The sequence below is a fragment of the Flavobacterium sp. PL02 genome (assembly GCF_035013205.1).
Lineage (GTDB): Bacteria > Bacteroidota > Bacteroidia > Flavobacteriales > Flavobacteriaceae > Flavobacterium.
Map to the genome: position 1 here is coordinate 115,343 of NZ_JAYGJP010000010.1, position 57,671 is coordinate 173,013.

Genomic DNA, 57,671 nt, shown 5'->3' on the forward strand with positions numbered 1-57,671 from the left:
ACATGCGACTTGTCGTGATACTACTTGCTGTGGTGTTTGCGCTTACTCCATGTTCGGTAAAAAGTTCTTTATTTGCTGCTTTTGATATAGAGTACTTCCAAACGCTTAATAAGAACCAAACTACCCAAACAGCAGTTTCTTATTGCGAAGTAGAAGAATCAAACGTTAATCAGTCAGAAAACAGCGTTGAGAGACTCCACAAACAAATTCCTGTTTTACCCGTTTCTGTTTCTCAAAATCAAATTTTATTAGCAACAGCATTACATAAAAAAGATATTTATGTAAATGTAGCCGCTGTAAACACTCCCCCTTTGTATATTTTATATAAACGATTAAAATCCGATTTGGCATAATCCAGAACAGTCGCATTTTATATACAATCGTTTTTTAAAATTAAAATATACACTTATGAAAAATATTCATTCAAATCAGTCATACAACTTGGCTGGTCTTTTTACGCTTTCTATTAGGCTTGTTATTGGCTGGACATACTTTTCGGCTTTCTGGCGAAGGCTTGTTCTCGAAAACAAATTAATTCAGGATGAAGCAGGATATATTGGCGAAAAATTCAATCATTTCCTTCCCAATGCTTTAGGAATAAAACCTATAATCGAATACTTAGTTACAAATCCCGAAGCACTTTGGTGGTCTATGGTTAGTTTTACCATTATCGAAGCCATTGTAGGATTATTGATAATGCTAGGCTTCTTTACCCGATTAATGAGTATAGGAGTCTTTAGTTTAGCCATGGGAATTTTGTTAGGTTCTGGTTGGATTGGTACCACTTGTCTAGACGAATGGCAAATCGGAGTATTGGGAATTGCTTGTGGTTTTACGCTATTTTTAAGCGGAAGTGGTTCTTATTCCCTAGACAATTATTTCATAAACAAAGATTATGCTTTCACAAAAACAAAATGGTTTTCATGGCTTGGTTCAGGTAGTCTTCCTATTGCAAATCTTAAACCAGTAGTTCTTGTTATTTCCTTGCTTATATTCTCGCTTACTTTGTATACCAACCAATATTTTCATGGTGGAGTATTTGGAAAACTACATAACAAATCGGTAAAACCAAAAGTAGAAATTAGCGATGCAACTATAAAAAATGAAGCCTTACAATTCCAGATATACCGTACAGAAGGTGTTGATGTTTACGGTTCGTTTTTAATTGGGATTCAGTTAAAGAATGAACAAGGAGAAATTATTTTTGATTTAAAAGGGGAAGATTTAGCTAAATTCTCTAAAAAAGATATAGCCAATATATATGTTACAAAAGTAAAACCAGGCAAACACAGTTTAATAATTCCGCTTGGCGCAAAAGCAATTCTGAATATTGATTTAAAGAATTATCAATTACCAAAAGGCACTAATTACACTTTAACTCTTACCGATATTAGCGGTACAGAATGGACGAGTAAAGTGGCAAAATAATCTATAAATAATTTTAAGTTTGGCGAGATAGAAGCATATTTTTATTTGTATTTTCGTTCAATAGAAAATACATTGTTTCTATTTCGCCAAGCTTTTTTTAATTATTCAAAATCTTATAATGACCATTACAGAACTAAATACGAATGAAACTATAGAAATTAAAACGGCTACAAATATTAGAAGACGATTTCTTGCTGCGTTTATTGACTATGGAATTATTAATACAAAATGCTATTTAATAATAACAGTATTTGGAACTCCAGACGAAAACGGAAATTTTCATTTATCAGGTTGGTCAGCTTTAATCCCCTTTTTAGTTTGGGCATTTTGGACAATTGGATTAGAGCAATACTTTGGAGCTACCTTAGGAAATTCTATCGTAAACTTAAAACCAATCTCATTATATAATTCTAGATTAAGATTAACTTTTAGTCAATCTCTAAAAAGACACCTACTTGACCCAATTGATATGTTTTTCTTTGGTTTAATTGCATATTTAATCATCAAAAACACAGAAAAAAATCAAAGATTAGGAGATTTATGGGCAAATACTACAGTTATAAAAATAAATAATTAAACTCAACAATGGTAAAATTCGGCTATACAATATTATATGTTAACGATGTAAGTAAATCAATTTCGTTTTATGAAAATGCATTTGGTTTTACAAGAAAATTCATAACTCCCGAAAATGATTACGGAGAACTTAGCACTGGAGAAACTACGATTTCATTTGCATCAAAAGAATTGGCTAATTCTAATTTAAAAGACGGTTTTATCGAAAGTGATTTAACCAATAAACCTTTTGCAACCGAATTGGGTTTTATAACCGATAATGTAAATGAAGTACTTGCTAAATCTAAAGAAGCTGGCGCAATCATTTTGCAAGAAGCAAAACAAAAACCTTGGGGACAAACAGTTGCTTATGTAAGAGATATTGATGGCTTTTTAATCGAGATTTGTACTCCGATGGGATAAATATTACGAACAAAGAAATCTAATTTATCAAAAATCAACACAAAGGCATGAGTAGCAGCACAAAATAAAGGACATTATTCATTTCATAAATTCTATCCTATTTTGACCATAGCCCACAGTTTTAACCGTGTGATGCCAATTGTGATAATACATTGCATTCCAACGGTAGAAATTGTAGACTATGTTTGTAATGTGTTATCAATTATTCACAAAATAGCCACAATCTTGTCACCCTGACGAAGGAAGGGTCTCATCAAGTAGTTCTACAAAAATTATGGAGTTTCTTACGGAGATTTACTACGTCTGTTCGCTACCGCTCGGGTCTCTTTCATCGGAATGAAAAGATTATCTAAAATCAAGCTATTTCAAAATATAAATTTAGAATAACAATAAATTTAATTAGTAATTATAGTACAAAATAGAATATATTAGCTTCGCCTAAAAAAGTAAATAAAAGCTAAAACAAAACAATGGAAGAATTAAGACCTAACGGACAAAGAGCTAAAAATGCAATGCTATTAATATGGATTGTTATGGCAATTGAATTGGTAGCGTTAATTTCTAAATGTTTTCAATATAATTTACTGCAAACTGCTGTAAATGGAGGCGTTATAACCACAGATGAAGCAATTGCAAATGATACTACCGAACAAACTATTGCAATCCTTTATTTGATTGTTTATATTATTTCTGCAGTAACTTTTATCCAATGGTTTAGACGTGCTTATTACAATCTTCACTTAAAAACTGAATTTTTATCCCATTCTGAAGGTTGGGCTGCAGGAAGTTGGTTTGTTCCAATTATTTCTCTTTACAGACCTGTACAAATAATGAGAGAACTATATGAAGAAACAGAATCTTACTTAACAGAAAAAGGGCTGAATATTGATGATAAACTCAAAACTAATATGCTAACTCCATGGTGGACACTTTGGATAATTAGTAACATATTAGGACGAATAATTTCTAAATACCCAACTAATAGTATAGATGACTTAATTAATAGCACAATTGCAAGTATAGTTTTAAATATCATTGGAATACCTCTTGCGCTAGTTGCTATAAAAATCATTAAAGATTATTCACGTGTAGAACCGCTACTTATTGAAGTAGAAAATAATGAGAAACAAATTAAAACTAAAGAACTTTTAGTTGAATCAAATCTAGAAATATCGTAGATTATTTTATTCCACCTCAACCATCAATGAGAGAAACCTAAAGAAACACTTACCAGAATTATAAAAATTACGATTAAAGTGATTACTACATACAGATAGTCTTTCTCTAATAAAAAAGAAAATAACGACAATAATACTCGCAATACTGGGGTAAGAAACAGCAATATTACACCAAAGAATATTATCGATTCTCCATTACCCTGAATAACTCCGTTGTATATTGCGGAGATTACCTCGAAGATGTTTCTGTCGTTTTCCTTAAATACCGAATAATCTTCAATATCATTGCCGTGATGCATCAAATAAACAACTCCACCAATAAAAGCTACCGATAACGAAATCCATACTCCGTAACGCAATAAATTACCTATAATGGTCTGAAAATCTTTTTCTCCAAATTTTTCGTGTGTCATAATCTTAGATTTTTCCGTTAAGTCCATTATAAATCATATTTACTGCAAGTACAAAAATCAGACAAGCAAAAAAGATACGAAGCTTTTTAGGATTTGTTTTTACTAACACTTTGGCTCCAGCCATAGCTCCAAATAATACACCAATAACAACTGGCATACAGATTCCTGGTTCTATATATCCTTTTTGGATATAAATTACAGAACTCGCCATTGCTGTAACTCCCATCATAAAATTACTAGTTGTGGTAGAAACCTTAAATGGAATTCGCATGATATTATCCATTGCAATAACCTTAAAAGCACCAGAACCAATTCCTAACAATCCCGACATCATTCCGGCAATTCCCATCATACTAAATCCACCAACAACATTTTTTGTTCCGTAGCTTACAACCTCCCCGTCATGAGTGGGGTAAGTTCCTTGTAAACGTAACTTTTTAGCCAATGGACTTGACTCTAAAACAATATGTTCTTCTTTTTTTCGTAGTGAATTAATAGCCGAAAAGATTAATGTAAGTCCGAATAAAACAGCGATAAAAGATGTTGGTGCAATTGTAGAAAGTAGTGCGCCACCAACTGCTCCAATAGTAGTTGCAATCTCGAGGAAAATCCCCAAACGCATATTGGTAATTCCTTCTCTTACATAAGCTGCGGCTGAGCCTGATGAAGTTGCAATTACCGATACAAGTGCCGCTCCAATTGCGTAATGTATATCGACTCCCAGAATGACTGTTAATAATGGTATAATGATTATTCCACCTCCTAAACCTGATAATGAACCTATGAAACCTGCTAAAAAAGCACCAAAAATCATAATCAGGGTAAATGTAAGTACTGTCATCCGAATGTATTTATATCGCCGCTAATTTACGAATTGATATTTATTATTTCAGATTTCTGTTTCATAACAAAATATTAAAAAACCTTATCCCTTCCTTTTTAATAGTAGATTCCCGTAATTAAGTGTTATTTTTGATATTCATTTTTAAATCGATTTATGATGAACGTTGTCTAAAATGGGACGCAGATGACGCGGATTCGCCAAGGCGAAAACACGGAAAAAAACGGATTTTAAAACTGATAGAAAGAAAAAGAATCCGTCTTTATCAGCGTCTTTACATTAGTAAATCCGCGTCATCTGCGTCCCATTACAAACAATCTTTGCAATTAGAATAAATACAAGAAACAACTATTATATGAATGTTTTACTCATTGAGGATGATAAACGCATAAGCGAATTTATTGTAAAAGGTTTGGAAGAAAACAATTTTACAGTGCACCTTGCCGAAACTGGAGAGATTGCCCGTGACTTAATACAAGACAATACTTGGGATATTATCCTGATGGATATTATGCTTCCAGGCATCGATGGTATTCAACTAACTAAATTGATGCGTTTTAAAAAAATTTATACACCCATATTAATGCTCAGTGCACTTAGTAATACCGATGATAAAGTAAATGCGTTAGATTCTGGTGCCGATGACTACCTCGTGAAACCTTTTCATTTTCAGGAATTAATCTCCAGAGTTAATGCGCTTACGCGAAGAACCAAATTTAACTATGATAAAGTCGAAACACTTTATACCTGCGGAAGCTTAACCATAAACCCCGAAGAACATAAAGTTACCGAGAATAATGTACCTATTGATTTATCTCCAAGAGAATACAAACTGCTATTGTTTTTACTAGAAAACAGAAATAAAGTAATGTCCAGAACCCAAATATTAAATGCTGTATGGGGAATTAATTATGATAATAACACCAACGTAGTCGATGTTTATATTTCTTACTTAAGAAACAAAATCGAACAAAACCATAAATTTATCCATACCATAAAAGGGACAGGATATATGATTAAAGAATAGTCATGAAAATACGCAACCGATTTACATTAATATCATCATTTACGTTTAGCATTGTATTTATAATTGCTTCGATTATAACGTACTTTTCTTTTTACAGCTATTCTGAAAAAATAATGTATAATGAACTTCAAAAAACGTGCTTGCTTACAGGGATTTTCTACTTAGAAAAAGATGAATTACCCGAAAATCAACATTTAATCATCGGACAGCAATTCAGAGAAAATTCACTCGAAATAGTTACTCGTGTTTATAACAAAGAAAATCAAATTGTATATGGCGATAAAGGAAATGATAAGAATATAAATAAAGAGCGACTTGATTATATCCGAAAAAATAGAAAGTTGAGTTTTAAATCAAACCATCATTTTTATTTCGGAAGTTATTACCATGACAATCAAGGAGATTTTGTTGTTTTTGTAAAGAAAAATGATGTCGAATTCAAAACCATTACAAACCGATTGCTTATCATCATGATTTTGGTTTTAATTATCGGACTTGTAATAATATATCTGGTTAGCCGTAAACTATCAAATCTTGCTTACAGTCCTATAAAAAACATTGTAAATCAGGTAAACGAAATCGAAGCTTCATCACTAGACAGACAAATTATTTCTCCTGATACTAAAGACGAAATACAAGAGCTCATAGAAACCTATAACAACTTGTTCAAGCGATTATCTGATACTTTTGTAATTCAGAAAAACTTCATCAATTATGTTTCACATGAATTTAAAACGCCATTAACAGCTATATCTGGAAACCTGGAAGTATTTGCTCAAAAAGAAAGAACTAGTGCCGAATATAAAGAAATGTCCGAAAAAGTATTAGAGAACGTTTATCAAATTGAAGATACGCTCAACACGCTTATGATGCTTTCGGGATTAAGAGATAATACAGAGCTTAATGAAATTTTCAGAGTCGATGAACTTGTATGGGATATTAACGACCAATTGCCAGATGTTTATCAATTAAAAGATGCTCAAATACAAATTGCAATAGAGATTGTTAATGACAAACTACTTTCGATAAGAGGAAATAGTAACGAAATTAAGATTGCCTTGTACAATATTATCGAGAATGCTGTAAAATATTCAAAAGGGAATCCTATAAAAATAAGTCTATTACAACAAGATAATCAACTAAAAATCGTAATCGAAGACCACGGAACTGGCATTAGCGAAGAAGACCTAAAATTCATCAAACAAACCTTTTACAGAGGTAAAAATGTAAATGATATAAAAGGTAGCGGCGTAGGACTTTCTTTGGCTAATATTATCTTTAAGCAGAATAATATTCATTTTACGATTACTTCAAAAAAAGGCGAAGGCACTACAGTAACATTACTATTCCCACCACTCTAATCGTTTTCTAATGTTGCTCTAATCCTCTTTTAACATACATCAAATTATCATTTAATATGGCGCAAGTAGCTTTGCATCATCTTAAAATAACTTAATTTGAAACGTATAATTTTAACCCTACTCGTTATTGTATCATACAAAGGTGTGGCACAAACTGCTGCAATAAACGATACAATTGTTCTTTCCCGAACGCAGGCCGAGGCTTTGTTTCTGGACAAGAATATTTCTCTTATTTCCGAAAAGCTGAATATTGACGTTGCCGATGCTCAAGTTATTCAGGCAAAATTGTGGCCTAACCCTACTCTTACTATTGGCGAGATAAATCTTTGGAACAATGCTACGGCGCAACAATTACCACCTTTATGGGGCAATTTTGGAACTACATCGCAAGTAACTGCCGAACTAGAACAACTTATCCAAACGGCAGGAAAGCGAAAAAAGCTAATTGCCATGGAAAAAGTGAGCGTAGATATCGCCAAAGAATACTTTAAAACTTTTTTACGCAATCTAAAAATTGAGTTTAGAGGTAATCTTACCGAATTACAATTTGTACAAGTCCAAGAAGCCGTTTACCAAAAACAACTTTCTTCGATGCAAACTTTGCTTAAAGCATATAGTAACCAAGTTGCTCAGGGAAATATTGGCAAAGGCGAATACATAAGATTAAAAGCTACTGAACTACAATTCTTAAAAGAAATCAGTGATCTTAAAAAAGAAAATAACTCATTGCAAAAAGAGCTTAAAGTCCTGATGAATCTTCCTGCAACAAGCTATATCAAACTTACCGAAGATGGTTTTCTTCCTGACAATAAAAACATCGACAATATAAACTTAGGTAATCTTATGGCTTCGGCTGTAGAAAACCGACCAGACATGAAAGTACTTAAACTAGGAAATGAATATAATACTAATAAATACAAATACGAAAAAGCAATGCGAACACCAGATGTTACCCTTGGCGTGAGCTATGATCGTGGTGCTAGTTTAATGAATGATTTTGTTGGTGTTGGATTCTCTCTGGATCTTCCTTTTTTTAATAGAAACCAAGGAAATATAAAAGCAGCAAAAATAGCTATCGACCAAGGTAAATTACTTGCCGAAGAGAAAACAATAAATGTACAATCGGAAGTATTACAAGCTTATGAAGATTTAATAGTTACCAAAAAACTATATGATAGTGTAGATGCAGCTTATGAAGGAGATTTAGAAAAACTTTTAGAAAGCTATCGCAAAAACTTCATGCAACGTAATACAAGTATGCTTGAGTACCTTGATTTTGTAGATGCTTATTTAGAAAACAAATCAATACTACTAAACTCTAAAAAAGACCTTAATAAAAACCTTGAAGAACTACGCTATATAGCGGGTCAGGAAATTAATTAAATCCCAAATTATTTAAAAATAATAACAATGAAGAAACTTATTTTACTCCCTATACTTGGATTAATGCTCGTTTACGGATGTGGCAAAAAAGAAGAAATTAAAGATCCAAAAGATGAAAAGTTTTGTATTGACAAAGACCTAAAAGAAAAAATCACTATCGAGCCTGTACAAAAACGTGCCGTTAGTGAATCCATAAATCTTACTGGAAACATAACCTATAACAACGATCATGTAGTGCAGTTTAATAGCCTTGTAGAAGGAATTATAACAAAAACTACATTTTCGTTGGGGGATTATGTGAAAAAAGGACAAGTACTTGCCGAGATAAAAAGTACAGAACTTAACGGTATGCAATCCGAGAGCAAATCATTACAATCACAAATAGCTGTTGCTCACCGCCAATTACAAGCTACAAAATCAATGTTTGATGACGGTATTGCATCACAAAAGGATTTAATGCAAGCACAGAGTGAATTAGATGTTTTAAAATCATCACTTGAAAACGTAAGAGCAAATCTTGCCATGTTTAGCGCTAGTAGCGAAAGAGCAGTTTTTCAGATAAAAGCACCTACAGAAGGATATGTAGTCGCTAAAAACATTAGTCCTGGAATGCAAATAACTGAAGGTAGCGAACCTCTTTTTACTATTTCTGACTTAAAAGAAATTTGGGTATTGGTAAACGTTTATACCAGTAACTTAAAAAATGTAACCGAAAATATGCTTGTAGATGTAACTACACCTGCATATCCAGGCGAAATTTTTAAAGGAAAAATTACCATGCTTGCCAAAGTTTTTGATGCCGATGAACATGTGCTAAAAGCAAGAATTGTTATGGAAAACAAAAACTTAAAATTGAAACCCGGAATGACTGCAGATATCATTATCGATAAAAGTTTAGGTGGCGAAATGCTAGCAGCAGTTCCTGCAAAAGCAGCCATTTTTGATAATAATCGCGATTATATCTTAATCTATAAAGATGACTGTACCATCGAAACCAGAGAAATTAATCCTACTATAAAAAACAATAACTGGATTTATTTTGATAAAGGAGTTAAAGAAGGTGAAATGGTTATTACTAAAAACCACCTGTTAATTCACGAAAGATTAAAAAACTAAGTATCCCGCATAAAAACGGATAAACACAATACAAGATATGAAAAAATTTGTACAAGGCTTAGTTGCTTTCTCGCTAAAAAACTCCCTTATAGTTTTTTTCCTGACAGCTGTACTACTAGTCGCTGGTATAGTAAGCTATATCCATACCCCCATAGAAGCTTTTCCTGATGTAACCAATACGCGGGCAAGAATAATTACACAATGGCCAGGAAGAAGTGCCGAAGAAGTTGAGAAATTCATCACACTTCCTATTTCTAAACAAATGAACACGATACCTAAAAAAGCCGAAGTACGCTCTATTTCGCTTTTTGGATTATCAGTTGTTACCGTATTATTTGATGATGATGTTGAGGATTTTTACGCCCAACAATATGCATCAAATCGCCTTAACGGATTAGATTTACCAGAAGGAGCCGATGTAGAAATTGAACCACCATCCGGTGCAACAGGCGAAATATTTAGATATATTATAAAAAGTGATTTACCTATTAAGGAAATAAAAGCCATTCAGGATTGGGTAATCGAAAGAGAATTAATATCTGTTCCTGGTGTTGCCGATGTTGTAAGTTTTGGTGGAGAAGAAAAGATTTTTGAAATAAAAATTAACCCTACACAGCTAGAAAATTACAACCTATCAGCATTAGATGTTTACGAAGCCGTTTCTAAAAGTAACGTAAACGTAGGTGGAGATGTTATACAACGTGGTGATCAGGCTTATGTAGTACGAGGAGTTGGACTTATTAATAAAGTAGAAGATATTGGGAATATCCTTATCGAGACCAAAGGATCATCGCCAATATTAGTTAAACACGTAGCTGAAGTTACAATATCTGCTAAACCAAGACTTGGCCAAGTAGGTTTAGATGGTGATGATGATGTTGTAGAAGGTATTGTAATTATGCTTCGTGGAGAAAACCCTGGTGAGGTTATAAAAAGACTTAAAGATCGTTTAACCGAACTTAATGAAAGAGTACTTCCTGACAATGTAAAAATTATTCCGTTTATAGATCGTACCAAATTGGTAGATACAACAGTTAAAACAGTTACAAAAAACCTTGTAGAAGGGATTTTATTGGTATCTCTAATTGTATTTATTTTCCTTTACAACTGGCGTACCTCATTAATTGTGGCATCAGTGATTCCGCTTTCGTTCTTGTTTGCCATTATAATGCTACGAATTCAGGGATTACCTGCCAACTTAATATCTATGGGAGCGCTGGATTTTGGACTTCTTCTAGAAGGAACGTTAGTTATTGTCGAGCAAGTATTTGTCTCGCTCGAAAAGAAAGCGCATAAAGTGGGCATGGAACGCTTTAATAATATGAGTAAAATGGGGCTTATCAAGAAAAGTGTAGGTAGTGTAGCTACTTATATATTCTTTGCATTAATTATTTTAATTGTTGCGCTTCTGCCTATTTTCTCATTCACTAAAGTGGAAGGAAAAATGTTCTCTCCCCTAGCCTTTACTTTAAGTTATGCGCTATTAGGGTCATTAATTTTATCACTTACATATGTACCAGCAATGTGTAAAGTAATGTTGACCAAGAACATCGTTGAGAAAGAGAATATGATTTCGCGTTTCTTTAGAGAAAACCTATTTAAATTATTTAAATGGAGCACACGCAATCGTAAAGCAACATTATACGGTTTCTTAATTTTACTTGCTGTATGTTGTGCAAAGTTTGCATTTTATGGCTCAGAATTTATTCCTAAGCTAAACGAAGGAGCAATATACGTAAGAGCAACTTTGCCAAATAGTATCAATCTAGATGAATCTGTGAGGCTTACCAAAGAGATGAAAGCTAAAATAAGGAAATTTGAAGAAGTAAAATTTGTACTTACCCAAACAGGACGACCAAATGATGGTACCGACCCAACGGGATTCTTTAATATCGAATTACATATTGAGTTATTGCATCAGGATGAATGGAAACGTAAAATTAGTAAAGAAGAGTTAATCGCCGAGATTAAGAAAGAACTAGATGTATATCCCGGAATAGGTTTTGGTTTCAGCCAGCCGATTCAGGATAATGTCGAAGAATATGTTGCAGGTGTAAAAAGCCCGCTTGTTATAAAGATTTTCGGAAATGATCTTTTTCAACTCGAAGAAATGGCTGCAAAAGTGGCTAAATCTATCAAAGACGTAAAAGGAATTGAAGATATCAATGTGTATAAAAACATTGGATTACCAGAATTAAGAATTCAACTTGATGATGAAAAAATGGCGCGTTATGCCATTACAACAGCCGACGCACAAGCTGTTATCCGAATGACAATTGGTGGACAAGCAGCAACCAAGTTTTATGATGATGAAAAGATATTTGATATTACATTACGATTCGAAAAAGAATATCGTGACTCCAAAGAGAAGATTGAAGACATCCTTATTCCAACCATGAATGGTAAAAAAATTCCTTTAAAAGAAATCGCAACTGTCGAGTATAAAACTGGTCCAACATTTATTTATCGTGAAGGAAACAGCCGTTATATTGCTATAGGTTTTAGTATCGAAGGACGAGATTTAGGAAGCACAATCGATGAAGCACAGAAAAAAGTTGCTGCAGAAGTAAAACTACCTAAAGAAAATATAATGAAATGGGCAGGAGAATTTGAAAGCAAAGAAAGAGCTTCTAAACAATTGGCTATGATTGTTCCAGTTGTATTAGTATTGATCTTATGTCTGTTGTATTTCAATTTTGGAAATTTCAAAGATACAATGGTTGCGATTAGTGCAATGCCATATGCCTTTATTGGTGGTTTCCTATCATTATGGATTACAGGAACCGTATTTGGAATATCGGCGGGAATAGGTTTTATTATACTCTTTGGGGTCAGCGCAATTGATAGTATTGTCCTCATCGGGATAATAAAAGAAAATATGAAAGCCAAGATGCACTTAAAAGATGCTATCTCAAATGGTATTTACGCCCGAATTCGTCCAATTGTAATGATTGCACTTATGGGAGCTCTGGGATTATTACCTGCAGCATTGTCTACAGGAATGGGATCTGAAGTACAAAAACCATTGGCAATTATGATTGTAGGAGGATTAATAACCTGTATGATATTATCTTTAACCGTATTACCACAAGTATTTTACTTAGTATATCGCAAAAAAGATCTTAGTAACACAGAATCTTAATCAGAATAAATAAAATTTTAAAACACCTTTAAGCTTAATGTTTAAAGGTGTTTTTTTTTATCTCGTTTTAAGTTGTGAAGATTGTCTAAAAATGGGACGCGGATTAAACTGATTCGCTTAGGCGAAAACGCGGATAAAAACGGATTTTTTAGTTTTATTATTTTTAAAAATCAGTCCCGACGCTTCGGGATCCGCGTCTTTCCTTTAGGAAATCCGTTTAATCCGTGTCCCATTTATCGCTACAATCGCGTTCCTTTTACCTCTATAATATAGACGCACAGCGGTGCGCCTCTACGGAAAACCTTTGTTCCTCTGCACCTTTGAAACTTAAACACTCAAAATCTCTTCCTAAATTCAGATGGAGAAACTCCTGTACTACGCATGATGAATTTATTAAAATGACTACTGTCTATAAACCCCAAATCATTACTAATCTCTGAGAAAGTCAAATTACTTTTGCTTAATTTTTCAGTTACAACCTTAAGTTTCGTTTGTTCGATATAATCTCTTAAAGTAATATTCAAATGATTTTTAAAATATTCGCCAATATAATTTATAGAAACATTAAAATGATTTGCCATTTCTTTTTTCTTTAGCAAATGCGGATTAGCAATATTCGAACGAATGTAACTTAAAATAGTATCTATCTTTAAAACCTCGGTGGTTTGGATATTTAAATTACTTTCGTTTATACTCGCATTCCTCCTTATTATATGAATAAGCGACATCATCAAACTCTTGATTATAACTTCATTATGCCCTTTTGGTTTGGCAACTTCATCTAATATTTTCAAAATAACCAATTCGCAAAATGCTTTATCATCTTCTAAGAAAATCAAATTTCCATTCAATTGATTATGATAATAGAATAGCTTTTCTATTTCTTCAATTTCTTTTTTATTCGAAAAAAAATTCGGCAAGAAACGCAAACAATGAAACTTTGTTGGTTCTAGTGTTTTAAAAGAATGATAGTCCTTTGGCGTAAGCAAATAAATATCATGCTCTTTATAATTATGATGAATCGAATTTAAGATATGGTTTCCTGTACCATATTCTATATATAAAAGCTCAAAGAAATTATGCCTATGTACTTCTTTCTTCCAAGTTAATTCTTCGACAGAGTAAATTTCGAAATCTTTGTATATAAAAAAAGTGTCTTTCATAATCCTTAAATTATACAAATATAACCTATATTTTTACATCAATTAATGAATGCGAACCTATTTACTTTGCATCACTAATTTAAAACCCAAAATACTAAAAGATGAAATCAGATACAATAAAAATAGGAATTCTTGGCATTGGTGGAATCGGCGGATTTGTTGGCGCTCCATTGGCAAAAAAATATAAAGACACAAATACTAAAATTATATTCATTTGCAGAGGCGAAACCAAAAATGCTATACAAAATGAGGGCTTAACATTTGAATCTAAAGGCACAAAAGATACTATATTCCCCGATTTAGTATCCGATAATCCAGCAGAAATCGGAATCTTAGATGTATTGATAATCACCAGCAAATCATATTCTGTAAACGAGATATTGGCAACTTATAAAGATTGTATAAGTAATGATACAATTATAATCACTTTGCAAAATGTTGTAAATGCCAGAGAAATTATTCGCGAAACTTTACCTGAACTTGGAGAAATAATGGAAGGTTGTATTTATGTTGCTTCCAATGTAAAAAGTCCTGGTCATGTTCAGCATGTTGGGGGTCCAGGAAAGATTTTCGTAGGAGGACAAAAAGAGAACAAATGGCTTATCGATTTATTAACCGCAGGAGGATTAGATATTACTTATGTTGATAACATCAATCAGATACTTTGGAAGAAATACCTGTTTGTAGCGCCTGTAGCCGGAATAACTTCTGCTTACAATGTTACTTTTGGTCAACTTCTGGAAGATAAAAACCTAATGCATATTCTCGAAAATATGATGGTAGAAATTCAGTCGCTTGCCAGCAAAAACAATATCAGCTTGACAAAAGAAGATATCGAAACCTCGAAAGATTTATTAACTAAATTTCCGTTTGAGTCTAAATCATCGTTGCAATTAGATTTTGAAAACAACAATCAAACCGAGAAACAATTCTTAGTAGATTACGTTATCGAAAACTGCAAGAAACACGGAATTCCTACTCCCTTTTACGAAAGTGTAAACGAAAAGATTATTTCTTAAAGCAGAGTTATTTCGCAAAGTTTCACAAAGGCTGAAAAAGAAAAAAGCACAGAGATTCTCTAAGTTTTTTATCCATAAACTTGTCTTCCTGACTGAGGAAGGATCTCCACGAGTAGCTCGCCAAAGATTGCCTATAATGAGACGCAGATAAAACGGATTTCCTAAAAGAAAGACGCGGATAAAAACAGATTTTTATGCTTCGCGAACTTTGCGTAACCTCCTTGCGCCCTTTACGGTTAAAAAACTTTGCGAATCTCTGTGCATTTTCTTTGTGAACCTTTGCGAAATTTTACGAAATAACTCCCCATTTTCCTCACATTTTCCTCAAAACAAAACCTCAATTAAAAATTCCTTATCAAGCAATAAGAAAAAACTATGAAAGATTTATTTTGTAATCCCGAAAATTGCCATACATTTGCCTAACGGTGTTAAACAATTTAATACTCTATAAAAATGGCAAGCAAAGATCGAATTTTAAGACAAAAAGAAGAAACCAGAAAGAACATTCTGGATGCTGCCTGTACTATTGTAAAAGATGAGGGATGGCAAGGTCTAAGTATGCGAAAAATCGCTGATAAGATTGAATATACTGCCCCAATCATTTATGAATACTTTTCTAATAAAGAAGCAATATTACAAGAACTAACAGGTAGAGGTTTTGTAAAATTAACTATTGAACTAGAAAAAGCCAAAAACAAATACGATAATCCTGAAGAACAGCTTGAAGCAATGTGGATGGCATATTGGGATTTTGCATTTACCGATACCGAAATGTATCAGTTAATGTTTGGTGTACAAATGACTTGCTGTAATGAGCGATGTTCGGCTTCTGAAGCACCTTACAAACTATTTGTTGCTGTTATTGCCGAAGTAATGAAAGATAGCAAACCAACTGAAGAAGTAATAAAACAAAAGTATTTTACTTTCTTTTCGGTTATTCACGGTTTAATTTCAATCAATATCATTAACAAAAGTGAAGTTTTAGAAACAATCAATACACAAATTTTAAAAGATGCCATAGGCGGTATTATAAAATCAATACGTTAAAAAAAATTTAATGCTCACTTAACGCTGATAAATAATTTAATGTAGTAATTTTGAACCAAACTTAATTACTTCATAGTCATTCAAAGTTGAATCAAAGAAAAAATCAAAAGTTTTTTTTACAATTCCACTTAACAACGTTAGAAAATTTAATACAGTAATTTAATACCACAATTTCAATTTATTATCGATCTGAACGGAATCGAAGGAGAAATTGAAGTTTTTTGCCACTTCACTTAACAGTGATAAATAATTTAATACCAATTATAGCATATTATAACTGGAAGGAATACTTATATGGATTTTTACACCATTTTACTTAACAACGTTAGAAAATTTAATACAATTAAATGTGAATCAAAATAATACAAAACCCAATCAGAATTCAAATTACCAAAATGTCCAACAAATTAAAATTAAAACTAAAATGAAAAAAGTAATCTTAACCAGTATCCTAATTGCCTTAGTTGTAATAGGATGTGCAGATAAGGCTCAAGCACCAGCTCCTGCAGCCCCATTATTACCAGTGCTTGCAATTAAAAATACCGAAGCAACCACAGATTCTGAATATCCTGCTTCGATACAAGGAACAATTGATGTAGAAATCCGCCCACAAGTAAGTGGCAACCTAGACAGAGTTTTTGTTGATGAAGGTGCTTACGTTTCTAAAGGACAATCTTTATTTAAAATAAACGAACGTCCTTTCCGTGAGCAGCTTAACAATGCACTGGCAAACCTTCACGGAGCCGAAGCGGCATTAATCAATTCACAATTAGAAGTTGATAAACTAACACCACTTGTACAAAACAAAGTAGTATCTGATTATCAATTAAAAACTGCAAAAGCATCACACAGAATTGCAGCTTCTAATATTGAGCAAGCAAAAGCAATGGTAGAATCGGCAAGAATTAATTTAAGCTATACCACAATCACTGCGCCTGTAAGTGGTTACATAGGTAGATTGCCTAAAAAACAAGGAAGTTTAGTTTCTGCTACAGATGTAGAACCATTGACCAAACTTTCAGATGTACACCAAGTATATGCTTATTTCTCATTAGGAGAAACAGATTTCATCAACTTTAAATCTCAATATTCTGGAACCACAATTGGTGATAAGATTAAAAACTTACCTCCTGTTTCTTTAATATTAGCCGATGGAAATGCATACACCCAATTAGGAAAAATCGATATGGTCGATGGACAATTCGACAAAAACACAGGTGCAATCACACTTAGAGCAACTTTCCCTAATGCAAACGGAACATTACGTTCAGGAAACACAGGAAAAATACGTTTGGGGATTCAGCATGACGATGCCATCTTGGTTCCACAATCTGCTACTATAGAAATGCAGGATAAAGTTTTTGTTTATACGCTAAACAAAGGAAACAAGGTTAACAAAATGCCTATCACGATTATTGGTAAAACAGGAACTGATTATCTTATTAAAGATGGTGTAAAATCTGGTGACCAAATCGTATTAAGTGGTATCGACAAGCTACAGGAAGGACAAGTAATCCAGCCTGAGAAATCAACACCAACAAAAGTTGCCCAAATAATTAACAAAAAATAATTAAACGAAAATGTTCAAAATATTCATACAAAGACCTGTACTGGCAACTGTTATCTCCATTTTATTGGTGATATTGGGTGTACTTGGGCTTACAAAATTACCCCTACAACAGTTTCCCGATATTGCACCACCATCGGTTTTGGTAACGGCAGTATATCCAGGAGCGAGTGCAGAAACCGTTTTGCGTTCCGTAGCGCCATCACTAGAAGAGTCTATAAATGGTGTTGAGAACATGACTTACATGAGTTCAACAGCCAGTAATGACGGTACGCTAGCCATTACAGTTTTCTTTAAGTTGGGTACAGATGCAGATCAGGCAGCCGTAAACGTACAAAACAGAGTTGCACAAGCAACAAGCCAGTTACCTACAGAGGTTGTTCAGCAAGGTGTAACAACCGCCAAGCAACAAAATAGTTTCATTATGGGTATCGGTTTATATACTGAAGACGAGGCTAAATATGACCAAACATTTGTTGCCAATTATGCCCAAATTAATATTATTCCAGAAATCAAACGTATTCCAGGAGTAGGTTCAGCAAGTATATTTGGAGGAGTAAGAGATTATTCTATGCGTGTTTGGTTAAACCCAACACAAATGGCAACTTATCAGGTTACACCAAATGAGGTAATGAAAGCCATACAAGACAAAAGTTTAGAGGCAGCACCAGGAAAATTTGGAGAACGAAGTAAAGAAGTTTTCGAATACGTAATTAAATACAAAGGAAAACTTACCAAACCCGAAGAATATGAAAATATTGCCGTACGTGCTAATGCAGATGGATCAATACTTCGCTTAAAAGATGTAGCAAGAATAGAACTTGGAGCATATTCATACAACAGTTTAACTCGTTTAAATGGTAAAAAGGGAGTTGTAATTGGTATTATACAATTAGCAGGATCAAACTCTAATGAAATTCAGGTAGCTATTAATAAGCTGATGGAAAAATCGGCTAAAAACTTTCCTGCAGGAATAAAACAAAATGTTTTTTATAGCACAAAAGTTTCATTAGATCAATCGATAGATCAGGTAAAACATACTTTGGTAGAAGCATTTATACTAGTATTTATTGTAGTATTTATCTTCTTGCAAGATTTTAGATCAACATTAATTCCTGCAATTGCAGTTCCAGTAGCAATTTTAGGTACGTTCTTTTTCATGCAGCTATTCGGCTTTTCGATAAACCTGTTAACACTGTTTGCATTAATCTTAGCGATTGGTATTGTTGTCGATGATGCAATTGTTGTCGTCGAAGCCGTCCATGCTAAAATGGAACACAAACATTTATCGCCAAAAGTGGCTACAAACGAAGCGATGCACGAAATAACTGGAGCAATTATCTCTATTACTTTAGTGATGGCAGCCGTATTCTTGCCAGTAGGATTCATGGAAGGTTCAACAGGAGTTTTCTATCGTCAGTTTGCCTTTACAATGGCAATTGCAATTGTAATCTCGGCAGTAAACGCATTAACTTTAAGCCCTGCCCTGGCAGCCTTATTCTTAAAAGACAATCACGCTGCAAACGGAGATAATCCAGAAATCAAAAAAAGTTTTAAAGAAAAATTCTTTACAGGATTCAACAAGAGTTTCAATTCCTTAACCAACCGTTATGTAGGTAGCTTAAGATTCTTAATCCGTAATAAATGGGTTAGTTTAGGAGGTTTAGCAGTAATAACAGCAGCGACTATCTTAATGGTAAAAACTACTCCTGCAGGATTTATCCCTACAGAAGATCAAGGATTTATTGCCATTGCGGTAAACACACCATCAGGAACATCATTAGATGGAACTCAGAAAGTAATGACCGATGCAGAGAATACTTTAAGAGGATTAGACGCATCTCGATTTGTAACAGCAATTTCAGGTTTTAACCTGTTAACGAACTCAACAAGTCCATCATCGGCAGTTATTTTCGTATTGCTTAAACCAAATGAAGAACGTGGAGCAATCAAGAATATTGATGAAATCATGGCAGATGTACAAGGCAAATTAGGTGCTATTTCAGCAGGTAGTTTCTTCGTATTCAGCTTCCCTACTGTTCCTGGTTTCAGTAACGTAGAAGCATTAGATATGGTGTTGCAAGATAAAACTGGTGGTAAACTAGATAAATTTAGCGGAATCTCACAAACCTTTATTGGCGAGTTGATGAAACGTCCGGAAATTGCAGTAGCCTTTACAACCTTTAAAGCCGATTATCCTCAATTACAATTGGATATTAATGATGAAAAAGCAGACCAATTGGGAGTAAATGTAAAAGACATTCTACAAACCATGCAAGCTTATTTTGGTAGTGCACAAGCCTCAGATTTTAACCGATTTGGAAAATATTACAGAGTCGTTGTACAAGCAGATATTGCCGACAGAGCTGAGCCATCATCTATCAATAATGTATTTGTGAAAAATAAAAATGGTGGAATGGTTCCAATAAATACCTTAGTAAAACTAACCCGTATTTATGGTTCCGAAACAGCGTCGAGATACAATTTATTTAACTCGATTTCGATTAATGCAATCCCAAAACCAGGATTTAGTTCTGGAGATGCGATTAAAGCAATCGAAGAAGTTGCCGCCCAACAATTGCCAGCAGGATATAGTTATGAATTCTCAGGACAAACCCGCGAAGAAATTTCTTCAGGAGGACAATCAACAACGATTTTCCTATTATGTCTTGTGTTCATTTACTTCCTACTTGCAGCACAATATGAAAGTTACATTTTGCCATTGGCAGTAATATTATCAATCCCAGTTGGAATATTTGGAGTATTTGTAGCAATCGGATTAACAGGAATCGAAAATAACATTTATGTACAAGTTGCACTGGTCATGCTTATAGGATTACTAGCCAAAAATGCGATTCTTATTGTCGAGTTTGCCTCACAGCGACGAAAATCAGGGAAATCATTAGTAGCAGCATCTATAGAAGCTGCCAAACTAAGATTACGTCCAATTATCATGACATCACTAGCATTTGTTGTAGGGTTAATCCCGATGATGAGCGCCACAGGACCATCTGCCAAGGGTAATCACTCCATTAGTATTGGTGCAGCCGGCGGAATGATTTCAGGAGTAATTCTTGGGGTATTAATCATCCCGGTTTTATTTATCGTATTCCAACATTTACAAGAAAAGGTTTCTGGAAAATCATTAGCCGTAATTCATAACGAAGAAAAATAAAAAATGGAAAATTATATAACATCAGTTCTGATAACAGTATTTGTTGTCTTTACATTGATATCCTGGAAAGTTTCGAAAGTACTTGAAGCGCCAGAAGATAAATGTCAAAAAAATTAATGATACCATATAAAATGAAAAATTATATAACCAAAACTGTTGTGGCGGTCCTTTTAATCACAACATTCATATCCTGTAAAGTCTCGAAGGATATCGAAGTTCCAAAAGATGCATTTCCTGATAATTTCAGGAATGCATCCGCTTCAAGCGATACCACAAGTATTGCCAATTTGGAATGGAAAAGTTTCTTTACAGAGAAAGACATCGTAAAACTGATAGACAGTGCCATTACAAAAAATAATGATTTGCAAATCGCAACCAAAAATATTGAAATAGCACAATATCAATTAACGCAGGCAAAATGGGGAAATATTCCGGAGCTAAATCTACTTGTAAATGCAAGTACCAATCGTCCATCCGAAAATAGTTTTACAGGTCATAACTTAAGTCAGGCCTTGCAAACAAACCATATCGAAGATTATTCGGCAGGGATCGGACTATCTTGGGAAGCAGATATCTGGGGAAAAATCCGCAATCAGAAAAAAAGTGCTTATGCAGGATATCTTCAATCCGAAGAAGTGAAGAAAGCATTACAAACGACAATAGTTTCTAATGTTTCCAAAGGATATTACAACCTTTTAATGCTAGATTCACAGTTAGAAATTGCTAGAAAAAACCTGAAATTAAATGACAGTACAACCTTCATCATCAAGTTAAAATACGATGCTGGGCAAGTAACATCATTAGCCATTCAGCAATCAGAAGCACAAAAACTAATTGCGGCACAATTGATTCCTTTATTGGAACAAAATATAGCAATTCAGGAAAATGCATTAAGTGTATTAACAGGTTCATTCCCTAGTTCTAAAGAGCGAACAATCACGCTAAATTCAATTGCGTTAAAAGAGAATCTAACAGCAGGAATTCCGTCATCATTAGTAAGTCAAAGACCCGATGTAAAAAGTGCCGAATTGGCCTTGGTAAAAGCAAATGCAAGCGTAGGAATTACAAAAGCAAACCTATACCCATCGCTTAAAATCACAGCAAACGGAGGTTTAAATTCGTTCGAAACAAGCAATTGGTTTAATATTCCAGCTTCATTATTCGGAACAGCAATTGGCGGATTAACACAACCATTGCTAAACAATAAAAAGATTAGAACACAATACAATATTGCCAAAGTCGAAAGAGAAAAAGCAGTATTGAATTTCAGACAATCAGTATTGGTTGCCGTTAGCGAAGTATCAGACGCATTGGTGAAAATTGAAAAACTAGAAAGACAGCAATTCTTTCTTAAAGAACGCGTAAAAACGTTGCAACAAGCGATAACCAACTCGAATATGTTGTTTAAAAACGGAATGGCAGACTACCTCGAAGTAATTACAGCACAAGCTAATATATTACAAAGCGAGTTGGAACTAGCCAATATTAAACGCGAACAATTAACTGCCAATACCGAATTATATCGCGCACTTGGCGGAGGATGGAAATAATAAGGTTTTATTATTAATTTGAGGCGGGAACGCTGTAAGACTTAGGTTTTGCAGCGTTTTTTTATTACTTAAAATTGTCATCCTGAGCGGAGTCGAAGTAGGAGCTATTTCCTGCTGTACACTATATCTTTTATGGCGAACACCGCCACAAAAGGATGGCGTTACCATCAGGGCTAAAAATAAAATTTCATAGAAAGGCAATTACATTTATTACGAAAACAATTACATTTACTGGGCTTATTACCCCACATTTAAGTCAATTTAAAAAACTAATTACCCTAACTAAAACAAAATGAAACATTTATTAAGTATTGTACTTATTCTTACACTATCATTTCAGGGAATTTCCCAGAAGAAAAAAACTAAAAAGAAATCTAAACCCAAAACAGCAGTAGTAACATCAGACATAGCAGTCGAAGATATGTACGTTACAGAAGAAATAGTAGTTGATACATTACGTATATCACAAGGAAAACGATATGTATTATTAGTTGATGTAGATAAATACTCAGGTCAAAGTGAAGTTACTTATACTTTCGCGGAAAGAACTGAAAAAACAGAATTGATAGAAAATTTTGGAAAAGAAAATCTGGAAGTAATAACTATTAATAAATATACTTATGTAGTTTTCGAAAACAAGCAAACACTGGATATTAGCGGTGAAGGTCAATCCTATCAAGCATTTGCCTATTGGAGCGGAAAGATAAAAGACGATGTACAGGTAAAAGAAGGTACAAAAATGGCTACCGAATTTGTCGCAGAACAAATGGGGGTAAAAAAAGAATCTTCCTATGTCATTAATACTAAAAAATATAAAAAAGAAGTCGCTTCATTACAGAAAAAAAATAAAATTACATCAAAATCCAGAGAAGTAATGAATGCTTTATTAAGTAGTTATGCTTTACCAATAACTGAAGTTCAATTAGAAGATATTCCGGTATATCAACAATCAAACGCAAAAATAAAAACTATAGAATCTTATTTGTTTAAAAAAGGCGGAACCAAAACACTCTTAAAAAGCATTTATTTAGATGAAAAAGGACTCCCTACAGCAATATCATATTATGACAGAGATGGAAGTGCTAAAAGCAAAAAAGACTATGTTTATAAAGACGGAATGCTTATACAAATAAAAAAAGGGGATGAAGTAACATTATCTATCAATTACGATGATAATAAAATGATTTTTACTGGAAATGTTGGGGATGCAAATGAAACAAGAATCGTTTGGCTTGAAAATGGAAAGCTATTGGTAAAATCATATACCTTAATGATAGATGACAAATACTCATACATGAACACTCTTGTAGAAGAAAAAATTGAAGACAATTGTGTTTCGTATTCTATCAACAACGTTCGCTGGTCAATAAATTGCAGTAGTCAAGCTAATGTTTTTCCATTTATTCATAAATATACTTCATTTCAAAATGGTGATGTACTTCAATTCACAAAATCTAAGATAGAGAAAAAAGGAGAAAAAACATTCGAAAAATATTACTCTAGTGCAGAACGAGAAGAACAAAATGATATTTTTAAATTATGGGGAACTTTTCAGTTAAATGACCAAAATTTGGTAAGTACTTACAGTTTTTCAAAAGACAATAAAAAGGAAGTTATCAAAATAGATTATACGTACTACGAATAAGTTGTCATACTATTTTCAGAAAACACTTTTTAAAACGCTGTAAGACTTAGGTTTTAGAGCGTTTTTTTTATGGAGTCAATCCTGTTGCACATTGTAAGTGTCGGAATTCCCATAAAAAAATGTCGTTCACATCCTATGATTTATAAAAACAAAAAGTGAACACGAATTTCACGAATTGACACAAATTTTAATGGTTAACTTAGTTTGTGAAATTAATTCCACAAACTAATTCGTGTCAATTCGTGAAATTTGTGTTTAAAATTCATTTGTAATATTTGTGTCCATACGGTAGGTTCTCATCAGGGCAAAAAAAAAAATTCAGAAAAAACAAAACATATTAAATCACATATAAAATATACTTTTGTAGTTATCAATACGATCTGTTTTAATAAACCATAACCAATATGAAACTCATTTACAACTTGCTTTTTTGCTTAATTTTTATAAACTGTATTTCCCAAAATAAAAAGATTTCTAATTGCGGAACCGAAGATTTAGCAATACAAACAATTTCGAAATTAAAAGAAGTTCAATTACAACAAAAATATATAGATTCCATTTCAAACCATACAAAAGGAGTCTCCTACATGACTGATGAAAAGATCATTAAAAACAAAGCTTATTTTGAAGTCGCTACTGGTTATAATGGTGAATTGCGTTGGGAAACCTATTATCTTTTTTATGTAAATAAGAAAAACTGCGATGATATCTATGTAAATGAAGTCGTTTCTGGTGATATTATTTCAATCGCACAATGGAGAAAACTGAAAGCAAAAAAAGCGAAATACTAATTTGCTGTTCAAAGTCTCCTTACTTCTCACAGCATGAAACCTTTGTCAAAGTTTTTTTAACTTTGACAAAGGTCGCGCAAGATTGAGATAACCAAAATATTCATAACACTTTCCCCGTAATTAAATACTTTTGATAGGATAATAGAAACTCATGACATTCAATAAAGATAAATACAGCAACGATTTAAAATTGAAATTCCTAAGCTATGCTCCTATTACAGATGCTTCTTGGAAATTAGTTGAAGATATTATTGAATTCCAACTCCTAAAAAAAGGAGAAATCCTTTTGAGAAATGGACAGATTGCCCGAGAAATCCATTTTATATGCAAAGGAGCATTAAGAGCCTATATTACTGATAAAGAAGGAAACATCTATAACAAAAACATCTTTCTTGAAGGCTATTTTGCAGGTTCAAAAGTTTCATTATTGCAACAAACACCATCGAATTTTACAATCGAAGCATTAGAAGATTGTATTCTTATTGCCATAAACTATAAGAAGTACAGAGAGCTAATTAATCAAAATGATGATTTAAAAAACTATTATATCGCTTATCTCGAAAAAAATTGGGTAATCGAAAAAGAACAAAGAGAGATCGCATTGGTTATGGAAAATGCAACCGAAAGATACCTTGACCTTCTTGCCAAACATCCTGATATTTCGCATCGAATTCCCCTACTCCATATCGCATCACATTTAGGAATCACGCCAACACAGTTAAGCCGAATAAGAAAAACTTTAGACAAAAATAGCTAAATCAACATATGTAAAGGTTCAAGTAAAATCCTAAACATATCTTTGTTCTATATTCCGCTATAAATAGTATCGAAATGAAAAAAAACGCAGACTTAATCGCAGACAATATTAGTAATCTTACCCGTTTATGGAAAACAGTAGGAACACCTTTTCAATCGAACCATAAAAAAGATACTTACGAATATTGCAAAATAGAAAACTCAGGTTGGCCGAACAAATTGTGGTTTAATCAAGACCTTACACTAGATAGTGCCGAAAAAGCAATTGAAACATTACAATCCAATCCTAATTTGGTTATTCCGTATTGGGATATTTACGGAACAAATTCTAATGAAATCCTGGAAACCAAAGGTTTGATAAAGAAAACCGAGCAAGTAGCAATGGCATTAAAACTAGACAAACCATTTGAACTACAAAACATACTAGAATTTAAACGTATTTGGAATAGTGAAGATGCTAAAATCTGGTCTGATTTATATCCTAATGCATTTGGTTATGTAATTAGTAAAGAGATACTAATTCATAATTATAACGAAGTACAATTTCATTTAGTCACTTACCTAAACCAGCCAATAGGAACTTTTATGTTATTCCAAACTGAAAATAATGTCGGAATCCATGGCGTGGGCGTAATTCCTGAAATGAGAAGAAAAGGCTTTGCCGAAGAAATCATGAAATATGCTCTTAATCTTTCGATAGATTTAAAAGCCGAATATGTACTACTACAAGCATCCGTAATGGGAAAAGGCATCTATACTAAACTTGGCTTCGAAGACTTATTTATTATAAAAAATTACATTTTAAAAAGTGAAAAAGATTTACGCAAAGACCGCAAAAGAGCTATAAGAAATGGCACGCAGATAACGCGGATTTAAGCAGATTTAAACGGATTTTTTTATCTTTTTTACGCTCATTTACCCTCAATTTTGTCACCCTGACACAGGAAGGGCCTCCGCAAGTAGCTAACCAAAGATTGTGTGAGTTTTTTGTGGAGATTCTTCCTTACGTCAGAAAGACAAGTTTGGGATTACTTAACTTTCCTTAATATCTTAATGGTGAAAAAATCCTTTTAATCTTTTTAATCTGTGGCAAAAGCATAATGGTAAAAAACCCATAAAAAATCGATTGTCGCATACGCCCCTAAATTAGTCGTAAATGCGTATTTAATCAAAAAAAGAACAACTGTAAGTTTGTATAAGTAATTAATAACCACTTAAAAAACTAACAAAATGAAATCAACAAAAATTATTTTCTGGGTAACAACCATTATCATTTTCCTATTCGAAGGAGTTATGCCAGCCTTTACTTCTCAAACTGAAGTAGCAAAAGAAGGAATCAGACATTTAGGTTATCCCGAATACTTCGGAAACGCATTGGTAGTATTTAAAATCGTTGGCGTATTACTATTAGTAATCCCTACAATTCCTAATCGTGTTAAAGAATGGGCTTATGCAGGTTTTGCATTCGACTTCATATTTGCTTCAATTAGTCATTGTGCTGTCGATGGAATTGGCTTTCTAACATTCTTCCCATTAATTTTTCTAGCGATATTAGTAATCTCATACACCAGCTATCACAAATTATTGAGCTACAAAGCGTCAATTTAAATCCATAAATCTATACTAACTTAAATTGTCTATAAAGGAACGCGGATGATACGGATTTACAAAAGTAAAAACGCAGATTAAAAACGGATTTTTAAAAATAATAAATAGAAAATCCGTTTAATCTGTGTTTTCGCGATAGCGAATCTGTTTAATCCGCGTTCCTTTCGCAAAGAATTAGATAGAATTAAAACCAGACTAATATTTTAATATATAGTTCAAAAATAAACTAACAATCAATACGTTATAGTTTAAAATCAGAAAACCCATGATAGAAGTTTTCAAAACAAATGTTCAAGAAGTAGAGCAATCCCAAATGATTGTTGCAAAACTTCTTGAGCATTTCCCTAATGGCAATATAAACTTTGACTTAGAAGATTGTGATAAAATTTTGCGCATTCATGATCTGAAGATTTCAAATAAAAAAATAATCGAACTACTTAATTCGTATGGGTATCATTGCGAGGTACTTCCGTGATAAAACAAACTCACAAATAACTGATTTTTAATACCTTAAAAACATTAAAAAGTGTAATTTTATTCTATTATTAAACTTTAAATTATAGAAAGATGGAAATCCCAACAACACATCAAGCTGTAATGCCCTATTTAATGCTAAAGGGAGCTTTAAAATTTATAGACTTTACAAAAAATGTTTTTGATGCACAACTAATAACAAGTATGCATAAACTACATGAAGATGGAGAAACAATAAGACACTCAGAAATAACAATTGACGGAAGCACAATAATGTTTACCGATGCAACAGAGCAATGGAAACCTCAACCAGCGAACTTATTTGTTTATGTAGACAATGCCGATGAAACCTATAAAAAAGCTCTAGCTAATGGCGCCACAACACTTATGGAATTAAGTAATCAGGATTATGGCAGAACCTGTGGTGTAACCGACCCTTTTGGTAATGTATGGTGGATAACATCATCTGTAAATAGATAATAAACACAACCTTTAATTAATCAATAAAATGAAAACATTACTCCAAAAAAAAATCACTGAAACATTTGAGCAGCTCTACAAAATACTTTCTTCACTTTCTGAAACGGAGCTAAATACAGTTCCTTATGAAGGAAGCTGGACAGCAGGGCAAGTACTACAACACCTCATCCTGGCGAGTTCTGGTTATCCCGAAATGTGCAGTGGTCCAACAGAAAAAACGACTCGTGAACCCGACGAAAAAGTAAAAGATATAGCAGCTCTTTTTCTAAACTTCACCATAAAAATGCAAGCTCCAGAATTCATAATACCATTGGATAAAAAATACAATAAAAATTCGCTAACTTTATCTCTGCAAAAAATAGAAGAAGAATTATTGCATGTATCCGAAACTTATGATTTAACTTTAATATGTCTCAATTCTGAAATTCCAACATTTGGAAAATTCACAATTTATGAATGGATTAATTTTTCTCTTATTCATATAGAAAGACATATAAAACAGTTAAATACTATTTGTCAGGAAGTAACGAGACAGTAAGTCTACCAATTAATATTAAGCACTAAACATAAACAATCATCTACATGAAATCAAAAGTTGGAACAGTTTTATTATCAGGTTTAGTTGCTGGCACATTGGATATTATTACCCCTATTCTTATTTATGCCGTTATTTTACAAAAAACTACTGCTCTTAAAATTTTACAATCTATAGCTAGTGGTGTTTTTAAACAAGATGCCTACTCGGGCGATACAAAAATGGCATTTTACGGACTCGCATTTCATTTTATAATTGCGACCATCTTTGCTTTATTCTATTTTAAAATTTATCCGTACGTTTCGTTTTTAAAAAATAATACTATAATCTCAGGAGTACTATATGGAATTTTTGTTTGGATTATAATGAACCTAATTGTTCTGCCAATTGTTTTTCCAATACTACCTGCCAAAAGTTTAGATTTTCCGTTACTATTATCAATCCTAATATTGATTTTTTGCATCGGGATTCCTATTGCATACATTACAAAAAAATACTACACATACACATCAAATCGGTGATTACAAAAAAAGTCCCAATGAGATAAAACCTATGCATTAAAAAAAATTGATTTAACTAAAAATTATTATCATGGCAACAAAAGATTTAAACATTGTATTGGTTCATGGGGCATGGGGCGATGGCTCACATTGGCAACATATTATTCCTGCTTTGCATAAAGAAGGATACAAAGTGCGAAGCGTACAAAATCCGTTAACATCACTAGATGATGATATTCAAAAAACAAAAGATTTAATCGATGCTCAAGATGGCAAAGTATTATTAGTAGGACATTCTTATGGAGGTTCTGTAATAAGCGGCGCAGGACATCATGACAAAGTAGTAGGTTTGGTTTATATTGCGGCATTTGCACCAGATAAAGGTGAAAGCTTAGGTGGTATATTCGGACGCAGAGAACAACCTGCGGGCGGAGCAAGCATATACTCTGATAGCAAAGGTTTTTTATGGATTAAATATGATGAATACCATAAAAGTTTCTGTCAGGATTTAAATGAAAAAGATACCCTGACTATGGCTTTGGCACAAAAACCTATTCATGGTAGTTGTTTTGGAGCAGAATCTGGAGAACCAGCCTGGAAAACAAAACCAAGTTGGTATCAGGTATCCAATAACGATCATATGATTCCTCCTGCAACTCAAATAGAAATGGCAAACAGAATGAATCCTAAAAAAATAATTCATTTAGATGCAAGTCATGCTTCATTGGCTTCACATCCAAAAGGAGTATTAGAACTAATTCTGGAAGCTGCAAAAGCTGTTGAATAAATAACAGTTCTTTATTTTTACTTAAGTAAATAATTAACCTGTTAGAATAGAGTTTCTGTTAACACATAGCAACATAGCTTAAATAACATAACAAAGATGTTTTCCAGAATTCATCGTAGGTTATCATTTTAAATTTATGTTCCTATGTGTTGATTTTTTTATACTGGCTACAAACTAAAATAATATAAAATAATCATGGCAAACCAATTAACAGTTAACAATAGTATCGAGATAAATGCTCCATCCGATAAAGTATGGGATGCATTGACAAATCCTGAAAAAACAAAAATTTATATGTTTGGTTGCGAAGCATTGTCTGATTGGGAAGTAGGAAGCGAACTTCTTTGGCAAGCCAATTACGAAGGTCAGGACTTAGTTTTTGTAAAAGGGCATATTGTAAGCATCGAGCCTAATAAAAAACTTATTTATTCTACATTTGACCCAAATTCGACAATTGCTGATATTCCAGAAAACTATCTGAATGTAACGTATGAGTTAACCGAAAATAATGAAAAAACTATTCTGAATGTTTCTCAAGGCGATTACTCAACAGTGGCAGATGGACAAAGAAGATATTGCGAGGCTTTAAATAATGGAGAAGGTTGGAATCCGATTTTGGTAGAAATAAAAAAACTAATAGAAGAAAATTAAATGAATCCAATGTTTTTCGAAGATCAATCTGAGTTTAGAAAATGGTTAACTCAAAATCACCTATTCGAAACTGAATTATTGGTTGGTTTTTATAAAGTAAACAGCAATAAACCTAGCATGACATGGTCACAATCTGTAGATGAAGCACTTTGCTTTGGCTGGATTGATGGCGTTCGCAGATCTGTTGATGCCGATAGTTATTCCATACGTTTCACACCCAGAAAAGCTACAAGTATTTGGAGCGCAATAAATATTAAAAAAGTCGAAGATTTAACCGAACAAGGATTAATGCAACCCGCAGGAATTGCTAGTTTTAAATTACGAAAAGAAGATAAATCCAGAATTTATACGCACGAAATCGAAGAAGTTCACTTTTCTGATGAATTTGAGGAAATTTTTAAAACCAATGAAAAAGCTTGGAATTTCTTTCAGGCACTTGCACCTTCTTATAAAAAAGTTTCAAAAAATTGGGTAATGAGCGCTAAACAAGAAACTACAAGAATAAAACGCTTAAACGAACTTATTGCCGATAGCGCAGAATCTAAAAATAAGTGGAAATATTAATTACTAAAAACAATTATCAAATTGTATAACTCAAAACTATTTAAGTCATTTAAGAAAATATAAGCTTTAAACACTTCTCTTAAATGGACTTACATAACTTACATGGTTTCTTTTATTAAAAGTTCATGGTTTTAATAAATTACTATTTAGCCATATAACACAAACCATTTATTCTTACTTTTGGTTAGAACAAAAATTATGAGAAGCTAAATGATTGATATAAAAACTTTTGACAAGACAATTGGTTTAGAGAAACCGAGACGAATTTTAAAATATGTTTTAATCTTTTGTGCTTCGGGTTCAGTAACTATTTCTGTAGATGAAAATGAATTTGAGTTAACAGAAAATACCGTTCTTACCATTACCTCAGGACAAATTCATTATTTTAAAAACATTCATAATGCCAAAGGAATTGTTCTTGAATTTACTTATGATTACTTCTGTAAAAATGATAATGACATCGAATTAATTTTTCATAATGGTTTGTTTTGTCACTTTGCAATGAACGAAGTTATTCCTATAGATAATAGTGAAACCGTATTACAAGAATTGCAATTAATAGAAAAAGAGTTAATCGAAACTCCCTATCAATATCTAATTTCTACACACAGCCGAATTGAATTGATTCTTATTGAAATAAATCGTTCTAAAATAAATCGTGGTGACGAAATTTATAAACCCGATGCTTTATTTCTTGCCTTTCTGGAAACAATACTTAAAAATTTCGAGAAAAACTTATCAGTAAACGAAATTGCCACATTACTTGGTACTACAGAATCTAAACTAAATGAACTCTCGAAACTTCATACTAACAAAACAGCACAGAATGTAATTTTTGGACTAATCATATCCGAAGCAAAACGCCTTTTTACCTACGAGAAATTATCGGTAAAAGAGGTTGCCTATATGTTAGGCTTCAATGACCCGTTTTACTTCTCTAATTTTTTCAAGAAACACACCAAAATTGCTCCTAAATCATATAAAGAAAAAGTCATGATCTAATAAGTACATGCTTTTTCTAATATTCTCTATTCTTTAGCGAATAACCATATTGCACCTTTGTCCTGATAATAATTACTAATAAAAAAGTAAATGAAAAAACATCAGGACACAGCAACTTTGCTATTACGAATTGCACTTGCAATTGGCTTTTTATCAGCCGTTTCCAGCCGCTTAGGTTTATGGGGAGAATACTCTTCGGGATGGCAAAACTTTATTGCCTATGCTGAGAAAGTAAATTCTTTTGCTCCCAAAAACAGTATTCCAATTATTGCGATACTAAGTACACTTTTAGAAACCCTGTTTGCATTAATGCTTTTGATTGGCTACAAAACCCGATTAGCAGCAACTGGAGCAGCAATCCTAACATTATTATTTGCTCTCGCAATGGCTTATTCTTTTGGTATTAAAGACCCATTAGATTATTCGGTCTTGGCATTTTCTGCAGCCGCATTTCTTTTGGCTACAATGCCACAATACCGTTGGAGCATAGACGAAATACTTCTTAAAAACAAAAACTAGCACTAATTTAAACTATACACAAAATGAAAAAGCAAATCACAAAAAGTAACGAAACCAATTGGAAACCACTAGTAGAAGAAGGCATAAAAACAGACGGAGTTTATGTAAAAGTTCTACGTTTTGACGAAGCTACACAAAGACCTCCTACTTTTTTATTAAAATTTGATGCAGGTGCCTCCTACCCTAATCATAGTCATCCTGCTGGCGAAGAAATATATGTATTAGAAGGCGAAGTACGCTTTGGCGCAGACCAATTAAATAGTGGCGATTATTTGTATATGCCACCAGGAAGTACACATTCGGCATTTTCTAAAAACGGATGCACTATGTTATTTGTCGTACCAGAAGAAGTTGTAATCTTAAAATAAACAGTATACATTTTTTAAAACTAACCTTCAAGATACATATTTTGAAGGTTTTCTTTTTTATTTAAAGTCTTAACGTATTGATAAATAACATTTGATAAGTTACAGTTTTGATTACCTTTAAAAAAACTAACTCACATGGAAGCTCAATCGTACAAAAATCACATTCGGTATTATACACCTCATCATTTTGTTTATTATCCCGTACTTCTAATTTTACTTGTTATAAGCATCTACTTTTCCTTTGCATCCGATGACACCATCATCTGGATTTTTATAAGTCTGATATTTGTTATTTTATTTGGATTAGGATTTATGCTACGTCAGCATTATGCATTAACATTACAAAACCGAATTGTAAAACTAGAACTTCGCTATCGGTATTTGTCGCTTACAGGAAAAAGACTCGAACTTATCGAAGAACAATTAAGCGATGAACAAATATTTGCCTTGCGATTTAGTCCAGATAGCGAACTCATTGTACTTATAGAAAAAGCATTGGATGAAAATCTCTCAGGAAACTCTATCAAAAAATCCATCACAAACTGGAAAGGTGATTACGAAAGAGTGTAGTTTTTCTCGTAAAGACGCCAAGCTTAAACACAATCTTGTCATTTCGACGAAGGAGAAATCTCCACAAGAAACGCCGCAACGATAGTCCTAGCTTTGTAGAGTTACTCACGAAGATTTCTCCTTCGTCGAAATGACAATACTGGAAAGAAACTTAGCAAACTATAATTTTAAAAAATCCGAGTTTTAAAGAATGTTTTTATTCTTTAATCGGTCAGATAGTTCTCTTTTATACGTGATTCCTATAGGCAATCGTTCCTTTTTTATTACAACAAAATCTTTATCTGTAGCTTCTATTTTATCCAGAGCAACGATATATGATTTATGAATGCGCATAAAACCCAATTCAGGAAGGCATTTTTCGAATTCGCTAGTTGTTATCGATGCCAAATAAGTTCTTTTTGTAGTATGTAATTTTACGTAATTACCAAAACTTTGAGCAAACAACAAATTCTCCAATTCAAGCTCAATAAAATGTCCATCGACTTTTACAGAAACAGTATTGGCAATAATTTCAGCAGGTTTATTTTGAACATTTTCCATAGAAAAGAAACGGTCAATTGCTTTTAAAAATCTCGGAAAATATATGGGTTTTAGCAAATAGTCGATAACTCCATAATCATAACTTTCCAGAGCAAATTCAGAGTAAGCTGTGGTCAGGATTGTTTTGGGTGGCGTTGGGATAATCTTCAATAATTCTATTCCAGTAATTTCGGGCATATTAATGTCAAGAAACATTAAATCAACCTTATTCTCCCTAAGATAATCCATAGCTTCGATGCCATTATAACATTGAAAAACTAAGTCTAATTGTGGATTCTGCTTAATATAATTCACCAAAACATAATGCGCAGCGGGCTCATCATCAACAATAATACATTTTTTTGGCTCTTTCATTTTATACAAACTTCTTGAGTTGCAATTTTAAATCTACGATATACGTATTTTTATCATCCTGAATATCTAATTTATATTCTTTACCATAAATTAAATTCAAACGTTCAATAGTATTCTTCAACCCAATTTTAGTAGAAATAACATTTGTTTTTTTAGTCGGAATCGAATTGATAACATGAAGATGTAATAATCCGTTTTCGACCGTTATAAAAATACGAACAAAACAGTTTTCTATTGCACAAGTTCCGTGTTTAAAAGCATTTTCTATAAAAGCAATCAATAACATTGGCGAAACCTTATAGGCATTCTCATTATCAATCTTACAATCGTACGTAATATCACAACGATACCCTACTCGCTCCTTTTCTAATTGTATGTAACTATTTATAAACGAAAGTTCCTCTTCTAGCGATACACATTGTTTGTTACTGCTGTCTAACTGATAACGCATTAATTGCGACACTTTCATGATTAAATCGGGCGTACGATCAGGAAATTCAAGACTAATCCCGTACAGCGTATTAAAAGTATTGAATAAAAAATGAGGGTTTAATTGTCCTTTAAGCGCATTAAGTTGCATCTGATTAAACAACAAAGTTTCATCGGTTTGCTTTTTATGAATCCTGTAAAATTTAAAAACAATTATCGGACTCAATATACACACCAATGTTCCTAATACACTTGCTAATTGATAGGCGTAACTGCGTTGATGAGAGTTTTGATACAGACGGCATTTGCTAAACATATCCAAAGTCGTTATTTCGTATAAAACAACCGAAAATAGCAATACTCCCAAAAGAGTCAAGAATATATATGTTAATGGTCGTTGTTTCTTAAATAAAATAGGAAGTATAAAAAAACGATTAAACTGGGCATGCATGTATAAAATCAAATAAAAAAAAACGCCCATTAATATAGATGCCACAGAACTAAATAACATCCAATCGTTTTTTAACGTGTAAATTGTAAACGAAAAGGCAATAACAGCAATTTCTTGCCACCATTTGTTATCCAATATCTTACTAAATTTTTTATTCATTTTTAATACTTAAATAGTTTACAAATTAACCACATTTTTTTAGTTTTTATAGCCAATAAATGACCAATTCAATTCGTCATTTACTATTGCATTACATCATTTAACAACTGTTATTTCGGCTCAAGTAAAATATTTTTGTTTCATAATTTCTTATTTAGAGTTTTATGTATTTCAAAAAAATTGCCTTATTATTTTTATTGTTTTCCGTTTCGGCAAGCTTTGCCCAAACACTATCCTTAAAAGATGCTATTAAAATAGGTCTTGAAAATTATGGTAGCGTTAAAGCAAAAAGCAATTATGCCAATGCCTCCAAAGAAACGCTAAAGCAAGCAAACCGGGATTATTTACCCAATTTAAACCTATCGGCACAACAAGATTATGGAACCATAAATGGGCAGAATGGTGCCTTATATGGTTTTAATGGTTTAGGAACTGCCTCTTCTGGGCCTTCATTACCGGAACAAAACTGGAACGCTTCGTTTGGAGCATTATATCTGGTTAACATGAACTGGGATTTTTTCACTTTCGGAAAAATCAAACAAAAAATTAATCTTGCCAAAGTCGAAGTTAAAAGTCGTGAGAATGATTTGCAACAAGAAAAGTTTCAGCAAGAAATCAAAATCTCTGCAGCCTATCTTAATTTGCTGGCAAGCCAACGTTTATTAATTTCTCAGCAAAAGAACTTAACACGCGCCGTAGTTTTCAAAAATACTGCCGTAGCAAGAGTAAAAAACGGATTATTGGCAGGAGTAGATTCTACATTGGCTACAGCCGAAGTTTCTCGTGCCAAAATCGCTTTAAATCAGGCTAAAGATTTTGTAAAAGAACAAAATAGCAAACTGGTTATTTTAATGGGAGTTCCTACTCAGGATTTTGTCCCAGATACTTTGTTTGTGAGTCAGATTCCGAAAGAAATGATACAAGCAACGGAGTCTAACGATAGCTTGCATCCTGTGCTTCAATACTACAAAAGCAAAATTGATTACAGCAATCAACAAGTTAAATTATACAAAAGAAGTTATTACCCAACGATGAGTATGTTTGGCGTTTTACAAACAAGAGCTTCAGGATTTAACTCGGATTATGCTGTAGACCAAACTTCTTTTAACCGAAATTATATAGATGGTATTAGCCCTGACCGAACCAATTATCTGGTAGGAATTGGAATTACCTGGAATCTTACAACGCCGTTTAGAACAAGCAAACAAGTAAGTGCTCAAAAATTTATTTCGCAAGGATTACAAGATGAATACAACCAGATTGATACCGAGCTTAAAGCACAATTAAATCTTGCCGACGCAAAAATTAAAATCACTATGGATAATTATGCCGAAGCTCCTATTCAGGTTAAAGCAGCTGCTCAGGCCTATTTGCAAAAATCGACTTTATACAAAAACGGATTAACAACATTAACCGATATTACCCAAACACTTTATACGCTAAACCGTGCCGAAATAGACCGTGATATTGTCAATAATAATGTTTGGCAATCTTTTTTACTCAAGGCTGCTGCCACAGGTAATTTTGACTTATTTATAAATGAATTTTAATTATAGATCCTAATGAATTTAATACGTTTTGCACTTCGCAAACCCATTTCCATACTGGTTATGGTTGCAGGTTTATTCTTCTTCGGAATTGGTGCCATCAAGGACATCAAGGTAGATATTCTTCCGAAAATGAATTTGCCGGTTATTTATATTGCACATCCCTTTGGTGGTTATACACCAGACCAGATGGAAGCTTATTTTGCTAAGACTTATGTCAACATTTTACCATTTGCCAATGGCGTAAAATCGGTAGAAACTAAGAATATTCAGGGGTTAATGATTATGAAATTAACCTATTACGAAAACACAAATATGGCTCAGGCTGCTGCCGAATTGAGTTCTCTTTCAAACAGGATTCAGGCGGCATTTCCTCCCGGAACACAACCGCCATTTATCATCCGTTTTGATGCTTCGTCATTACCAATCGGACAATTGGTTCTGAGTAGTAAAATACGTTCCAATAATGAATTACAGGATTTGGCCAATGTATACGTTCGAGCCTCCTTTACCTCCATTCCCGGTTTATTATCACCAGCACCCTTTGGCGGAAGCCCAAGAACAATCGAGGTAAATGTAGACCCTGATTTATTGCGTTCGCATAATATGACTCCCGACCAAATTGTTGAAGCTATACGTGTAAACAACCAAACGGCTCCATCAGGAAACGTGCGTATGGGCGATAAAAATTATATTACGCCAACTAATAATACGATTAAAGAAGTTAAGGATTTTGAGAACATTCCGCTGTTTAAAGGAAGCGTTCAGAACCTAAAACTTGGCGATGTGGCAACTGTAAAAGATGGTGCCGATATTACTGCTGGTTACGCATTGGTAAACGGAAAACGTTCAGTTTATATTAGTATTGCCAAAGCGGGAGATGCTTCGACTTGGGATGTGGTTCAGAAATTAAAATCAGAACTACCTAAAATACAAAGTACACTTCCTGAAGATGTAAAATTATCTTATGAATTTGACCAATCGGTTTATGTAATTAATTCCGTTAAAAGTTTAATTACCGAAGGAATTATCGGAGCAGTATTAACTGGTTTAATGGTTTTACTTTTCCTAGGCGACAAACGTGCTGCTTTAATCGTAATCTTAACCATTCCTATTTCGATTATCTCAGGAGTTTTATTCCTGAAATTATTCGGACAAACCATCAACTTAATGTCTTTAAGCGGATTGGCTCTTGCCATAGGAATCTTGGTAGATGAAAGTACCGTTACGATAGAAAATATCCACCAACATCTCGATATGGGAAAACCCAAGGCACTCGCCATTTGGGATGCTTGCCAGGAAATTGCCTTGCCTAAATTATTGATCTTGCTTTGTATTCTTGCCGTATTTGCACCCGCATTTACCATGGTCGGAATTCCGGGAGCCTTGTTCTTGCCATTGGCATTAGCAATTGGATTCTCGATGGTTATTTCGTTTTTACTATCACAAACTTTTGTGCCAGTTATGGCAAACTGGTTAATGAAAGCGCATCCTAAACATGCACATGAACCGGGTATTACCGATGATGAAGCTGAATTTAATGATTGCGGATTAACGCCTGAGTCTGAGAAAGATTTGATTACTCAGAAAAAAGCAATGGTCGAAAGAGAAGATTTTAACAATGATGGAAAAATAAGTCATTTTGAGAAATTCAGAATCCGATTTATGAAAACCTTAGACCGTTTGTTCCCTCATAAAAAAGGAGTAACACTCGCCTATCTTTTCGGAATTACCTTCTTGGCAATTGTACTAATTACCTTTATCGGAAAAGATGTTTTTCCAAAAGTAAACTCAAGTCAGTTCCAGTTAAGAATGCGCGCTCCCGACGGAACTCGTTTAGAACGCACCGAAGAAAAAGCGATTATTGTCCTGAAAGAATTAAACAAAATGGTGGGCAAGGAACATATTGGGATTTCCTCTGTATATGTTGGGCAACACCCAGCATTGTTCTCTATTAACCCTATTTATTTATTCATGGCAGGTTCTCATGAAGCTGTTTTTCAGGTGAGTTTAAAAGACTATCATGCCGATATGGATGATTTTAAAGATGAATTTAGAAATAGACTTAAAAAAGTTCTTCCCGATGTGAAAGTTTCATTTGAACCAATCGAACTTACGGATAAAGTATTGAGTCAAGGTTCTCCTACTCCTATCGAAGTGCGAATTGCTGGAAAAGACAAAAAACGAAATGAGCTTTACGCCAACCAAATAGTCGAGAAACTAAAGAAGATATCCTATTTCAGAGATGTGCAAATTGGGCAACCTATACATTATCCTGCAATGAATATAGATATTGACAGAACTCGTGCTGCCGAACTAGGCGTAGATATGAATGATATCTCACGTTCGCTTGTAGCTTCGACCTCATCATCCAGATATACCGAAAAAAATATGTGGGTAGATGAAAGAGCTGGATTATCCTATAACGTTCAAGTTCAAGTACCGTTGAATCTAATGAAAAGCAAAACCGATATTGGCGAAATTCCAGTATTAAAAAATTCGCTTCGTCCCGTTTTAAGCGATGTTGCCAAGATTACACCAGGTTTTGTAAGTGGTGAGAACGACAACTTAGGTGCAATGCCATACATTACCGTTACTGCAAACATTAGCCAAACCGATTTAGGAACGGCTGTTAAAGATGTAGATGCAACTATAAATTCATTAGGAGAGTTACCACGCGGATTATTCATTACCCCAATAGGTATGAGCAAAGTATTGGTAGAAACATTAAGCAGTTTACAAGTAGGATTATTGGTTGCTATATTCGTGATATTTTTAATGCTGGCGGCAAACTTCCAATCGTTCAAAGTATCGTTGGTAATCTTAACAACAGTTCCCGCAGTAGTTCTGGGAGCTTTATTAATGCTTACGATTACAGGCTCAACATTAAACTTACAATCGTATATGGGAATTATCATGTCGGTTGGGGTTTCTATCGCCAATGCAGTTTTATTAGTAACCAATGCCGAGCAATTGCGCAAACACAATGGCAACGCTTTAGAGTCCGCTCGTGAGGCAGCAGCATTGCGTCTTCGTCCTATTATCATGACATCAGTAGCCATGATTGCCGGAATGTTACCTATGGCAATTGGTCACGGCGAAGGAGGCGATCAGGTATCACCATTAGGGCGTGCGGTTATTGGCGGATTATTCTTTTCGACCTTTACAGTACTACTAATTTTACCACTAATTTTTGCGTGGGCACAAGAAAAAGCAACAACACAATCAGTTTCTTTAGATCCTGAAGACGAAGAAAGCATTCATTATATATCCTCATTAAATCCAAAAAATGCAAAATAAAATAGTACAATCGACCATGCTATTATTCATAGCAGTAAGTTTATTAAGCAGCTGTAATTCTGGCAAAAAAGAAGAAGCTGTAGCCGAAGTAGAACCTAAAATGGAAACATTTCTTTTGCAAAAAGAGAAGTTAACAACCGAACTAAGAATGCCAGCTGAATTATCTAGTTTCCAGCAAGTAGATTTATATGCAAAAGTAAGCAGCTTTGTAAAATTACTTAAAGTAGATATTGGCTCGAAAGTAACCAAAGGACAACTTTTAATCGTATTAGAAGCTCCCGAAATTAGTTCGCAACTTGCTGCTGCCGAATCGAGATTAAAATCGATGGAAGCCATTTACAATACAAGCAAAAGCACCTACAATCGTCTTTATGAAACCAGTAAGGTAGAAGGAACAATTTCTAAAAATGACTTAGAAATGGCAAACGGAAAAAAGAATTCTGATTATGCACAATACCAAGCAGCCGTGGCTTCGCATAAAGAAGTGGCAATTATGAGAGGTTATCTGGAAATTCGTGCGCCTTTTAACGGAATTGTAACCGCAAGAAATGTCAATTTAGGCGCTTATGTTGGCCCATCTGGCAAAGGGTCAGATTTGCCATTATTAACCATTCAGGAACAAACAAAATTGCGTCTTGCTGTATCTATCCCAGAACTATATACAGGATATTTAAAACAAGGTGACGAAATGAGTTTTAATGTAAAATCATCGCCAGATACTTTTAAAGCCAAAATACAACGTATGTCGGGAGCGTTAGATTTAAAACTGCGCTCAGAACGTGTAGAAATGGACGTGAACAATACAAGCGGAGATTTATTACCCGGAATGGTAGCCGAAGTTTTGCTTCCGCTAAATGCAAAAGACAGCACATTTGTAGCTCCGAAAACTGCCGTTGTAAGTTCTGCCGAAGGTGTTTATATTATAAAAATAGTAAACCATAAAGCAACAAGAATCAACGTGAAAAAAGGAAGAGAAATCGATGATAAAATCGAAATCTTTGGCGATTTAAATGCCAATGATAAACTGATAAAACTTGCCAGCGAAGAAATTAAAGAAGGCGATGTTATAAACGAATAACCACCGTTTAGCTTTCTTTTTTATTAGATTACCCAAAGAACTGTACGCAATTATTAATTCCCGTATTTAAAAATCTGAAAGGATTTAAAAATGCACGTTAAAAATTGCCTTTAAGGACGATACCTCATAAAGTATCGTCCTTTTTTTGTTTTTAAAAGTTTCGCAGAGATTCGCGAAATAGCACAGAGATTCACAAAGTTTTTATTCTCATTTTTGTCATCCCCTATTGTCATCCCGAGCGTAGTCGAAGGCTTATGAAACCGAAATAATAAAAGAATATCGCAAAGAAGCGGAGCCGCAAAGTTTCTATTCTCATTTTTTGTCGAGGAACGAGACCCGAGCTATAGCAAAGACACAAAGTTTTCTCCAATCTTTCATTTCGAGGAACGAGAAATCTTCGCGAGTAGCTCGACAATTTAAGAAAAAACTATGAGTTAGTTTCTCACGGAGATTTACTTCGTCTATTCGTTATCACTCGGGTCTCGTTCCTCAAAATGACAGACTTTGTGGTTATCTTCTTTTAAAACTTTTAATTAATAAAAGCTTTTATTTTTTTTAGAAGCTTTTCCTGCTATCATTCCAATCTTTTTTATTGTAAAAAAACAATAAAAAAGGATTTTCTCTTCTATCAGGGCTAGAAATGTGACTGTGTGGATATGCACAACAATCGCGCGGATTTTCAATCCGTGCCCACAACAATTAATCCCAACTATTTCTTTAACCAACTTTGTGGGCACGGATTGAAAATCTGCGCCATCAAACACAAGTAAGAAATTCTTTTCAATTAAATAAACAGGTATTTATACCTAGTTACTTAAGATTGTTAATTGATATTTTTGAAAATTAGGATTTAATTTTATCAAGTATGGTTTTCCGTAAAATTATATTAAATCAAAAAATTAGATTTGATTTAATATTTAACAAGAATATTATAGTCTCAAACCTGGATTGTCGGGTTTTACTAATTAATGTAACAATTATAGGAACTTTTTTCAGCTTGGGACAAATTAAAAAAAACTAATCAAAAAAAACATAAAACTTATGAACCAAGAAATTATCGAAGCAATCGAAAACAAAAATTTAGTAGAATTTAATTATGATGATGAATTAAGAATTGTTGAGCCTCATTGTTATGGTTTGTCAACAAAAAATAATGAAATATTAAGAGCTTATCAAGTTGATGGCTATAGTTCCTCTGGAAAAATGGGTTGGAAATTATATGATTTAGCTAAAGCTGAAGATATTAACATTTTGGAAGATTCTTTTGAGAGATCAAGAAATGGTTATAATCAAGGAGATAAATCAATGTCAACTATATATTCAGAATTATAACTTATGGAAAAATATAAAAATTCTAATTCTGGAATATATGGCTATGAAATTGGAGATGATTATATCAAAGTAAGATTCAAAAGTTCTTTAAGGATATATAAATATAGTTATAGAAAAGCTGGGAATCGAAATGTAAATAACATGAAATTATTAGCGATTAGAGGTTCTGGACTAAATGGATATATTAATTCAAACGTAAAAAATTTATATGATTAAAAAATTTGATTATATCAGAGATTTTTGGAATCTATAAAAACTTCACTTAGAATAATATTAGGCCTATTTATGAATTTAACATTAAATTTTCCAACATCTCGAAGTGGCAAAAATTTCACAGTAAGATTAAAAAAAATAAACTAAATAAATAAACATATGAATATTTTAGACAAATTAACTAAAGCTATTAAGGAAAAAAAAGTAATTGAATTCGAATACAACAAGCCAGAAAAAACTTCTGGTAAGAGAATCGGAAATCCTTATGCCGTTTTCATACTTACTGCAAAAGATGGTAGACAAAGTACAAAAGTACATTTAGTACAAACAGATGGAGTTTCTGATTCAAAAACAGATAATCCATTTCCTGAATTTAGAATGTTTAATATTGAAGAATTGTCGAATATGGAATTAAGAGATGATACTTTCTCTCAGATAAGTGAAAAATATAATCCTGAATGGGAAGGGTATAAAGATGTTATTGAAAAAATTTAATTATGAGTACCCCTTACCATCTAGAGGTTTTCAGAAATAAAAACAGTCGTTTGTTTATTAATTATTCTGGAATTAAAGATGGCATTGCAGATGAAAATTTAAAATTCAATATTTATGCAACAAATGAAAATGGAATTCCAATCTTTACCGAACAACTTTCAATTCATGAAGTAAGGGCTTTATACAACCATTTAAATGCTATTTCAGTTATTAGTGATGGAGCTGAGCATTCTTCTAAATTCATTGAAACTACTGATGAAATAAATGTATTAATTCAAAAATTTGAACAAGATGATTTAGAAACTATTTCATTATTTCTGCAAAAATTTGAATCTGATGACAAAATTAAAGGTTTATTATTATCTCTTGATAAAATTGAGATAGAAAACCTGAGGGGAGCTTTTCATCATAAGTACATGAAAGAAGAAATTTTAATACTTGAGAAACTAATTGAACTAGAACTATCAAATAAAATAACTACTGAAATAGACAATTATCCAGAATTAATAAAATATAAAGCAGGACAGCCAGAAAAAATATTTCAAAATTGGATTGAAAATAATTTATGGGTTTTCGGGGTAGAATATGTAAACCAACACGACGCAAGAAAAATTGCTCTATTTTCTGAAGGAGATTTATTGATGGAATCTGTTGATGGTTTTCTAGATCTTATAGAATTAAAAAGACCCAAACATATATTATTAAAATACGATGATAGCCATAATTGTCATTATCCGCATAACGATTTATCAATTGTCATAGGACAGTCACTTTTTTATCTACAAAAGTTATCAGAATATAAACTTAATTTAGAAAAAGAATACAAAACAAAAGTATTAATGCCTCGTGTTAAGATTATAATAGGTGTTTCAAATGAATTTGATGATGCTCAATTTCATTGTTTAAAAATGATAAATTCTGGTCTAAACTCTATTCAGATAATCAGTTATTCTGACTTAGTCAAATTTGGGCAAATGCTAATAAATACATATGAAAAATATAATATTAGTAGCTAAAAAGCATTTAATAAAAAGCAGATTCACATTTCCATAAAACAATGCGAGTTTAGCAAAGTTTACGCTCTTAGAAGTCTTCTTGAAAATGAAAATATTATTGTAATTTATGCGCTGTGGCAAGTCTCTTGATTCATCTGCAAAATACTTTTACACTTTTAAACCCTTTGTTTTTAAAACTTGTTGTCCTAATATTGTCTATGAAGTCAGGAGACATCGCAGAATGAGATGCAAAAAAACTAAAAACCAACATACTGAAAATAAAATTAATTTCTTAATACTTAATAAATATGGTTCCAACAAAAGAAGAATTAATCGGAACATGGATTAGTAAAGATTTCCCAAATTATCATTATAAAGATGGTTTAGAATTTACATTTCATTTTGGAAAATATGCTACGTTGTATTGCTCGAAAGGAAAAAATATGGTAATTGCAGAAGGTATTTATGAAGTAGAAGAAATGGAAAAAGAAAACTTTAACATAATAGTTGATGGTAGAATTATAGATTTACAAAAAATCATATTCAATTCCAAACTTTATACTAAACAAAAACCGCAGTGTTTTGTCATGCTAGTTCCCGAAAAAGGAGCAAGGTATTTTGAAAAATTACAATAATAGGTAATAATAAAAACTTAAACTGTACTGTATGAAGTCTCTTTACTTTGTACGCATTGCTATACTATAATCCGCTACATCGCCTAGCGACAAAACGTTGGCGAATATTTAATATAAAATGAAGAAAAACAACTATAAATAAAATTATGATAGAATTAAAGAAAGAAATCATTAGAATATTTGAGAATAGAAATTCTAATTTCAAAAAAGGTTTTATAAATGAATTTAAAAAAATTAATTCCCCAATCCAAACTCCTGAAATGTCTAAATATAAAAATCTATTGATTTATGATATTTATAAAGAAATTACAGATTTACCAGAATCTGACAACGTTGAGAATCTTTTCCTAATAATAGATGAAACTTTATTCGAACATATTGGTAACTCTCAAAACTAATTCGAATGAACCTACAAAAAATTATTGCTACAACTGCTTTAGCTTTAGCTGGAGTAGTATTTCACGAATTTAAAGGAAAAGACGGTAGAGAATATATAAAAAAAGGGAAAGCTTCTTCAGGTCGAAAAGGAAAAACGTTATGGTATAATGGTTGGTTTAAATAAATCATACTAGAGTATATGCTCTCTGAAGTTTTTCAAAAAACTAAAGCTATACGCTGTACAAATTCCCCTGCTAGAACAAGCATCTCACTCGTGAACACAAAGAATGGCAACTAAATAAATGGAAATAAGAATCTAACGATAGTTTGCCGAAAAGATATTTATAGTGATTTTGGTATTGTTGATTTAGATTGCGTACACGAGCGAGACGCTCGCGGCAGCAATAGAAATTAAATCTACATAAAAAAAAAACCTCGACTTTTAAAATCGAGGTTTAATAAAATGTGATAAGAAAAACTTATTCTACATCTAAATAAGGATTTAGAATTTCGGCTAATTCATTGAGCCAATAAAAGCTGTTTTCTAGATTGATTGTTTCGTTTTGAAGGGTTTGTTCCCTCATAGCTCCTAAAGCAAGAAGATAATTTGCTTGCCTTATTACTTTAGCCATACCTTTTGGATCTATAGTATTGTTAAAGAAATTCATGAGCCTTGTTTTGGCTTCTTCTGAAAGGTTGTTTGTACTCATAATGTGAAGATTTAAGAATAAAAACCCTTATGCGTTAGCAGTCTTACGCTTCTTCACGGCGTCAAAGCCCTTTCGGAACTTTACTACATAGCATAAGGGCAATTTTATTTTGTTCTTAATGTGAAGATTTAAGAACGGCAAATATAGGAAAAACCCGCGTAATCGATGGACTTTCCTCATCATAAAAAGAATATACTTTCACTTTTGTCTCTATTGATTATTACAATTAAAGAAAGTGCATTATGGTTTTCAGTAATAGAATCAAAAAATGCAGGGCTAACTTTCGAGATATTAATTATAAAAATAAATTATTATGGCAAAAGTAGATCCGTTTTACAGTGTAAAACAAGATGTCCATCACAACAACAGTAGTTGTACAGAAGGGAACAACATTGAGAAAGAGAATCTTAAATCTGGAACTGGCGGAAAGCCTCTTTGCAGTCGTTGCAGTAAACTTTAATTTTTAGCCGCTCTAACAAAGCGGCTTTATTATAACATTGTAGCAAGGTTTAATCAAAATAATAACTACTATCATTATCAAAAAAACATTCGATAATTTTATTCCATAACTTATGCTCAAAAGTTAATTTTATAGGATTCTTAATATCATTTGTAATATCCAAAAGCATCATGTTTTCGGCATCAAAAACAATCCAGCCAATGGTACTTTCAGACTTATCATTTGCATCAAACAAACGTAGTTTCATATTAACACCATTATTATTTTCAATCTCAATTTTCAAATTATCCCTGAAAGGATTTTTAAGGTTTGAACTTTTTATTAGCTCAATAATAATTTGAGAACAATCAGTTTTTAAATTACTAGCTTTAGATGTATGCATTTTTTGCCTTCTGAAAAACTTAATATCTTCAATGAAAATATTTGTCAATTCTTCTTTCACTAAAGCAGAAGTCTTTAAATTTTCACCTGTTTTTTTATTTATTTTAGGGTTTGAATTTATATAAATAGGTTCTTCATAATTATAAATTACTCGATTTGCATTAAATAATTCTCTATTAAAAATAAAGGTATAATCTATTTTTCCCGTCTCTCCATAAATTGTAGACTTAATAATTGAATCATTAGTTTTTTGATTTTTAAATAATGATAATTTTTCTCCTTCTGAACTATTAGAAAAAACTATTGTATCTTTTAATAATATCAAACTATCAATTATCTTAGGCTCCGATGCTTCAGATGTTTTCTTTTTTTGTGCTTTATTATCACAACTGTTGAAAACAATAATTAGAAACACAATCATCAAAGTTTTAAAATTTCTCATATTATCCTAGACTTTTTCTCATTTGTATTCTATTCATCGCATTTTTTTAAAATTATTTCTTGTTGATTTTTTCTATTTTCCTGCTGAAAGCTACATTCTGTAAACTCTCTTTTTTGAGTTTTTTTATTAAAAAATCCGTACCAATAAAAATAGATAGTGTTATCATCTATTACTTTTATATAAGCAATAGGTTTGTCATTGATATATTCCTTCCAATTTAAATTAACTCCAAAATTTCCTTTATCTTCTGGTATTTCTTTTAATTTGTACGCTATACCTTTTTCAGAATCATATCTTTTTATTTCAATCATATCTATGTAAATTTGATTGAACATAACTTCTAAAAAAGCAGTTTTATCTTTTATATTAATACTTGAATTCCCATTTTTGCAATCAATTTTCCAGTTGCCATTTAGCGTTACTTCATTACTATTTACTTGTTTTTTAACATCCTCACAGTTGCCACATTCCTTACACGACTGTTTTATATAAGGAATTGTGTTTATAAAAACACTATCAATAAAAACTTTTCCATTTATTGAATAATATTTATCATCAATTTTGCTAATATTCAGTATTGAAACTTTCTGAGTCGGATCAGTGTTTTTTATTTGTAGTTCATAATCATTGTTATTCTTTTTGATACCTAAAATTCTATATCTAAAATCGCCATCTTGAGCTGTAGTATAAACCAATAAAGAATCCTTAATACTATATTTTTTATTAGAAGCATCACAAGGTTCGTAAATACTATTAATTGAATTCATCTTTTTTACCTCATAAAAAACATGATTATTAACAGCTGAAAAATCAATTTTACTTTTAGTTTCTTGGCAACTAGAAAATGTACTAATTAATAATATAAGCCTAAATAATTTTTCCATCTTTAGATCATTTGAAATTATACACTATACATTCATTATTTTATTTTTGCTGTAATAATTGCCAATCTTTATCATAAAAACGTTTGCTTCGTATGTAGTACTTATTCTTTATTTTTTTTATAGATATAATTTCTGAGCCTTTAGAAAAATCAATTTCATCATTTTTATCTTTCATAGCTGGACACGGGCGCCCATCATTTTCATCACGGATTAGATAAAGAATACTATTTTTCTCCTTATAAAAATATTTTCCTTCACATAATGCAAATTCATTATTAGAAAAATTTAATGTTACATAATTTTTACCAAAATATAGATAGTAAGTAACATTTATAGCCCTATTTGTCTCATAACTTTCAATCTGAACATTAGCAAAATACATTCCCTTTAGACTATTTTTAATTAAATTTTGAGAATAACAAGTAATACAATTTACAAGTAAAAATAACGCTACAATTTTTCTCATTTAATTTGTCTTTTCGCTTTCTATTTCTATATTTTTTTCAAATGTTTTACTCTTTTCATTCCAATATTTTATTATAGGAGATTTTACATAAAATTTATTATCCCGCTTGATAATCTTTAATAAATAATCTCCTTCCGATAATGACTCAACATAAGAGACATCATATGGTGACTTTTTGAATTTTTCTGATTTTATATATAAAAATAATTCATTATCATGCCTATCTACAATACATTCAATCTCACATGCAGGTAAGTCACCTTGATATAAAATGCAAGTGTTTTTTTCTATTTTAATATGGTAGCTCTTATAGCTTTGTTCAAAATTTCCATTATCAAAATTGTAATTACCTTGCCACAAGTTTAAATCTGTTTTTTGAGAATTTATTTTATCCCAATTTTTAGTTTTTAGTTTTTCATATAATTCATCATCTTCTGTTCCTATTCCAGATATAAAAGATGTTCTGTACTTATTATTTTTACAAAAATAAAGGGATGTGATATTTTTATCATTTGTTAAGTAAAAATAGGAACCTCCATTAATTTTTAGTTTATACTTTTGTTTTCCAACAGTCATATCAGCTGTTATCCAAATTGGAAATTCTGATGAAGTATAATGAAGTGCTCGAGAATCTCCTTCTCCTCCATCCCCTAATTCTCCTGATTTTAAAATCTCTTTTATTTGAGATTCATCAAGTATTTTCCACTCTTTACATAAATTATAGTCATAGATATTTCGTTCTTGTGCCTCTTCGCAATTTTTTGAAATATTTTCAATAATTGTATCTTGTTTTTTTAAGATTGAATATTCTTTATTTGAAATGTCCTTTGATAAAGAGATATTTTTTTTACTCTCTTTACAAGAAATCATTAAACATAGTATTGGTAATAAAATTATTTTTTTCATATTAATACAACGTTGCTTTGTAAAGAAACTTTGTTTCTAATTCTTCATCTAACATAATCCATTATGATTGCTAATCTACTTTATCAAGGTAAAATCTAGATTAATCAGCACTATTAGTAATTATCCTTTTCACATTATTATTAATCTGAATTATTTCAAGAGTTGTAACCCCTCCTTCATAATTCATGGTAATTTCTAGTTTTTTTGAGGTCACTATTTTGTACTCAATATTTATAATTCCTTTTTCATTTATCACAATATTCTGATTTGTTTCGGGAAAAACTTTACTTAAATATTCTGAGTCGTTTATCTCTTTATTCAAAATTAATCTATCATAAATACCTTTTATATTAGTGTTTTCAAAAATACATACTTGAGTTGTTTCCATTTCTCTAGTAGTGGTTTTACAATTTTCTTTTTCTAATGGTTTATCATCTTCTTCGAAATAATAACTTCTATCATTATCAAAAAAACATTCAATAATTTTATTCCATAACTTATGCTCAAAAGTTAATTTTATAGGATTCTTAATATCATTTGTAATATCTAAAAGTCTCATGTTTTCGGCATCAAAAACAATCCAGCCAATGGTACTTTCAGACTTATCATTTGCATCAAACAAACGTAGTTTCATATTAACCCCATTATTATTTTCAATCGCAATTTTCAAATTATCCTTGAAAGGATTTTTGAGATTTGAGCTTTTTATTAAATCGATAATAACTTGATAACAATCAGCTTTTAAATTACTAGATGTATTTATATTTTTTTCAAGTAATCCTTCTTTTTCTTTACCTCCAACTTCTTTATCAGTATTATTTTTACAACCAACGGCAATAAAAATCATAACAAATAAACAAACAAAAATATTTTTCATAGTCTACTTTTTAATGAACACTCGTACTTATAAATTGTGAAATTTAAAACATAAACCATCATTTCATTAATAACATTTTTTTAGAATAGTTGGATTCTCATTACTAATAAGTGATTCTCTATTTTGTCTTTCTTTATTCACTTTGTTATAAAAGCCTAACCAAGTAAATTCTATTTTGTTATCCTCTAAAATTTTTACAATCGCAATTTCATTATCATTAAAATAACTTTGAGCATTTACATCTTTAGATCCAATTCCTTCAAATCCTTTTAATCTATATTTTAAAATTTTGTCTTCCTTTTTTTTATTAATCTTAGTCAAGTGTATATAATAAACATTAGGCTCAACACACATTATTAATTCATTTTCTTTTATTACTATTCCAATTGGGTTTTCGCAATTTGTCCCCCATTTACCAACTAAATTATCACCTTTTACTTCTTCTTCATTATTTTCAGAACATTCACTAAGAGGCTGCACTTTATAGGCTATTTTCCCAATTTTTATATTTAAACTATCTGATAATAATGCTTTATTTTTATTCGACTCTTTTCCGAATTCCCATAACAGATTATTTTTTTTAATTAATAACCAAACACTATTTTCTGGAATTAATTTATCATTTTTAAAAAAGTAATAGCCATCAGATGTGATTTTATATTTGTTGCTATTTATTTTTTCAACATCTTGAATATTATAATAAGCTCCTTCTTGTGGATGGTAATAATAAAATTCTTTTTCAGAAATTCTTAATACACCATTTCCCCCGTCACATCTATTATAAACAGTATACAAACTATCCGTTTTCTCAACTTCTAATAAAGTAATCCCGTTTAAATCATTAACTTTTTGATTATTTGAATTATTTATTACTTCATTCTTATCTTGGCCTTTGCAAGAAAACATTAGCAATATCAAACTTCCAATAATATAATTTTTTACTTTTTTCATTTTTAAAATGTAATTAATGAATTATCATCTATTTTTTTATTCCTTCTAATTTGACTAACAACATATGATTTACCTTTATGGAAAATCTCGTCTGAATATAATTTATCTTCATATTTTGTAAACTTATAATCATTTATTTCTCCATTCTTTGTTCCAACATCCCAAAATCTGTATTTTAATACATTGTTATCACAAAATCTCCCTACAATTATTACATAATGATCTGTAGTTGGGACACTGGTTTCATTATATTTATAAATATTTGAATGATGAACACCTACCATTATAGGATATCCTGCTTCTAAAGACTTATCAATATAGTTGATTCCCTTTTTAAAATTATCAATATTTAATGTTAATCCTTTTCTATCTTTTGTTTCCAATGCAGTTTGGTAATATGATTCACCATCTTGTTCTGTTGGATTTTCTGGGTAAATATCAATAATTTTCATGATTTTTCTACAAGTAATATTACAATCTGTACTTGTCTTCTGGGCATAAAAGGTCATTTTATTTCTCAAATCAATATCGCTTTTATCGCTACATCCAGTATTTGAATTACTATATCCATCACAACAACTATATCCAAATTCTTTTAAAAACCCTTTTTTAAGATAAAGCTCATTACTTGTTGCAACTAACTCTTCCTTTAAATAGGAATCGTATATTTTTTTTACGTCTATAAAAGTATATAAAGAGCTTTGTTGACCATAAGGAGAATCAGGTAAACTAGCCCAACATAAACTAGAAAGCAATGCAGCTCTTTTAATATCATCATCAATAATTAATTGAATAATGTCAGCTTGCTGATTTTTAAACCTTTTTCTCCATTCTTTAGATTCAACACTTTCGGGATTATAAAAACTATTTGGTCTATCATCTTTGTAATAATGCTTCATTAATATTAAACACATTTTATCCTGAGACTCTTTTGTGAAATTTGAAATTTTATATCTTTTACCGTAATTTCTAATAATTTCATCATAAGTATCTCCCATAAATTGATATGCACCAGCTGCATTAGAATTTTTATTAATTCGTTTAATGTATATGGAAATTTTGGGATGCGTACTCCAATCTTTTTTATAATCTTTTATAAAAGATTTTCCTCCTACATTTTTTTCGTAACCAGAATCTCCAACAGTATCTTCTTTTACTCGCAACATCCTCATAAAAGCTCGAACTCTTGCCTCGCTCTCACAAATACCTTTTTTCTCCTTCTTCTTCCACCAATTATTATCCGTATTAACCTTCATCAAACTATTAATTTTTTCCCAGACAGGATTAAATTCTGTTGTAGGTTTTATAGATACTTTCGCTTCATGATAGTCATAAACTTTATTCTCAGATTTATTTATTCCTTTTACTTCTTTTTTAGATGGACCTTTTTTCTCTGCGGGTGTTTGTTTTAGGACTACTTCTGGTTTATAATCAGGATTAGGCACATTAGTGTTTAAACTAGGTACTCTTTTTGATTTTCTTTCTAAAAATTCTGCTGTTACATAATACTCATGATATTCGCCTTCGTTAGTATCTCCTTCTGCTAGTTTCATATTAGCAAGCCAGGCATTACTAGGATCTAAATAAAACGAAACATCAGCTATACCGTTTAAAACATTTCCTATTTTTTCTTGTATTCTTACGTTAGTAGTGTTTTGTTTAGTTTTACCTCCATCATCTTCCCATAAAGTAGCCTTTATAGAGAACCTGTCCATCCCGACACAATGCACGCGAGCAACAATCCAATCACCATAAACAAACGGCTTTGTTGGCTTACTTAAATTAGCATTTAACAAATCAACATGCACTATTTTGGCTTGCGATGCTCTTAGTGGCTTTATATCAAAAATAGCTTTTTCTCCATTAACTTCAACTGATAGTTTTATCCCTTCACGAATAAGGCTTTTTTGATAAAAAATATAATCTACTGTTATTCCTGTTTTATTATTTTCTTTCGTTTTTCGCCAAGAACCTTTATCAAATATCCAAACAGACCATTTTACTTGATCATTAGATGCAACTTGATATTCTGGTAGAATATTTTGTTTAGAAGATGAATCTCCAAAGAAATCATTTATTGAATAATATTCTTTGACTCCTACTACTGGATTGGGATTTCCAAATATCTTTAAGTTTGACATATCCGTTTATATTTTTAAAATAAATATAAGATTAATTATACGATATTATAAATAATTATTTAATTAAAATAATATTTATATTACAAAATTACACTTTACTTTATAGATACCCTCAACACGACATACTTTACCCCTTCTTTAGAAAGGAAAAGATATGGTGTCCAGAATTGGGACAGAAATTCATATTAATCAGATTATCAGCTTTTAAAAAAAAATAATCCTTAAAAAATTTGCGAAACCGAATAGTTGCACGTACATTTGCAACTGATTGGTTTCTTATTTTAAACTTTAAGTAATATGAGACGAGATATTTTTCAGGCTGTAGCCGACCCAACAAGGCGATCTATAATTGCCTTACTTGCCATACAAGCAATGACTCCCAACGCCATTGCAGAGAACTTTGACACTAGCCGACAATCTGTTTCTAAACACCTACGGATACTTATTGAATGTGAACTTGTAAAACAGGAACAGCAAGGCAGAGAAATTTATTATTCACTTAAAATTGAAAAAATGAAAGAGATTGATAAATGGTTAACCCAATTCAGAGAAATTTGGGAAACTAAATTTAATCAACTCGACGAAGTATTATTAACACTTAAAAATCAGAAAAAATGAAAAATTTACAATTTGATTTTACCGTTGACAAATCCATAAAAACGGTATTCATAAACAGAGAATTTGATGCGGAACTTCCGTTAGTTTGGGACGCTTTTACCAAACCAGAACTTCTGGATCAATGGGTTGCTCCTAAACCATGGTCAGCTAAAACAAAACACATGAATTTTGAAGTTGGCGGACGAAGATTTTATGCTATGGTAAGTCCCGAAGGATTGGAACGCTGGTCTGTTCAGGAATATACTTCGATTACTCCACAGACCAATTTTAAAATGTACAATACTTTTGCCGACGAAAATGAAAATAAAGAAATACCCGGTTCAGATTGGGATTACAATTTTAGCGAACAAAACGGCATAACAAAAGTGAGCATTACTATTGTAAATGAATCTCTGGAACGTTTGGAGAGAATGATTGAAATGGGCTTTAAAGAAGGTTTTACAATGTCTATTGATAACTTAGAAAAATTATTAGGGACTTTATCTCAAAAGTAATTTATGCTTAATTTATATAAATCTCCTGCAAGGTCTTTTTTGACCTTGCAGGTATGATAATTAATAAGATACCTAACAGGTTTTATCCCGAAGCTTCGGGACTCTTAAGATAATAATACGAAATCTTATAGTTCGTAAAAATTATACCTACAAGGTTGAAAAAAACCTTGCAGGAATAGAAATCCTATTGAAAAACAAGCTTAAAAAAGGTGATAGAATTACTAATCTTCCCTCCTAGCCCCGATGGAAACGGCATCCTTTTTATGGCTCCTTTAGCCATGAAAAGATATAGTGTACAGCGGGATTCAAGTTGATATTAACTAACTCTTGTTCTGCTCCTGGAAAATAGAATCTTCTATTTATTTAATATTGTTTTACAGGAAAGATTATTGCTTGCTGTATTAATAAAACATAAAATTTTATTATTGATTTTGAATATATGTAGTCAACTACGTATATTTGCATATAAATTATTTTTTGACAGCATAAATCACTTAAAATGGAGAATAAATCAAACGCAACTTTGACCAATATAATTAAGACTGAACAAATCGATAACCAAGATCAAATAGATCTTGCGTTCTTTATACGAAGACAAGTTTTTGTAGAGGAACAACATGTATCGGTAGAACGCGAATCGATGGATGACAACGAATCTGTTCATTACTTAGCTACTTATAATGAGTTGCCTGCTGGTGCAGCGAGATATAGAAAAACCAAAAAAGGAACTAAAATAGAACGTATTGCCGTACTGAAAAACTATAGAGGAAAAGGGATTGGCGAAGCATTATTGCTTAAAATTCTGGATGATGTAAAACTGGAAGAAAAGATATACTTGCACGCTCAGGTTGTTGCGAAACAATTTTATATAAAAAATGGTTTTAAAGAAACTGATAATTATTTTGTAGATGCCGGAATCGATCATCTCGAAATGGATTTCATTAAATAAACCTGATTTTCAGGTAAATATAAAGCCTTCTAAAACATACGTTTTTGAAGGCTTTTTTTAATTAAAATAGAAGTAAATTTGGTAGCGAATAATTTCGTCGAAAATAAACCAGAAAAAATATATGTTATTTCTAATTTTAAGTATTGTATGCAGTGTAAGTGTTGGTGTTTTATTTAAGATAGCACGAAAATACGATACTAATAATACCCAAATCGTAGCTTACAATTACATCTTTGCACTGGCACTTTGTTATATATCATTTAGCCCAGATATTACTGCAATTACTGCTGCTGCTCCATGGAATCTTTATATTGTGATTGGAGTTTTATTACCTTCTATATTTCTCTTTTTGGCTCTGTCTATAAAACATATGGGGATTGTAAAAACAGATGCTGCACAACGCCTTTCGCTATTTATACCTATTCTTGCTGCTTGGTTATTATTTAAAGAAGAATTTAATATTCTTAAAATAACTGCGCTTTTAATTGGCTTTCCTGCCCTATTACTTATCCTGAATAAACCCGCAGACAAGACCACTAATAAATGGTTTTATCCTGCCATTGTATTATTAGGTTTTGGAGTAATTGATATTCTTTTTAAGCAAATAGCAACTCACACAGATCTTCCCTACACTACTTCGTTGTTTGCAATTTTTGCAATCTCAATGACGATAATGGTTGTAGTTGTTCTTTATCAAACACTTATTAAAAAAGTAAAACTAACTCCGAGGAATATCTTATTTGGTGGATTAATTGGTATTCTTAATTTTGGTAATATTCTTTTTTACTTAAAAGCGCATAAGGAATTTGCCGAAAATCCGTCGACTGTTTTTGCAGGAATGAATATGGGTGTAATCATTATAGGAAGTCTTACTGGTATTTTAGTCTTTAAAGAAAAACAAACTAAACTGAATTATCTCGGGCTTTTCCTTGCGTTAATAGCCATTGTTTTAATTGTGATTTCTCAAAATAGTAAATAAGCTAAATAATGGAAAGTTATTCTTTTGATCCCATATCGTCACCAAATGCCTCTGTTTTAATTCTGGGAACTATGCCTGGAATAAAATCTTTGGAGCTAGGGCAATATTATGGACATAAACAAAATAACTTCTGGAAAATATTATTCACCGTTTTCAATGAAGATTTTACTGATGTTTATGAAGCTAAAAAAGAAATCTTAATAAAAAATAACATCGCATTATGGGATGTTTTAAAATACTGTGACAGAGTTGGAAGTCTTGATAGCACCATTAAGAATGAAATAACAAATGATTTTGATACTTTCTTAAAACAACATCCTGACATTAAAACTATCTTGTTTAATGGACAAAAAGCGGCTGCATTTTTTAAAAAGTATATTAAAGTAAGCGACGATTACAAACTTATTACGCTTCCGTCAACCAGTCCTGCAAATGCTGGAAAATCATTCGATTCTAAACTAAATGAATGGAAAATTATTTTGGAATTACAACAAAAAATTTAAAAACCAAATCTTGAATTCTACAATAAATATTTTCGTTTATTTGTATCATCTTTTCATTTTTTACATTTCACTTTTTATCTTTTTCCATCACTAATTAACATGACTGACTATTTCCTTGATATTGAATATAAAGACATCACTTATAACATAGATGATGCAAATTTCAAGGATTTTGAATCTTGTACTTTTACCAATTGTAATTTTTCTGCTTGTACTTTTCTAGCCGTTACTTTTATTGATTGTGTTTTTAATAATTGCATCTTTAGCGAAGCCAAAATAAACTATGTCGCTTTTAGAACCGCTACTTTTAATGATTGCGAAATCAAGGATGTGAATTTTGCCATGTGTGACAAACTCATCTTTGAA

61 protein-coding genes (2 of these 61 running past the window's edge) are annotated in these 57,671 nt (G+C 32.1%); 48 read left to right on the plus strand and 13 right to left on the minus strand.

The genetic code is table 11. The features are described 5' to 3' along the window. The 5 genes from SHI72_RS20850 to SHI72_RS20870 form a co-directional block, all read left to right on the plus strand. On the plus strand, positions 1–353 hold the 3' portion of the coding sequence (locus SHI72_RS20850) for a hypothetical protein (RefSeq protein ID WP_323491270.1). It extends 28 nt beyond the left edge of the window; only the last 353 of its 381 coding nucleotides appear in the window; its start codon lies off the left edge, out of view; the stop codon is at positions 351–353. Between the two features lie 55 nt (positions 354–408). Then, entirely contained in the window at positions 409–1,428 is a 1,020-nt protein-coding gene (locus SHI72_RS20855; RefSeq protein WP_323491271.1) for a TQO small subunit DoxD, read from the plus strand. A gap of 118 nt (positions 1,429–1,546) precedes the next feature. Continuing rightward, positions 1,547–2,005: an RDD family protein gene (locus SHI72_RS20860; protein ID WP_323491272.1), complete on the plus strand. Its 459-nt coding sequence runs from the start codon at positions 1,547–1,549 to the stop codon at positions 2,003–2,005. 8 nt (positions 2,006–2,013) lie between these two features. Beyond that, on the plus strand, positions 2,014–2,406 hold the full coding sequence (locus SHI72_RS20865; protein ID WP_323491273.1) for a VOC family protein: 393 nt from the start codon (positions 2,014–2,016) through the stop codon (positions 2,404–2,406). Positions 2,407–2,876: 470 nt separating this feature from the next. Further along, positions 2,877–3,584, plus strand: coding sequence for a DUF4328 domain-containing protein (locus tag SHI72_RS20870; RefSeq protein ID WP_323491274.1), 708 nt, complete (start codon positions 2,877–2,879; stop codon positions 3,582–3,584). Between the two features lie 23 nt (positions 3,585–3,607). Here SHI72_RS20870 and SHI72_RS20875 read toward each other — a convergent pair whose 3' ends face one another. Both SHI72_RS20875 and SHI72_RS20880 read right to left on the minus strand, forming a co-directional pair. Next, entirely contained in the window at positions 3,608–3,997 is a 390-nt protein-coding gene (locus SHI72_RS20875) for a DUF1634 domain-containing protein (RefSeq protein ID WP_039115856.1), read from the minus strand. Positions 3,998–4,001: 4 nt separating this feature from the next. Continuing rightward, positions 4,002–4,838 (minus strand): sulfite exporter TauE/SafE family protein, encoded by an 837-nt coding sequence (locus SHI72_RS20880; protein WP_323491275.1) that lies wholly within the window; start codon positions 4,836–4,838, stop codon positions 4,002–4,004. A gap of 355 nt (positions 4,839–5,193) precedes the next feature. Between SHI72_RS20880 and SHI72_RS20885 the strand changes: the two genes are divergently transcribed. The 5 genes from SHI72_RS20885 to SHI72_RS20905 all read left to right on the plus strand — a co-directional run bounded on the left by SHI72_RS20885 (position 5,194) and on the right by SHI72_RS20905 (position 12,867). Further along, a complete protein-coding gene (locus SHI72_RS20885) occupies positions 5,194–5,865 on the plus strand; it encodes a response regulator transcription factor (RefSeq protein WP_323491276.1) in 672 nt (223 codons plus the stop codon). A 2-nt stretch (positions 5,866–5,867) separates the two neighbouring features. Further along, positions 5,868–7,226: a sensor histidine kinase gene (locus SHI72_RS20890; protein ID WP_039119451.1), complete on the plus strand. Its 1,359-nt coding sequence runs from the start codon at positions 5,868–5,870 to the stop codon at positions 7,224–7,226. A 96-nt stretch (positions 7,227–7,322) separates the two neighbouring features. Beyond that, positions 7,323–8,609, plus strand: a complete 1,287-nt coding sequence (locus tag SHI72_RS20895; protein ID WP_323491277.1) for a TolC family protein — start codon at positions 7,323–7,325, stop codon at positions 8,607–8,609. A 27-nt stretch (positions 8,610–8,636) separates the two neighbouring features. Further along, positions 8,637–9,725 carry an efflux RND transporter periplasmic adaptor subunit gene (locus SHI72_RS20900; RefSeq protein WP_323491278.1) on the plus strand — a complete coding sequence of 363 codons (1,089 nt, stop codon included), beginning with the start codon at positions 8,637–8,639 and terminating at the stop codon, positions 9,723–9,725. Between the two features lie 37 nt (positions 9,726–9,762). Further along, positions 9,763–12,867, plus strand: a complete 3,105-nt coding sequence (locus SHI72_RS20905; RefSeq protein ID WP_039118889.1) for an efflux RND transporter permease subunit — start codon at positions 9,763–9,765, stop codon at positions 12,865–12,867. A 335-nt stretch (positions 12,868–13,202) separates the two neighbouring features. On the opposite strand, the gene SHI72_RS20910 is transcribed toward SHI72_RS20905, so the two are convergent. Next, positions 13,203–14,030 carry a helix-turn-helix transcriptional regulator gene (locus SHI72_RS20910; protein WP_323491279.1) on the minus strand — a complete coding sequence of 276 codons (828 nt, stop codon included), beginning with the start codon at positions 14,028–14,030 and terminating at the stop codon, positions 13,203–13,205. Positions 14,031–14,131: 101 nt separating this feature from the next. Between SHI72_RS20910 and SHI72_RS20915 the strand changes: the two genes are divergently transcribed. The 21 genes from SHI72_RS20915 (at position 14,132) to SHI72_RS21015 (ending at position 33,638) form a co-directional block, all read left to right on the plus strand. Next, positions 14,132–15,049 (plus strand): 2-dehydropantoate 2-reductase, encoded by a 918-nt coding sequence (locus SHI72_RS20915; protein ID WP_323491280.1) that lies wholly within the window; start codon positions 14,132–14,134, stop codon positions 15,047–15,049. A gap of 453 nt (positions 15,050–15,502) precedes the next feature. Beyond that, positions 15,503–16,096 carry a TetR/AcrR family transcriptional regulator gene (locus tag SHI72_RS20920; RefSeq protein WP_039115765.1) on the plus strand — a complete coding sequence of 198 codons (594 nt, stop codon included), beginning with the start codon at positions 15,503–15,505 and terminating at the stop codon, positions 16,094–16,096. Between the two features lie 424 nt (positions 16,097–16,520). Further along, positions 16,521–17,666, plus strand: coding sequence for an efflux RND transporter periplasmic adaptor subunit (locus SHI72_RS20925; RefSeq protein WP_323491281.1), 1,146 nt, complete (start codon positions 16,521–16,523; stop codon positions 17,664–17,666). Positions 17,667–17,676: 10 nt separating this feature from the next. Then, a complete protein-coding gene (locus SHI72_RS20930) occupies positions 17,677–20,838 on the plus strand; it encodes an efflux RND transporter permease subunit (RefSeq protein ID WP_323491282.1) in 3,162 nt (1,053 codons plus the stop codon). Positions 20,839–20,969: 131 nt separating this feature from the next. Beyond that, complete coding sequence (locus SHI72_RS20935; protein WP_323491283.1) at positions 20,970–22,388, plus strand: TolC family protein; 1,419 nt, start codon at positions 20,970–20,972, stop codon at positions 22,386–22,388. A 292-nt stretch (positions 22,389–22,680) separates the two neighbouring features. Beyond that, positions 22,681–24,033, plus strand: coding sequence for a hypothetical protein (locus SHI72_RS20940; protein WP_323491284.1), 1,353 nt, complete (start codon positions 22,681–22,683; stop codon positions 24,031–24,033). A 404-nt stretch (positions 24,034–24,437) separates the two neighbouring features. Continuing rightward, entirely contained in the window at positions 24,438–24,824 is a 387-nt protein-coding gene (locus tag SHI72_RS20945) for a hypothetical protein (protein ID WP_323491285.1), read from the plus strand. Between the two features lie 151 nt (positions 24,825–24,975). Continuing rightward, a complete protein-coding gene (locus SHI72_RS20950) occupies positions 24,976–25,581 on the plus strand; it encodes a cyclic nucleotide-binding domain-containing protein (protein ID WP_323491286.1) in 606 nt (201 codons plus the stop codon). 74 nt (positions 25,582–25,655) lie between these two features. Beyond that, positions 25,656–26,456, plus strand: a complete 801-nt coding sequence (locus tag SHI72_RS20955; RefSeq protein ID WP_323491287.1) for a GNAT family N-acetyltransferase — start codon at positions 25,656–25,658, stop codon at positions 26,454–26,456. Positions 26,457–26,810: 354 nt separating this feature from the next. Next, entirely contained in the window at positions 26,811–27,188 is a 378-nt protein-coding gene (locus SHI72_RS20960; RefSeq protein WP_323491288.1) for a DoxX family protein, read from the plus strand. A gap of 265 nt (positions 27,189–27,453) precedes the next feature. Then, positions 27,454–27,663, plus strand: coding sequence for a hypothetical protein (locus SHI72_RS20965; protein WP_039115779.1), 210 nt, complete (start codon positions 27,454–27,456; stop codon positions 27,661–27,663). A gap of 92 nt (positions 27,664–27,755) precedes the next feature. Continuing rightward, a complete protein-coding gene (locus SHI72_RS20970) occupies positions 27,756–28,142 on the plus strand; it encodes a VOC family protein (RefSeq protein ID WP_039115780.1) in 387 nt (128 codons plus the stop codon). A 28-nt stretch (positions 28,143–28,170) separates the two neighbouring features. Beyond that, a complete protein-coding gene (locus tag SHI72_RS20975; protein WP_323491289.1) occupies positions 28,171–28,680 on the plus strand; it encodes a DinB family protein in 510 nt (169 codons plus the stop codon). Between the two features lie 44 nt (positions 28,681–28,724). Beyond that, positions 28,725–29,198 carry a DUF1440 domain-containing protein gene (locus tag SHI72_RS20980; protein WP_323491290.1) on the plus strand — a complete coding sequence of 158 codons (474 nt, stop codon included), beginning with the start codon at positions 28,725–28,727 and terminating at the stop codon, positions 29,196–29,198. A 70-nt stretch (positions 29,199–29,268) separates the two neighbouring features. Further along, positions 29,269–29,964, plus strand: coding sequence for an alpha/beta hydrolase (locus tag SHI72_RS20985; RefSeq protein WP_323491291.1), 696 nt, complete (start codon positions 29,269–29,271; stop codon positions 29,962–29,964). A 195-nt stretch (positions 29,965–30,159) separates the two neighbouring features. Continuing rightward, on the plus strand, positions 30,160–30,615 hold the full coding sequence (locus SHI72_RS20990) for an SRPBCC domain-containing protein (protein ID WP_323491292.1): 456 nt from the start codon (positions 30,160–30,162) through the stop codon (positions 30,613–30,615). Further along, on the plus strand, positions 30,616–31,179 hold the full coding sequence (locus SHI72_RS20995; RefSeq protein WP_039119250.1) for a YdeI/OmpD-associated family protein: 564 nt from the start codon (positions 30,616–30,618) through the stop codon (positions 31,177–31,179). A 210-nt stretch (positions 31,180–31,389) separates the two neighbouring features. Then, the gene (locus SHI72_RS21000; RefSeq protein WP_323491293.1) at positions 31,390–32,181 is read left to right on the plus strand and encodes an AraC family transcriptional regulator; all 792 of its coding nucleotides are present in this window, start codon (positions 31,390–31,392) and stop codon (positions 32,179–32,181) included. Between the two features lie 90 nt (positions 32,182–32,271). Then, positions 32,272–32,700 carry a DoxX family protein gene (locus tag SHI72_RS21005; protein WP_323491294.1) on the plus strand — a complete coding sequence of 143 codons (429 nt, stop codon included), beginning with the start codon at positions 32,272–32,274 and terminating at the stop codon, positions 32,698–32,700. Positions 32,701–32,723: 23 nt separating this feature from the next. Continuing rightward, positions 32,724–33,068 (plus strand): cupin domain-containing protein, encoded by a 345-nt coding sequence (locus SHI72_RS21010; protein ID WP_323491295.1) that lies wholly within the window; start codon positions 32,724–32,726, stop codon positions 33,066–33,068. Positions 33,069–33,203: 135 nt separating this feature from the next. After that, positions 33,204–33,638 (plus strand): DUF6526 family protein, encoded by a 435-nt coding sequence (locus SHI72_RS21015; protein WP_323491296.1) that lies wholly within the window; start codon positions 33,204–33,206, stop codon positions 33,636–33,638. 183 nt (positions 33,639–33,821) lie between these two features. Here SHI72_RS21015 and SHI72_RS21020 read toward each other — a convergent pair whose 3' ends face one another. Both SHI72_RS21020 and SHI72_RS21025 read right to left on the minus strand, forming a co-directional pair. Then, positions 33,822–34,532: a response regulator transcription factor gene (locus tag SHI72_RS21020; protein ID WP_323491297.1), complete on the minus strand. Its 711-nt coding sequence runs from the start codon at positions 34,530–34,532 to the stop codon at positions 33,822–33,824. A 1-nt stretch (position 34,533) separates the two neighbouring features. Further along, positions 34,534–35,571, minus strand: a complete 1,038-nt coding sequence (locus SHI72_RS21025; RefSeq protein ID WP_323491298.1) for a sensor histidine kinase — start codon at positions 35,569–35,571, stop codon at positions 34,534–34,536. 164 nt (positions 35,572–35,735) lie between these two features. On the opposite strand from SHI72_RS21025, the gene SHI72_RS21030 reads away from it, so the two are divergent. The 10 genes from SHI72_RS21030 (at position 35,736) to SHI72_RS21075 (ending at position 45,728) form a co-directional block, all read left to right on the plus strand. Next, complete coding sequence (locus tag SHI72_RS21030; RefSeq protein WP_323491299.1) at positions 35,736–37,121, plus strand: TolC family protein; 1,386 nt, start codon at positions 35,736–35,738, stop codon at positions 37,119–37,121. A gap of 12 nt (positions 37,122–37,133) precedes the next feature. Next, positions 37,134–40,418, plus strand: coding sequence for an efflux RND transporter permease subunit (locus SHI72_RS21035; protein WP_323491300.1), 3,285 nt, complete (start codon positions 37,134–37,136; stop codon positions 40,416–40,418). Further along, positions 40,408–41,496, plus strand: a complete 1,089-nt coding sequence (locus SHI72_RS21040) for an efflux RND transporter periplasmic adaptor subunit (protein ID WP_323491301.1) — start codon at positions 40,408–40,410, stop codon at positions 41,494–41,496. Before SHI72_RS21035 ends, SHI72_RS21040 begins: the two co-directional genes overlap by 11 nt. 1,041 nt (positions 41,497–42,537) lie before the next feature. Continuing rightward, positions 42,538–42,828, plus strand: a complete 291-nt coding sequence (locus SHI72_RS21045; RefSeq protein ID WP_323491302.1) for a hypothetical protein — start codon at positions 42,538–42,540, stop codon at positions 42,826–42,828. A 3-nt stretch (positions 42,829–42,831) separates the two neighbouring features. Then, a complete protein-coding gene (locus SHI72_RS21050; RefSeq protein WP_323491303.1) occupies positions 42,832–43,044 on the plus strand; it encodes a hypothetical protein in 213 nt (70 codons plus the stop codon). 156 nt (positions 43,045–43,200) lie between these two features. Further along, positions 43,201–43,536, plus strand: a complete 336-nt coding sequence (locus SHI72_RS21055; RefSeq protein ID WP_323491304.1) for a WYL domain-containing protein — start codon at positions 43,201–43,203, stop codon at positions 43,534–43,536. A gap of 2 nt (positions 43,537–43,538) precedes the next feature. Continuing rightward, a complete protein-coding gene (locus SHI72_RS21060; protein ID WP_323491305.1) occupies positions 43,539–44,552 on the plus strand; it encodes a Shedu anti-phage system protein SduA domain-containing protein in 1,014 nt (337 codons plus the stop codon). Between the two features lie 287 nt (positions 44,553–44,839). Beyond that, positions 44,840–45,166, plus strand: coding sequence for a hypothetical protein (locus tag SHI72_RS21065; RefSeq protein WP_323491306.1), 327 nt, complete (start codon positions 44,840–44,842; stop codon positions 45,164–45,166). Between the two features lie 146 nt (positions 45,167–45,312). Continuing rightward, positions 45,313–45,564, plus strand: a complete 252-nt coding sequence (locus SHI72_RS21070) for a hypothetical protein (RefSeq protein WP_323491307.1) — start codon at positions 45,313–45,315, stop codon at positions 45,562–45,564. A 5-nt stretch (positions 45,565–45,569) separates the two neighbouring features. Next, positions 45,570–45,728: a hypothetical protein gene (locus tag SHI72_RS21075; protein ID WP_323491308.1), complete on the plus strand. Its 159-nt coding sequence runs from the start codon at positions 45,570–45,572 to the stop codon at positions 45,726–45,728. Between the two features lie 295 nt (positions 45,729–46,023). Here the strand turns inward: SHI72_RS21075 and SHI72_RS21080 are convergent, their stop codons facing one another. Continuing rightward, positions 46,024–46,254, minus strand: a complete 231-nt coding sequence (locus SHI72_RS21080; RefSeq protein WP_323491309.1) for a hypothetical protein — start codon at positions 46,252–46,254, stop codon at positions 46,024–46,026. 313 nt (positions 46,255–46,567) lie between these two features. Here SHI72_RS21080 and SHI72_RS21085 point away from each other — a divergent pair, with 313 nt between their 5' ends. Further along, entirely contained in the window at positions 46,568–46,714 is a 147-nt protein-coding gene (locus SHI72_RS21085; protein WP_165572126.1) for a hypothetical protein, read from the plus strand. Positions 46,715–46,763: 49 nt separating this feature from the next. Here SHI72_RS21085 and SHI72_RS21090 read toward each other — a convergent pair whose 3' ends face one another. The 7 genes from SHI72_RS21090 to SHI72_RS21120 form a co-directional block, all read right to left on the minus strand. Continuing rightward, positions 46,764–47,537 carry a hypothetical protein gene (locus SHI72_RS21090; RefSeq protein WP_323491310.1) on the minus strand — a complete coding sequence of 258 codons (774 nt, stop codon included), beginning with the start codon at positions 47,535–47,537 and terminating at the stop codon, positions 46,764–46,766. A 29-nt stretch (positions 47,538–47,566) separates the two neighbouring features. Next, positions 47,567–48,421 carry a hypothetical protein gene (locus tag SHI72_RS21095; protein ID WP_323491311.1) on the minus strand — a complete coding sequence of 285 codons (855 nt, stop codon included), beginning with the start codon at positions 48,419–48,421 and terminating at the stop codon, positions 47,567–47,569. A 40-nt stretch (positions 48,422–48,461) separates the two neighbouring features. Next, entirely contained in the window at positions 48,462–48,887 is a 426-nt protein-coding gene (locus SHI72_RS21100; RefSeq protein WP_323491312.1) for a hypothetical protein, read from the minus strand. Next, complete coding sequence (locus SHI72_RS21105) at positions 48,888–49,793, minus strand: hypothetical protein (RefSeq protein ID WP_323491313.1); 906 nt, start codon at positions 49,791–49,793, stop codon at positions 48,888–48,890. 100 nt (positions 49,794–49,893) lie between these two features. Then, positions 49,894–50,670 carry a hypothetical protein gene (locus SHI72_RS21110; RefSeq protein ID WP_323491314.1) on the minus strand — a complete coding sequence of 259 codons (777 nt, stop codon included), beginning with the start codon at positions 50,668–50,670 and terminating at the stop codon, positions 49,894–49,896. A gap of 66 nt (positions 50,671–50,736) precedes the next feature. After that, positions 50,737–51,621 (minus strand): hypothetical protein, encoded by an 885-nt coding sequence (locus SHI72_RS21115; RefSeq protein ID WP_323491315.1) that lies wholly within the window; start codon positions 51,619–51,621, stop codon positions 50,737–50,739. A gap of 2 nt (positions 51,622–51,623) precedes the next feature. Further along, the gene (locus tag SHI72_RS21120) at positions 51,624–53,762 is read right to left on the minus strand and encodes a glycoside hydrolase family 104 protein (RefSeq protein ID WP_323491316.1); all 2,139 of its coding nucleotides are present in this window, start codon (positions 53,760–53,762) and stop codon (positions 51,624–51,626) included. A 297-nt stretch (positions 53,763–54,059) separates the two neighbouring features. On the opposite strand from SHI72_RS21120, the gene SHI72_RS21125 reads away from it, so the two are divergent. From SHI72_RS21125 to SHI72_RS21150, 6 genes are all read left to right on the plus strand, one after another. After that, positions 54,060–54,380: a metalloregulator ArsR/SmtB family transcription factor gene (locus tag SHI72_RS21125; protein ID WP_323491317.1), complete on the plus strand. Its 321-nt coding sequence runs from the start codon at positions 54,060–54,062 to the stop codon at positions 54,378–54,380. Next, entirely contained in the window at positions 54,377–54,874 is a 498-nt protein-coding gene (locus SHI72_RS21130; RefSeq protein ID WP_323491318.1) for an SRPBCC domain-containing protein, read from the plus strand. The genes SHI72_RS21125 and SHI72_RS21130 overlap by 4 nt, the downstream gene beginning before the upstream one ends. 499 nt (positions 54,875–55,373) lie before the next feature. Next, positions 55,374–55,823 carry a GNAT family N-acetyltransferase gene (locus SHI72_RS21135; protein ID WP_323491319.1) on the plus strand — a complete coding sequence of 150 codons (450 nt, stop codon included), beginning with the start codon at positions 55,374–55,376 and terminating at the stop codon, positions 55,821–55,823. 121 nt (positions 55,824–55,944) lie between these two features. Further along, positions 55,945–56,802, plus strand: coding sequence for an EamA/RhaT family transporter (locus SHI72_RS21140; RefSeq protein WP_323491320.1), 858 nt, complete (start codon positions 55,945–55,947; stop codon positions 56,800–56,802). Positions 56,803–56,810: 8 nt separating this feature from the next. After that, positions 56,811–57,305 carry a DNA-deoxyinosine glycosylase gene (locus tag SHI72_RS21145; protein ID WP_323491321.1) on the plus strand — a complete coding sequence of 165 codons (495 nt, stop codon included), beginning with the start codon at positions 56,811–56,813 and terminating at the stop codon, positions 57,303–57,305. A 99-nt stretch (positions 57,306–57,404) separates the two neighbouring features. Beyond that, positions 57,405–57,671: the start of a pentapeptide repeat-containing protein gene (locus SHI72_RS21150; RefSeq protein WP_039119274.1), read on the plus strand. It continues 303 nt past the right edge of the window; 267 of the gene's 570 nt are visible here — the first part of the coding sequence; it begins with the start codon at positions 57,405–57,407; its stop codon lies beyond the right edge, outside the window.

Excerpts from the sequence above, each read along its gene's own strand:
- SHI72_RS21050 (WP_323491303.1), top strand. The coding sequence starts at position 42,832 with ATGGAAAAATATAAAAATTCTAATTCTGGAATATATGGCTATGAAATT.
- SHI72_RS20880 (WP_323491275.1), bottom strand. The coding sequence starts at position 4,838 with ATGACAGTACTTACATTTACCCTGATTATGATTTTTGGTGCTTTTTTA.
- SHI72_RS20865 (WP_323491273.1), top strand. The coding sequence starts at position 2,014 with ATGGTAAAATTCGGCTATACAATATTATATGTTAACGATGTAAGTAAA.
- SHI72_RS21120 (WP_323491316.1), bottom strand. The coding sequence starts at position 53,762 with ATGTCAAACTTAAAGATATTTGGAAATCCCAATCCAGTAGTAGGAGTC.
- SHI72_RS20985 (WP_323491291.1), top strand. The coding sequence starts at position 29,269 with ATGGCAACAAAAGATTTAAACATTGTATTGGTTCATGGGGCATGGGGC.
- SHI72_RS21055 (WP_323491304.1), top strand. The coding sequence starts at position 43,201 with ATGAATATTTTAGACAAATTAACTAAAGCTATTAAGGAAAAAAAAGTA.
- SHI72_RS21115 (WP_323491315.1), bottom strand. The coding sequence starts at position 51,621 with ATGAAAAAAGTAAAAAATTATATTATTGGAAGTTTGATATTGCTAATG.
- SHI72_RS21020 (WP_323491297.1), bottom strand. The coding sequence starts at position 34,532 with ATGAAAGAGCCAAAAAAATGTATTATTGTTGATGATGAGCCCGCTGCG.
- SHI72_RS21005 (WP_323491294.1), top strand. The coding sequence starts at position 32,272 with ATGAAAAAACATCAGGACACAGCAACTTTGCTATTACGAATTGCACTT.
- SHI72_RS20905 (WP_039118889.1), top strand. The coding sequence starts at position 9,763 with ATGAAAAAATTTGTACAAGGCTTAGTTGCTTTCTCGCTAAAAAACTCC.
- SHI72_RS20870 (WP_323491274.1), top strand. The coding sequence starts at position 2,877 with ATGGAAGAATTAAGACCTAACGGACAAAGAGCTAAAAATGCAATGCTA.
- SHI72_RS21140 (WP_323491320.1), top strand. The coding sequence starts at position 55,945 with ATGTTATTTCTAATTTTAAGTATTGTATGCAGTGTAAGTGTTGGTGTT.
- SHI72_RS20975 (WP_323491289.1), top strand. The coding sequence starts at position 28,171 with ATGAAAACATTACTCCAAAAAAAAATCACTGAAACATTTGAGCAGCTC.
- SHI72_RS20990 (WP_323491292.1), top strand. The coding sequence starts at position 30,160 with ATGGCAAACCAATTAACAGTTAACAATAGTATCGAGATAAATGCTCCA.
- SHI72_RS20875 (WP_039115856.1), bottom strand. The coding sequence starts at position 3,997 with ATGACACACGAAAAATTTGGAGAAAAAGATTTTCAGACCATTATAGGT.
- SHI72_RS21080 (WP_323491309.1), bottom strand. The coding sequence starts at position 46,254 with ATGAGTACAAACAACCTTTCAGAAGAAGCCAAAACAAGGCTCATGAAT.
- SHI72_RS20885 (WP_323491276.1), top strand. The coding sequence starts at position 5,194 with ATGAATGTTTTACTCATTGAGGATGATAAACGCATAAGCGAATTTATT.
- SHI72_RS20950 (WP_323491286.1), top strand. The coding sequence starts at position 24,976 with ATGACATTCAATAAAGATAAATACAGCAACGATTTAAAATTGAAATTC.
- SHI72_RS21110 (WP_323491314.1), bottom strand. The coding sequence starts at position 50,670 with ATGAAAAATATTTTTGTTTGTTTATTTGTTATGATTTTTATTGCCGTT.
- SHI72_RS21135 (WP_323491319.1), top strand. The coding sequence starts at position 55,374 with ATGGAGAATAAATCAAACGCAACTTTGACCAATATAATTAAGACTGAA.
- SHI72_RS21095 (WP_323491311.1), bottom strand. The coding sequence starts at position 48,421 with ATGGAAAAATTATTTAGGCTTATATTATTAATTAGTACATTTTCTAGT.
- SHI72_RS21065 (WP_323491306.1), top strand. The coding sequence starts at position 44,840 with ATGGTTCCAACAAAAGAAGAATTAATCGGAACATGGATTAGTAAAGAT.
- SHI72_RS21000 (WP_323491293.1), top strand. The coding sequence starts at position 31,390 with ATGATTGATATAAAAACTTTTGACAAGACAATTGGTTTAGAGAAACCG.
- SHI72_RS21090 (WP_323491310.1), bottom strand. The coding sequence starts at position 47,537 with ATGAGAAATTTTAAAACTTTGATGATTGTGTTTCTAATTATTGTTTTC.
- SHI72_RS21130 (WP_323491318.1), top strand. The coding sequence starts at position 54,377 with ATGAAAAATTTACAATTTGATTTTACCGTTGACAAATCCATAAAAACG.
- SHI72_RS20915 (WP_323491280.1), top strand. The coding sequence starts at position 14,132 with ATGAAATCAGATACAATAAAAATAGGAATTCTTGGCATTGGTGGAATC.
- SHI72_RS21060 (WP_323491305.1), top strand. The coding sequence starts at position 43,539 with ATGAGTACCCCTTACCATCTAGAGGTTTTCAGAAATAAAAACAGTCGT.
- SHI72_RS20935 (WP_323491283.1), top strand. The coding sequence starts at position 20,970 with ATGAAAAATTATATAACCAAAACTGTTGTGGCGGTCCTTTTAATCACA.
- SHI72_RS20855 (WP_323491271.1), top strand. The coding sequence starts at position 409 with ATGAAAAATATTCATTCAAATCAGTCATACAACTTGGCTGGTCTTTTT.
- SHI72_RS20910 (WP_323491279.1), bottom strand. The coding sequence starts at position 14,030 with ATGAAAGACACTTTTTTTATATACAAAGATTTCGAAATTTACTCTGTC.
- SHI72_RS21125 (WP_323491317.1), top strand. The coding sequence starts at position 54,060 with ATGAGACGAGATATTTTTCAGGCTGTAGCCGACCCAACAAGGCGATCT.
- SHI72_RS20920 (WP_039115765.1), top strand. The coding sequence starts at position 15,503 with ATGGCAAGCAAAGATCGAATTTTAAGACAAAAAGAAGAAACCAGAAAG.
- SHI72_RS21100 (WP_323491312.1), bottom strand. The coding sequence starts at position 48,887 with ATGAGAAAAATTGTAGCGTTATTTTTACTTGTAAATTGTATTACTTGT.
- SHI72_RS20860 (WP_323491272.1), top strand. The coding sequence starts at position 1,547 with ATGACCATTACAGAACTAAATACGAATGAAACTATAGAAATTAAAACG.
- SHI72_RS21070 (WP_323491307.1), top strand. The coding sequence starts at position 45,313 with ATGATAGAATTAAAGAAAGAAATCATTAGAATATTTGAGAATAGAAAT.
- SHI72_RS20980 (WP_323491290.1), top strand. The coding sequence starts at position 28,725 with ATGAAATCAAAAGTTGGAACAGTTTTATTATCAGGTTTAGTTGCTGGC.
- SHI72_RS20940 (WP_323491284.1), top strand. The coding sequence starts at position 22,681 with ATGAAACATTTATTAAGTATTGTACTTATTCTTACACTATCATTTCAG.
- SHI72_RS20890 (WP_039119451.1), top strand. The coding sequence starts at position 5,868 with ATGAAAATACGCAACCGATTTACATTAATATCATCATTTACGTTTAGC.
- SHI72_RS21075 (WP_323491308.1), top strand. The coding sequence starts at position 45,570 with ATGAACCTACAAAAAATTATTGCTACAACTGCTTTAGCTTTAGCTGGA.
- SHI72_RS21085 (WP_165572126.1), top strand. The coding sequence starts at position 46,568 with ATGGCAAAAGTAGATCCGTTTTACAGTGTAAAACAAGATGTCCATCAC.
- SHI72_RS20960 (WP_323491288.1), top strand. The coding sequence starts at position 26,811 with ATGAAATCAACAAAAATTATTTTCTGGGTAACAACCATTATCATTTTC.
- SHI72_RS20930 (WP_323491282.1), top strand. The coding sequence starts at position 17,677 with ATGTTCAAAATATTCATACAAAGACCTGTACTGGCAACTGTTATCTCC.
- SHI72_RS20955 (WP_323491287.1), top strand. The coding sequence starts at position 25,656 with ATGAAAAAAAACGCAGACTTAATCGCAGACAATATTAGTAATCTTACC.
- SHI72_RS20900 (WP_323491278.1), top strand. The coding sequence starts at position 8,637 with ATGAAGAAACTTATTTTACTCCCTATACTTGGATTAATGCTCGTTTAC.
- SHI72_RS20965 (WP_039115779.1), top strand. The coding sequence starts at position 27,454 with ATGATAGAAGTTTTCAAAACAAATGTTCAAGAAGTAGAGCAATCCCAA.
- SHI72_RS21035 (WP_323491300.1), top strand. The coding sequence starts at position 37,134 with ATGAATTTAATACGTTTTGCACTTCGCAAACCCATTTCCATACTGGTT.
- SHI72_RS21145 (WP_323491321.1), top strand. The coding sequence starts at position 56,811 with ATGGAAAGTTATTCTTTTGATCCCATATCGTCACCAAATGCCTCTGTT.
- SHI72_RS20945 (WP_323491285.1), top strand. The coding sequence starts at position 24,438 with ATGAAACTCATTTACAACTTGCTTTTTTGCTTAATTTTTATAAACTGT.
- SHI72_RS21105 (WP_323491313.1), bottom strand. The coding sequence starts at position 49,793 with ATGAAAAAAATAATTTTATTACCAATACTATGTTTAATGATTTCTTGT.
- SHI72_RS21045 (WP_323491302.1), top strand. The coding sequence starts at position 42,538 with ATGAACCAAGAAATTATCGAAGCAATCGAAAACAAAAATTTAGTAGAA.
- SHI72_RS21010 (WP_323491295.1), top strand. The coding sequence starts at position 32,724 with ATGAAAAAGCAAATCACAAAAAGTAACGAAACCAATTGGAAACCACTA.
- SHI72_RS21030 (WP_323491299.1), top strand. The coding sequence starts at position 35,736 with ATGTATTTCAAAAAAATTGCCTTATTATTTTTATTGTTTTCCGTTTCG.
- SHI72_RS20970 (WP_039115780.1), top strand. The coding sequence starts at position 27,756 with ATGGAAATCCCAACAACACATCAAGCTGTAATGCCCTATTTAATGCTA.
- SHI72_RS21015 (WP_323491296.1), top strand. The coding sequence starts at position 33,204 with ATGGAAGCTCAATCGTACAAAAATCACATTCGGTATTATACACCTCAT.
- SHI72_RS20995 (WP_039119250.1), top strand. The coding sequence starts at position 30,616 with ATGAATCCAATGTTTTTCGAAGATCAATCTGAGTTTAGAAAATGGTTA.
- SHI72_RS20925 (WP_323491281.1), top strand. The coding sequence starts at position 16,521 with ATGAAAAAAGTAATCTTAACCAGTATCCTAATTGCCTTAGTTGTAATA.
- SHI72_RS21025 (WP_323491298.1), bottom strand. The coding sequence starts at position 35,571 with ATGAATAAAAAATTTAGTAAGATATTGGATAACAAATGGTGGCAAGAA.
- SHI72_RS21040 (WP_323491301.1), top strand. The coding sequence starts at position 40,408 with ATGCAAAATAAAATAGTACAATCGACCATGCTATTATTCATAGCAGTA.